Raw genomic sequence first — 57,671 nt, forward strand, 5'->3', positions numbered from 1 at the left:
CCATTTTGATGCCGAGTGCTTTGGCTTCTGCGGAACGAGCAATAACACAGCCATCATTATTGGATAGGATGACAATGGCTTTGCCAAGGAGGCTTGGATTGAAGCAGCGTTCACAGGAAGCATAAAAATTGTTGCAGTCAGCTAAGGCAATTAAACTATTTGTATTTGCGGACGACACCAGTGACGACTCCCCATATTTCTAGATCTTCGCATTCTATAGTTTGGTAATGGCGATTAGCGGGGACTAAGCGGGGTTTTTCCTTGGGGGTGAGCTGTAATTGTTTGACGGTGAATTCACCTTCGAGAAGAGCAATGACAATATCGCGATTTTGAGCTTGGAGAGAACGGTCAACGACTAGGATATCTCCACTGAAAATCCCCGCGCCTTTCATGGAATCGCCACCAACGCGCAAGAAAAAACTCGCACATGGATGTGTGATGAGGTGGTCATGGATGTTGAGTTGCATCTCGATAAAATCATCTGCAGGAGAGGGGAAGCCGGCATTGACGGTATGTAATAAGAGTGGACGAGTTTTCATGAGAAGTAGATATTCAGTAGTTATAATAACTATTAAATATAAGCTTAAATAACTTCGTATTCAAGACACCATCTTTTATTTTATACGACAAATTAAGTTTGGCTTTAGTAGAGGTAGAGAGATTGATATGCTACATCTGTGATGAATGTCACGGAGGAATTAATTTTTCTCTAGATCGTCACTTTGTAAGAGCTTGAGTTTATCTTTTTGACCTTCTGCATTGGGGTGCTGACTGACACGTTGAAGAAGGTCTTCACTGAGTTTTTTATGATCTTCTTCACTGTATATAATGTAGGGTTTGATAAGAAGAAGAATTTCTTCCCTCTGCTTAACTGTTTTTTTATTGGCAAAGATATAATCGAGTACAGGGATATCCTTCAAGATGGGGACTCCGGATTCTATCTCTACTTCAGTTTCTTTAATGATTCCGCCAACAGCTATCATTTTTCCATCGTTTGCTAGAACAGTACCTGTAAATGATCTCCTTTTTTCAGTGTCAACTGCTTGGGTTATATAAGTATCGCCATCTGCAATAAGAACATTTGCACTACTTGTATCAATTTCTGATTCAATAGATGAAATTTGTAGTTGGACCGTTCTATCAGCATTGATGGTGGGCGAGACTTTTAGGGTAGTGCCTATATCGCGGTTATCGTATTGAGGAGTTGGAACGTTTGAAACTACTGTGCCATCACCAGTTACAGTAGTTCCTGTTGCACCATCAAAATTAGTTAGTATGGGGACATCGGCATTACCATTAAAGAATTTACTGACTTCTCTATTAAGCGTTAATATAACTGGTGTTGCTAAGGTTCTGATTTTTGAATCTTCTTCAAGTAAAGTGAGTGCTGCAGTGAATTTATCATCAATATATGAGTAGGTGAAAGCACCTGCTTGTTGAATAAGACCAGGGTCGAGTGAAATCCCAGTTGTTCCATCGTTGTAGGCAATGTCAAAAGCGGATTCAAAGTTATCATCCAGTCTGACGGCAAGCACTTTCATTTCAAGAAAAACCATAGGATTTGGGGTGTCCAATTTTGCTATGAGTTTATCTATTTTAGTCATAGCTTCTCTATCACCAGTTCTAATAATCATTTGGTTTTTATTGATTATAGATGAGATATAGATTCTGGAATTTTTGAAAAGGTCTTGACTACTGATGATATTGCGTATTTCTTCAATGCTTGCAGCGGTATTAATTTGATGGATAGTTTCTGCAGTTAAGTCAAATTTTTCGTGATCGTCATTTTCTGGGAGTTTTATGGAGATGGGCCCGCCATTAGAAGAATTGTCGTCACTGTCGTTTTCATTGTCATCGTTGTTTCTGCTGTTATTATTCCGAGCAGAACTTATGGCACTGGCTAAGTTACCTGTGTCGGAGGTATTTTGGCGTTCTTCAAAAATTAAGAGCTTCTCGAGTCTCGTCTCAATTTCGTCAACTTCATCGTCCAGGTCTTCACTATCCGATTCATAATAGAGTACTCGTGAGGGGAAAAGCTCAAAAATAGATTTTGAAATGGTTTTACTATTGGGGTATTTAAGATCGTAAACTTTGATTTCTTCAGAGAATTTGAGTACACTTTTTTTATATTCATCGAGGGAGTAAATTCGGTAAATATTTTTCACAGGGTCTTTTTTGAGCCATAAATTGTGAGAGCTGCAAATTTCTTCAAGTGCGACAATGGGGTGAATATTTTTTAAGTAGGCACTGACTTTAGTATTTCTAGCTTTGATAGAGGGCACGATATTTATATCGTTATTTTCAGCAATAAGTCGGATGATTGAGGGTAGTGAGCTATCTTGGATATCTATAATTTTTATATTTTCCATTTCTTCTGCATTAAGAAAAGTAAGGAGTAAAAGAAATAAGGTAAATGTTTTTTTCATGTTATGGACGGTAGTTAAAGGTTAATTTTTTCTTAGAACTCAAATGGATGAATTGAGCGTGACAATCATCACAGCAATCGAGTATATATGTTTCGCCATTAACAGTTATTTGTTTTTGAGCTTCTAGGAAGATGATTTTACCTTCAAGTTCAACCATAAGTCGATTGATTACATCATTAGAATAAAAAGCTTTGAAGTTTAACAGTTGAAGGTTCTTATGATGTTCTGTTGGTTTCAGGTTTTCAACTTTTGACAGCTTTTGTAGGGATTTTTTTTGCTGTTCTAGCGAAGTGGCTTGCTGATGTTGAGGTAGAATAAGGAGTTTTTTTAGTTTGCCTCGAATTACGGTGGGGTCATTAGCAAATAAGGAAGCCGTCATCAGTAAGTAAATATATATATATTTCATGATTTTAAGAGAAGTAAGTTAATAAGATTGCGGCGAAAACGAAGGCTATAGTTCCCGCTACTAGGAGGATCATTACGAAGCTGATCAAAGAACTGAATTGATTGATATATTTATCTAAGATTTCATAATGATATTTTGCTTGATCTTCCAAGAGCTTGTCAATCGAACCTGTTTTCTCACCGACGCTAGCCATACTTATAAGCAGGGGACTGAAAGCATGTCGACAGGAAATAGTTTCTGTAAGAGGAGCACCGTTTATAATGTTGTTCCTCGCACGTCTTAGGACACCTTTTAGATAGGTGTTCCAAATAGTTCCAGCACAATGCTGTAGGGATTCTGTGAGTTTAACTCCACTACCTATAAGGAGGGCAAAATTCCGGGCAAATTCAGCAGAAAAATAAATGCGAAACATGTTACCAATGATGGGGATTTTTAGTGTTATTCGATCTAGAAAAATCCGACCATTTTTATTGATGTAGGTACAAATAAAAATTATAGCTGAAATAAAGAATAATAATAAAAAATATATGGAATATTTCTCTAAGAAATCGGCAAAATCAATGAGCGCTTGAGTCGCAGGGTGTAGGTCTCGTCCCATGGCAGCAATCATCACTTTTAATTTGGGGATGAGATAAAATACAGCTACGCCCGCTGCAGATAGAGCGATGACGAAGACAAACATAGGGTATAAAAGAGCAGTGAGAATTTTACTTTTAATGATACGGTTTCTTTCCATGCCTAAAGCAATGGTCATCAACAAGCGGTCGAGTTCCCCCGTTTCTTCACCAATTTTTATTAGATTGGCAAACATAGATTTTTTGATTTTTGGATGACTTTTTAATGATTCGGATAAGCTTTTACCAGTTTGAACTTGTGTATAAACGTCTTGCCACAAGTTTCTTCCCGCCTGTTTAAGAGAAATAGTTGACATTGTCTTTAATGCTGATGAGAGATTGACGCCAGAGCTCATCAAAGTAGAAAGCTGAGCAAAAGCTACTTCAAAATCTCGACTCTTAAGGATATATGTCATGGGGTTTAAGTAGCTGAGTAGAGAAATTTCGTATTTCGCCTCCTCTAAGGATCGTACAATCCACTTTCGTTCTTTTAAAATCTTGGAAGCTTCCAAAAGGTTCTCTGCTTCTAGCCTCCCTTCTTGATCTTCACCAAAAGAGTCTAGAGCACTATAATCAAATTCAATCATCTTAAATCGTACTCACAATTTTATAACACTCTTTAAAGTCAATTAATCCGTGCTGCATTTTAGTAATGGCGTCATCGATAAGCGTAGGAATACCCTGGTGCTGCATTTCTTTTCTCAGTTTGTCGTCATTAAATTCAGAGTGAATGAGGGCTTTGAAACCATTGTTTATTTGTATCACTTCAAGCACTGGCATTCTTCCTAAATACCCCGATCCTCCGCAATAGAGACAGCCTTTTTTTCTAGCAATGCTTGTACCTATTAAATCCTTGCGGTTAATCAGTAGAGCTTCTTGCTCAGTCAGAGTCGTGGTCTCAGAGCAATTTGAGCATAGTTTTTTGACGAGCTTTTGAGCAATGCTCACCCGTAAGGTAGAAGCAATCATGTAGGGCTCTACACCTATGTCGGCTAATCTAACGACTGCAGCTGAAGCTGAATTTGCGTGAAGACTCGATAGCACTAGGTGACCCGTTAAACTGGATTTAATAGCTATTCCGGCTGTTTCGCTATCTCTAATTTCTCCTACCATGATGACATCAGGATCGTGCCTGAGTATGCTTTTTAATGCCGATGGGAAGCTTACTTTATCAGATTCATTCACATTGACTTGGATGACATTGTCGACTTGGTATTCGACTGGGTCCTCAACACTTATAATATTGACATCCTTATTTTTTAGGATATGTCTTAGGGAGGCATAGAGACTAGTGGATTTACCTGAACCCGTAGCACCATTGATTAAAATCATACCATTATCACGCTGAATTTCTTTTTGATAAATAGCCAAATGCTGTTTGGACATACCGATTTTATCAAGGGTGAGTGCATCTGAGTTGACTCCTAATAAGCGAAGAGTAATTTTTTCACCGTTAATAGAAGGTATAGAGGCCGCACGTATATCGACTTTTTGTTGAGTGCCAGGGACTTTGTAGCTGAGTTTGCCATCTTGTGGAGAGCGTTTTTCAGCAATATTCATTTCAGCTAAAATTTTAATACGTGAAATCAAACCGATATAGGAATGTGTAGGAATAGTTTTGTATGTTTCTAGTTGACCACTGATGCGCAAACGGATCAAGACTTTGTCTTCCTTGGGATTAATGTGGATGTCTGAAGCTGATTTACTTATGGCAGCAAAAATTATTTCATCTGTCAATCGGATAAGTTCGTTTTGATCATTATCAAAGCTCACTTTATTTGAAGCTCTATAATGTAATTTTATTTTTTCTTTGAGTTCTCCCGAATCTGCTTTTTCTAGTTTGACTTCTTTACCAAAATACCTTTCAAGATCACTGGCTTGCTGATTTGCTGGTTCAGCAGCTAACACATGGACGATGCCATTTATTTCAGAGCAGGGGAGCAATAATTTCTTTAAAGCTATATTGGATGGAAGCATCGCAACGAGAGCAGGATTGAAATTTATTTTATTTAAATCGATCATGATTCGTAGACTTTATTGAAAGACTAAGGAGTCTTGTTTATTTGCTAAGAGCATGACCGTATCGCGACTTAAGATACTTTTTTTAAAAAGTTCTGAGAGATGCTTTTCAAATGTTTGCATCCCTTCCTGTTGGGCCATTTCAATCGATGAATAAATTTGTCTCGTTTTACCTGTTGCGATTTGGTTCTTGATTGCGTTGTTCGCAAATAGGATTTCACAAATAGGTACACGGGTGCCTTTTTGGGCTTTTTTGCCGTCTGCAATGACTAAACTTTGTGAGATGATAGCTCTAAGACTTAGGGATAATTGCCGCCTCACGGAATCTTGTTCATCGGCAGGGAAGACAGAAATTAAACGTTCGATGGCACTTGTGGTGTCTTCGGAGTGCACCGTTGCAAAAACTAAATGGCCCGTTTCAGCGGCCGCTATAGCCGTCTTAATAGTATCAATTTCGCGTATTTCACCAATTAAAATAACGTCGGGATCTTGTCGTAAAGAGTCGACTAATGCGGCATGAAAGTTAGGTGTATCTACGCCTACTTCTCGTTGGTTAACAAGAGACATCTTACTTTCATATATATACTCAATAGGTTCCTCAATGGTGATTATATGCCTATTTTGTTCAGAGTTTATTCTTTCCACTAATGCGGATAGAGTCGTCGATTTACCTGAGCCTGTTGAGCCACTCACAATGACGAGGCCATTTTTCATGTCGCAGACTTTGTAGAGAACTTCAGGTACCCCTAGGTTTTTTAATTCATTTACCTTGTCAGAAAGTAACCTCAAAGAAATACTGAGTGAGTTTGACTGTTTAAAAAGGTTGAATCTAAAACGCTTCGAATTAAAGATAAAAGCGCCATCAATAGAACCCCGTTGACTGATTTTTTCGAGTTTCTGAGCTTCGATAAATTTTTTCAAACCATCAAAAATGGACTCTTCGGAAATTCCGAAGCTATCAGCGAGAGGTACGAGTTTGCCCTGAAGGCGAAACCTGGGGCTTTGGTCAGATTTTATATGGAGGTCAGACGCACTGACCTCAATACATTTAGCCAATAAGGCTTCAAATTTATTCATTCTTGTTTCCAAATAGAAATAGTGTATTTTGTAGGCGCATTTTCTTCTGCCTTTAAAGAGAAATTGACAGGAATATATTGACTCCCTGCACAAGCTCGAAGCATGTCTATGAGCCGAAGGTAATTACCAGACAAAGTGAACTGTGTTAGTTTATTTAACTCCTCATTGATTGACTTGTTTTTCACTAATTTTTCGGAATATAAACTGAGCTGATTATCTTGAAAAAGGCGATAAATATTTAGCTTTTGTAGCTTGCTTTCTTTTTGGATTTCACCATGCTTTTTTAATTCACGAAGTCTTTTCATCAGCTCGTAGTAGAGCTGTTGCTGAGGATCTTTTTTTAGAGTGTTGATCTCTGATTTTAATTCTTCGAGGTCCCTGTCGGATTTATTTAGTTTTTTGTTGAGGTAGGATTCTCTAGCTTCGGAATTTAAGACAAAGAAGTTGAGGTTGATATACAAAATATAAAAAATCACAGGGGGAATAAGTGCTTTGAGCAGATTCTTTTTCACGACTTCCTCCTAAGGCTGATTTTAAATCTCCAGATTTTATGATTGTTGATTAACTCTTGGCTAATTGCTTTTTCCGAAACAGTGATGCTTAAACTATCATCGGTTTCAAGTTCTTTGGTGAACTCTTGGATTTTCAAGACATTAAGAGTGATGCCCTGAAGAATGACGAAGTCTTTTTGTGAGCTATATACATCTGTTAATTGTGAAGAATCATCCAAAGATTCAGCCACACGTTCGAGTAGGTTTGGCCAAAAGTTAACATTATTCAGAATGATCTCTTGATGGTTTAATTTTGCTAGGTCTTGTTCAAGTTTGGGGATTTTCTCTATTTGACTTTTAAGCCTTGCTTTTTCAGCTTGTAAATTACTGGCTTTGATTTTGTTTTTATTGATCTGATTTTCCAGTGTTTGATTACTTTCATAGTTGGAAAATAAAGAGTATGTGAACAAGCACAGAGAAAGTAATGAAGATATTAATAGAACTAAATTTTTTTTAAGATCTTTTGGCTGAGTTTTAAAGTTGAGGACAGGGCTAGTTCTCAATTTAATTTTTAATGTTTTGATTAAATCTTTTGTTTTTATTTCATCGAAATTGACTGTAGAGATTTTTCCCTCTAGAGGAATGATATCTATATTTGCTAAGTTGTAGATGATCGGGTTTTTGATTGATTTTTTAACTAAATACTGCTGGATAGGCTGATATTCAGTGGGGAGTGAACTACTGAAGTGGTAAGACTTTTTTAGTTTTGAACTATGGCAATGAACCGTATGTTCATAGATCTCAACACCAGTATTTGCATGGCTCCCAGATAATAAACCTGCTGGATGACCTAAATAGGCAAGTGTACCGTCTGCTTCTTGGCATACATTTTTTAATTCATTAATAAAGCTTTCCTCTGTAAGTAGACAGTGATAAGTATGGCCTACTTCATTATAGAATTTCAGTACGGGACTGTCGGGAAGTAAATCAACCACGTTCTCTAATTCAAATAAGAGAAACTGTTCTATGAGGGCTTTATTTGTAGTCGGTGTTTGTTTGCTTAAATCTAGCGTATGAAGAGTTAGCGTGTCAGAAAAAAAATAAACTTCAAAATTGGAGCTGAGCTGTGAACAAAAACCCTCTAATAATTGAGCAGTATCTTCGTGGTCTTCATCTTGAATCTCAAACTTTTGTATTTCTTGATGTTTTGCACTGAAGTTAAGAAAATATAATTGATCTGAAATATGGAGTAGTAGGTATTTTGTCATGCTTATTCCAGTTCCAGTAAAATGTCGTTTTTTATTGTTTTGATAATTCTTGCTGTTGATGTACCATCAACTTGTTTCTCTTCCCAAGAACTATCTTCATAGAGGTAGTATTTATTTGTGTCGGCATCGTAGAGACTGTCCAGTTCATCGGGGCTGGCGAAGTCGTAAGTACTGCCATTCCAAGTAGCGATATTATTCTCTTTACCACTGAAACCTCCACTTGCACCACTAGATGCAATTAAATAGGTGTTGCCATCATTTGGGCTAAGAGGAGGGCTGTTTAAAGTCTCTAGAATTTCGTGGTCAATTATTAATTGGGCATAAAAAGCGCAAAGTCCTTTTGGGAGATCGACAGATGTATCTTCACTATTGGTGATATTCTGCTCTGCAATTTGAAGTAGTCCATCATTAAAATAAACCATGGTGACTTTAGCAGTAAAAGCCGCTGGAATCCCTGAAAGTGAAATGGTTCTCGCAGAGAAATTCAGCTCTCCGTACTCAAAAAATTCTGAGTCAGAATATCCCTTGGCGTAGAGTTTTATATCATCATTATCAGAATTTGAATCAGTAATACTGGTGGAGTCATAATCACCTCTTTCTAAGATGAGGTTGTTGAGCAGGTTTTCATTGATCGCTTCGTAGTAGGGGCCATTCCAGCCACCATATAAATGACCACTCACTCCATTAATAGAGAATTCCTCTTTACGATAAAGCTTACTTGAATCATTTGGAGCTTCCCAAAGGTCTTCGATATTGATGGGGAAAGAGCCCATATCGTTTAGGTAACCATTGGCAATGGCACTACCATCGTAATCGCGAATAGAATTATCACCTACAATAGCTGACGCCATTGCCAGTACGTTTTTTTTGTACTGTGTTCCTATGCTTTGTTCTAAAATAGGAGAAGCCACAGAAACCCCGACGGAGGCGACTATGACTATAATCAGTAAAACGACTGACATTTCTAAAAGGGTAAAAGCTTTTTTGTTCATAAATTTTGCATTAGATCCGGAGAGTGTATCAAGCTTATTAAACTTGAAGGGTGAGGGGTATAACAAGGGAAAAACTCCCCTTTGAATCACCAAAAGGGAGTTCTTGTTCTAAATCAAACTAAAGGAAATTACTCAGTAGCTTCGTAGTACTCGTTGATGTGATCTTGAATATTAGTGATATTGCCATCATCATTGGCAACGACACCAGCTAGCTTAGCTTTTTCACCACTAACATTAAAGATTGCGATAAATCTTCTGTAGTTATCTTCTGGTTTTTCAGCACCTTCAGGGAAGTCGTAAGGAGCTGATACCATAGTTTTGCCAATAGCAGAGAGGTTTTCGCCAATGCCAAAAGCTACATAAGTATCAGCATCGTTCCAATTATTACCCAAGATAGCTGAGATGCTGACGGCACCAGTGTCTACTTGGGCAAGAACAGATGCACCAACAATCGGTTCTGCAGTTTGTGCACCGCCAAATGTGGAATAGCCCTGAGCAGCCACAAAATCATATACAGTTGTAATGCCTACGTCAGCAAGCTTATCAACAAGTTCGGCATCAATAGTAGATGCTGCGACAGGGTTGAACGGAGTGTCGCCACCAGGAACTATAGCATCAGCTTCGTCAATTAAGCTGTCCCAGCGGTCTGGAAAAGCAAAGTTCTCGGCTTCATATCTGTTTATATTAGATTCAAGTTGTGCCATGTTAGCAGCGCCTGTTGTGCCATGTGAGCGTTGAGCATAACCAAGAGCTTTGGGAACTACTAGTCCAGCTAAGGCGACAAGTACGACGAGTACGACAGCAATCTCTACGAGAGTAAAGTTGTTTTTTAATTTCTTTTTCATGTTATTACCTTTTTTGTATATAGAGTTAGTTACTATTGATATTGATAACTCATTATCAATAAGCTTAACATTACGTACGTTCCATCATAAGGCAAATCATTTTTTGAATATTATTGATAATTCATTATCAATAAGGGTCGGTGTGAATCATTTACTTGTAATCAAATTCTTGTACATAGCGTGATATAGTCACATCAGATCCTTTATGGAAAAAATCTGAGAGGGTGATAAAGTGCGGAAAATGCTCTAGCTTTATCTTCAAAGCTTTTAGAGAAAAATGATTAAAAGCATTGAGGTTAAAATCATGGATAAGCAAAAAGGTCGTGGTAAGGATAAGACATCTGAGCGACAAAAATTAAAATTTTTAGACGAGCTACGTCGAACTCGCGACAAAACTTTAGCATCGAAAGTTGTTGGTGTTGATTTAGTGAAAATCCGTAGCTGGCGTCAGACGGACCCCGTGTTTAACACAAAGTATAAAGCTTTGGTAGTGGGAGATGATGATGCACGTAAAAAAGAAAACAAAAAAGAATTGGTACTCAAGTATTTAAAGATGGGTTGTTCACAGCGCATGGCTTGTGATAAAGCCTACGTATCTACTTTAAGTTTTCGAACGTGGAAAAAAGTCGATGAAGAATTCAAAAATGAAGTGAATCGTGTGCGCCAATCTTTTGGTTCAATGAAGCGCGGTGGATATAAACCGAAAGATGATGAGTAGAATCTAGAGCATAATTTTTCTAAAAACTTGAGTTTCAGTAATAAAAGTGAAAGAGAAAACTCGCAAAATTTTCGTATTGCGTTACTTTACTGGCCTTTAAAGGCTTAGGCCTCGAACTAAAATTAGAATTTACAGGAGATACTTAGTGTCTGAAGAGACGATTAAAGCAGACGGCGTAGTGAAAGAATTACTTTCCAATGGCCTATATAGAGTAGAGCTAGAAGGTGGTCACCAAGTTACTGCCCACGTAAAAGGTAAGATGAGAATGTTTAATATCCGTATTCTTGCTGGCGATACAGTATCTATTGAGATGTCGCCTTACGATTTGACTAAGGCTCGTATCGTTTTCCGTAAAAAATAATCTCCTGTTGTAGATTTTTTAAAGACCAGATATTCTCTGGTCTTTTTTGCGTTGGGGGTGTTTGCTTTAGGAAAGAGGAAAGAGGAAAGAGGAAAGAGCAAAGAGGAAACAGTTGTCAAGTCCTGAAAAATAGTTGTCACAATTTGTTGTTTTGTTATGCACATTGTCTGTCGTGAACAGTACTTGGGAATGAGTAACCCAAAGCGATGTGTGGACGGCAATTATTATACAAATAGATAGCTTGTTTAATAGCTGTTTTTGCGCTCTTTAGATCATTGAATGTATTTCTCAAATGGTACTCATATTTTAGGATCCCATTAACCCTTTCAGCTTTTGAGTTTTCATAACAATGATTTTCTTCTGTCATACTAATCAGAAGGTTTTTCTTTTTTAGAATATCGACATAGTCATAACAACAATACTGCGACCCCCTGTCAGAGTGATGGATCGGGTGAGAACCTTTAGGTAGATCTTTTAAAGCCATTTTCAACGCCTTGATACATCCAACAGCTTCTAAGTTCTCTCCCACATTATAAGCAATGATTTTTCTAGAGTATGCATCAGTAATCAATGCTAAATAAACAAAGCTTTTTACTACTCTAATATAGGTGATATCGCATACCCAAACCTGGTTAGGAGATGTTAAATTCATATCTTTGATGAGGTTTCTATAAACTTTAAAACAATGCCTAGAATCGGTTGTGCGACAGTACTTCTTCTTTCTTTTGATTAATAGTCGCTCTTCACGAGCTATATCGAACAAGCGATCTCGTCCTACTTTTATAGAATTCTCTTTGAAGTCATCCGCTAATATATGATGTAGCTTTCGAACTCCGAGCTCTGACTGGATGCAGCGTTGTTCTTTGATCAGTTCGACTATAAGCTTTTGATCCACTTCTTTTTTAGTGCTAATTGATCTATGTTTATAGAAGTTTTGCCGACTCATTTTTAAATACTCACAGAGTTGCTTAACAGTGAAAGATTTGTTCATTTCTCTGACTCTCCAGACAGCTTCGCATCGACTTTTTTTTTGAATGCGACTTTATCTGACACACCGAACTTATCACACGCTATATCAAAGTAAGCTTTATTCATAACATCACTTATAGCTAGTTCAGTTACTGTTTTCTCTAACTCAGCAATATGCTTTTTAAGAGCTTTAATTTCATCAATATCATTTTCTGATTCCACTTTAATCACCTTTGGTAATAAGTCTGTTCTACCATACTTTTTGACCCAGCCTCTTACTGTACAAGAGCCTGATATCCCATAAGCTTGGCTAGCTTCTCCACAGCTTATAAATTTACCTTTGGAGATTTCGTTTACCACTTTTTGTTTAAATGATTCACTATATCTTATTGTATCTTTCATGGGTTGTTCCTGATTTAGATGACAACCTATATCAGGACAAGACACAAGACACTGACCACTGACCACTGACCACTGACCACTGACGACTGACCTCTGACCACTGAGAGCAAAATCTAATTGAGTAAGCTAGCTAAGTCACTCATCTGCAATTTACTACTAGATTTGAACTCATCTTGTTCAATAATTTCGTCAAAGAGCTTCTGCTTTTCAGCCTGTAGTGCGGCTACCTTTTCTTCAACAGAGTCAGTACTAATCATGCGATAGATGATCACTGGGTTGTCTTGGCCAATACGATGGCTTCGGTCAATAGCTTGGTTCTCTGCGGCAGGGTTCCACCAAGGGTCAAAAATGAAGACATAAGAGGCTCGTGTGAGGTTAAGGCCCGTGCCAGCAGCTTTGAGTGAGAGTAAGAACACAGATGGTTCGGGACTCTCGGTAAAATCATCAACAATTTTTGAGCGTTTTTGGCTAGCGGTTTCACCAGTGATCATGTGTGTTTTGATCTTTTCTTGGTGCAATTCTTTTTCGATCTCTTTGAGGATGCCAGTAAATTGTGAGAAGAATAGGCAACTATGCCCTTCGGCCATGAGATCCTTGGCTTTTTCAATAAAGGCCGCGGCTTTAGGTGAGCGTTGCACTAGGGGAAGCTCGGGATCTGGTTTGTATTCTTCGGGGGAGCCAAATGCCGAATGACAGGATAATTGACGTAATCGAGTTAGAGAAGCGAGTACATTCATGGCATTGCCCGCTTTGAGTGACTGACGAGCCTGACGCATTTCTCTTTGATAAAGGTCGACTTGAACATCTGACATAGGAATGTCGAGAGGGATAAAAGTTTTAGGTGGTAATTCCGGAGCCGCCATTTTCTTGGTGCGGCGCAACATGAAGGGCTTGAGGCGTTTGATGACGAGAGAGGCTGAGTCGCCTTGGCAGAGGAGTCGGAAATCTTCTTTTGAGCCATTGAGGCCCGGGTTGAGGAATTCCATAATAGACCAGAGGTCATCGGCCGAATTTTCAATGGGGGTACCACTGAGGGCAAAACGTCGTTTAGATTTGAGTTGTCGAACGGCACGAGAAACTTGTGAATCAGAATTTTTAATCTGCTGGGCTTCATCGAGTACAATATGCTCAAATTTGAGTTTCTTTAGGGTGTTCAAATCATTGCGAACTAATGAGTAAGAAATGATAAAGAGACCTTTTTTCTGGTCGAAATTATCGTAGATCTCGGAGCGTTTATCTAAATTGCCTCGAATAATATGTGTGTCGAGATGAGGCGTAAATTTCTGAGCTTCTTTTTGCCAGTTATCGAGTAATGATGAAGGACAGACGATTAAATTAGCGGCTTGTGAGTGACTCATGCTAGCTAGAGTTTGTACAGTTTTACCCAAGCCCATGTCATCCGCTAATAAAGCGCCGCATTGACTTTGAGCTAGAGAGCTTAAGAACTGGTAGCCTTCGAGCTGGTAATTGCGCAGTTCGCAATTGACTTTTGCGGGAGGCGCTTCATGGCTTTGGTATCTTTGGATAATGCTTTGTAAAGCATCTTTTGAGTTGGGACTTACGGGTAAGTCATCAAGGGGTAAGCGAGCGATATTGAGTGGGTGAATGCGAGGGCTGCCGGCAGGAGATATACCGTATTCTTCCAAGAGTTGAGTATGTGAGTTGAGATGTTCTTTGTCTAAGTTGAACCAATCGCCATTAGAGCTACGGAAAAAACTTCCAGAGCTATGGCTCGCTTGTTCTAAGTCGCGTGAGCTAATACTTTGTCCTGAAATACTCCAGTGAACTTCTAGTCTTTGGCTACCATCGCTATTATCGATGATTGAAAATTGTTTGTGAATGCTTTGTGGTTCTTGAAGTTTTTGGAGCTGTTTATCAAGAGTTCCTGAGAGTGGCCAAAATTCAAGGAATTGCTCGAGCTTGTTTTGGTTGAGGGTAATAGCAAATTCGTCGGCATTTATGGCTTCGCCATTAAGCTTAGTTTTGAGTTCTGGGAATTGTTTGTTGGGCAATTTGCCTTTGACAATGAACTTAGAATTTTTTATTTGCAGATTACTGCCACTAATTTCTTGGGAAACAATGATGCGCTGCTGCTCAAGACGAGCTTTGAGAGGGGCTTCCTTTTGTCCTTCTTGACTGACAAAATCACCGGATAAAACTTCGGTGTGCCCTTGGAGTAATTCAGGTAGGAACTTACAGGCTTGATCCAAGGGGATGGTGGGGACTTTTGAACTTTTAAAGCAATGCAGAAGAACCTTCATGGGGACAGGGCATTGAAAGGGGATGTTGCCTGCACCGAGTGCAAGGGTTTCGCGATCTTTGAACTTACCGACGTAATGATGAAAAGCTCTGGCTTGTTCGCGATTAGGGCCAATAAGGCAGTGAAGGCGGACTTTTTTGTCGTTGATCTCGGGTTCAATAAAGGCACGAAATTCACAATGGCTTAAAACGGCATCACCAGTGAGGCGATCAATAAAACGCCCTGGGTGCTCTTTCCAAGTATCGAGCCATTCATCGAGTTTTTTACGCGTGATCTTGAGCAGTTTTTCTTGGCTGCGGTAGATGTGATAGGGTTTAACTTGATTAAAGAGCCAAGCTAAAAAGCGAGCATCTAGAGGCTCCATTTCTGTAGCAATGCCACGTTTATTATAACATTGAGCTGAGAAATTGTAGAGGTTTTGCATGACGCAGAGTTGGCGATCATTAGAGAAGTCTTGGTAGAAACGGATAGCGGCTTGAGAGTCACTATAATTTCTTTCTATTTCTACAGTAAGTTTCCATTTTTCAAACTTTTTAGCTACAGGGGCGGTGGGACGTGCCGAATTGTTTTTTGGTAAAGGAGCTTGGTAGCGATTTTGTGCTGCCTTAGGCAAGACGGGAGTTTTTTTACGGAAGTCAGGGACTGCAAATTTTTTACCGAGCAATTTATCGACTTGATTAACGAGGATGTATGAATGCAAACAGAAAGATTTTCCAGGCTGACAGGTGCAGGATTGTTGCCATTTTTTATCGATCCACGACCAGCGACAAACATAACGTCCAGCAATCGTGAGTGAGATCATTTTAGCTTCGGCTTTGAAGAGGGTGATTTTTAGCGCTGCGGGGCCCAATCTTCTGATCATGGAGGGAAATGAGCGGGGGAAAGAAGATGAAAAACCTTGAATGCCGGGCCAGTCATCGGCCCATGGGAGATCGTTGTTTGCAGGGGAGTCAGAAGCCATGAGAAATTGTGTTGATTTAAAATTAGAATCCTATAGGACACTGAAAAGTGGGGGATTTCCAAGCTTTATAGATGAAAAATGGAAAAAAAAGCTTGTTAGAGAGGATTTGGAACTCTTCTTTATGGATGCTAAAATCTTCTAGGAGAGCAAGATAGATAAAGGAAAAATAAATTGCAGGCTAAAAATCAGTTAAAATCATTGCTTTGTACTTAAAATACTTGAGATTTTTAGGGGAGTGCCTACATTGAACTTAATATAATTTTAACTAGATCAACAGAGAATAACTTATGACCCGTGGTCCATATACAACACTTTTAAAAATACAAGAACTTGAATTGGTTCTCAAAGAGAGTCAAGCCTTGCATGGAGAAGAAAAAGAAGCTCAGGAATTGTCTGAGAAAATTGACGCTCTAAAAAGTGATGTGCCCGAGCGTACTTTAAAACACTTTGATCGTTTTAGAAGAAATGGTGTGGGTATCACTAAAGAAGTCGATGGTCGTTGTAGAGCCTGCAATATGGTAATTCCTCAAGGGACCCTCAATCGCATGAATTCGGGTAAAGAAGAACCCGTATGCCCAAGCTGCCAGGTTTATTTGTATTTAAGCGCATATAATTGGGAAAACTAAAATGGATTTAACACGACTCCTCCCCGCAGGTCATTGCGTTATCAATATTAGTACGACTTGCTATAAAGAAGCGATTCGCGAAACGATGCAACCACTCGTTGATAGTGGCATTGTAACGGATGCTGAAACATTCAATAATCGCGTTCTCAAGCGCGAAGCTCAAATTACCACTGCCATTGGTGGTGGTGTAGCAGTGCCTCACGCACGCTCTCGCGACGTGACCCGTTTAGGTCTAGCCGTTGGCGTTTTAGATGAGCCAATAAAATTTAATGAAGAAGGAGATGAAGTTTCGATCATTTTCTTAATTTCGATTCCTTCTTTTGCGCCAGTCGCGCACATGCCTTTGCTCCAGCACTTGGCGAGTTTTGTACGTTACCCCAAGAAAGTTGAAAAGCTCTTGGGAAGTAAAACTCCTGCGGCAGCAGCTAAGTATCTTTGTTCATATAAAGCGCGCGCAAAGAAGTAGCTTTTAATATTTATTTATTCCGGCCTAAAGTATTTTAGGGCGGATTTTTTTATTCTATATACAGGGTTTGTTTATGGGTATTTTTGATTTTTTACGTAAGAAAGAAAGTGTGATTACACCGGGTCATTCACATCACTCCGTGGCTGAAAAAATGTCGGATGTGGAATTTATTCTAGAGAGTTTAGAAAAAGAAGAAGATGAAATTGCCGTTCGCAATGCCATAAATTCATACAAAGATAAAGAATGCTTAAAAACTATAGCGGAAAAATCGACAGATACGGCTAAAGCGATTGCAAAGCAAAGACTCAAAGACTTGATTCTTGAAGATCTTATCAAAGGGCGTGAGAGTGATTGTGAGGAGAATTTCTTGCAATCTTTGACAGATAAAGAAAGACTCAAACTCATTCGTGCGTGTCACGGAGAAGTATGGGCTGAAAAATCACTCGCACTAATTTCTGATCAAGATCATATAAAACATGCGGCCTGTGTGGATAGCGCTAAGCTAGGCCGTTTAGCGGTAGAACGATTGGAAGCTAAACTCGAGCTCGAATACGTGGCTCAACATGCTTTGATTGGCAATGTTCGAAATTACGCCAAGCGTCATTTGCGCGAAAAGTTTCCCGAGAAAAAAGAAATTGAGAAAGACAACTTTGATCATAACTCACATAAAGCAAAAAATATCATCAAGTCTTTACACGCTATGGAGATGTTGGGGAAATGGGCTGATTTAGAGGATGAGTTTTCTAAAGCCTGTAAGAGTTGGGAAGCCTTAACTATTACAGATGAAGATTTATGTGAGCAATACCGTAAGTACCATCAAGTTTGCTCCGAAGGCTTGGAGGCCTGGCGTCAAGAGAATGCAGTAAAGTTAGAGCAAGAAAAAACTCAGCAAGCTGCAGTAGCTCAGCGCGAGGCCCTGTACAATAAATTGTCAGAAGACGAAGTTGCTGATTTTGAGGCTTTAGATGCGCTACAAGAAGAGTGGAAGGCATTAGCTGATTTAGATGATGCTGAGCTCGCAAAAGAATGGCAGCACAAATGGAATGATGCTTGTAAACAGGTCAAAAAAGCTTTGCAAAAACTAGCTCAAGCCGAAGAAGACAAAGAAAAAGCTGGCGAAAAAATTGAAGATGTGATGGGCAAATTGAAAGATTGGTATGAAAATAAAAAGATCTTACCTTCAAAATTGCATCACATGAAGGAAGAGTGGAAAAAGATTGCGGCCTACGCAAGCCATGAAGCCACTGAGAGCTACAACAAAGTTTTAAATGATTATCAAAGTTTTTGTGATCAAGCAGCCGAAGCTGAAACTCAGCAACGTGCTCGTATTGATGAGCTGATTAAACGCATTGAAGAATGCGAAGAGGCTTCCAAGTCGAACACAGATAGGGTTAAGTCAGCGCGTAAAGAAGTTTTGGATTTAAGTAAGAACTTAAGTGATAAAAGAAAAATTTCTGATGCTTTGAGAAAAGCCGAGGATAAGTACTACAAACTCGTCGAAGAGTCACATGAAGGCGATGCTTTCCTAGAAATGGATAATGAGAGCAAGGTCGAGGATTTATTCGATCAAGCACGTGAATGGTTGAGTCTTCCTGCAGATGGTAAGCTCTTCAATAAATTAAAAGATTTCCGTCAACAATGGCAGGCCCTACGTCCGCTCCCAAAGAGTCGCTTTGAAAAGATTAAAACTGAGTTCGAAACTTTAGCGGATGCAACTTTCGCAAAATGGAAAGAATTCAATGAAGAAGAAGATAAGCGGCGTGATGCCAACTTAGAAGTGAAAAAATCTTTGATTGCAGAGCTCAATGAAACGCTTAAAGAATGGTCGAATATGAGTGAGACCATGAAAAAAGTTAAAGAGCTGCAGAGGCGTTGGAAAGAGTCTGGTCCAGTGCGTCGTGAAGTCGCTGATCAGGTATGGGAAGAATTCAATGGCAAAAGCCAAGCTTTTTACGATGAAGCACACAAAGTTATGGAAAAAGCTGAAGAAGCTAAAAAACAACTCCTTGATCAAGTAAGTCAGCTCGCTGAAAACTTGGATAAGGCGACTAATGCTCGTCAAACAGTGTTAGATTTGCGTTCTAAATGGAAAGAAATTGGCTTCGCAGGTTATAAAGCAGAGAAAGCCTTATGGGATAAGTTTAATACTTCTTGCAATGCCGTTTTTGAAGTGGTCAACGCTCAGAAAAACCGTTTGCATGAAGGCTTGGATAAAGCTGATGCAGAACGTAAGGCTTTTGTCGATCAAGCCTTTGAATTGGCAGCTCAGCTCCAAGAAAAAGAAGGTGTTCGTTCAGCGGAATCATTTGTCCACTTTACGCGTACTTCCTTATCGGATTTAAATCGTGGTCACCGCAAAGAAGACGATAAGCTCTACGCCATGATTGACGAAAAATTGGCTGAGTACAAAGGTGAAAAATACGATGAGGCAGACGATAAATATATTGGCTTGCTCAAAGATTTAATTGCCGGTACAAGTGAATACTCCGTCGATCTCAAAGAATTTAGCCCTGCCGATAAGCGAGTGAATCGCATTAATCGCGCTTGTCAAGAAATGGAAAAACTTTCTCGTCAGCCCGTTCAGTATGAAGACGAAGCTGAATTTGATTTAAAGAATGCGATCAAAGGCTTAGCTTTTGCGATGACCGCAAGTACTAATGATGAAGAAAAGTTACCACCCGTGAACTCCAAAAGAGCCAAGCAGCTTTTATGGACGTATAGTCTGCGAGTTTTTGTTGAGCTCCAAGCTGAACAGGAAGAAAATCAAGTTAAGTACGCTGAACGCTTTGTGAAAGCGGTAGAAGTTTTTGCGGAAGCCGCAAAAGCTAAAGCATAAGTCCTACTTAGACTGGATAAAAATGGTCTATTTCTTACCGGGAATGGGCGCCAATAGAAAAATGTATGGAGCTTGGAATCAATCGAGCTCTTATCGTTTTTGGATTGGCCCGAATTTAATGGTGAGAGCAGTTTAAGGGCAGTAGCTGAAAAAATTATTGAGTACTATGATATAGGTCCAGATGATATCGTTGGGGGATCATCCCTAGGTGGCATTGTAGCTATAGAAATTGATAAGATCCTTAATAACCCAAAAGTGGTTTTACTGGGAAGTGCGATTGATGTGACGGAAGTCAATAGCTTCTTGTTAAAACTGAGTGTGCTGAGCGATTACGCTCCGATCAAAATCATTCAATTACTGACGGGTAAGTATGATGTGACTCTATTAAAAATGTTTTCTGAGAGTGATCCCCAGTTTATCAAAATGATGTGCCAATTGATTCCAACTTGGAAGGGCTATTTAGGGAATTCTAAAAAACTACTTAGAATTCATGGCGCAAAAGATTTGGTGATTTCTTGCCCAAATGAAGCACATAAGATTTTAGATGGAGGACATCTAATCGCCATGACTCATGCCTCTAATTGTGAAGCTTTATTGTCTTCTTATCTATAGTTGAATAAGTTTTATTCTGCCGGGGGAGTTTCGACTTTAGGGTCGAATAAAGAGGGTGAAGTGGGGTGTACGATATGGCGAGCATCGGCAGCCTGTAATAAGGCTTTAAGTTCTTCGGCTTTTTCTTCTGCGATATTCTTTTCTTCCTTGGGATCTGTACTTAGATCAAATAGTTGAATCGATGCGGGTGTGAGCAAGGATTGCTTTTGGATGAGCTTTAGAGAATCTTTGCGTATGGCACGATAAGCTTGATCTTCCCAGTAGAGTTCATTCTTGGGGAGGAATAAAGGTTTATTCTCCTTTTTGGCGACGGAGAGGATGCTCGTATAAATACTCGTTTGAGTACAGAGATCTTCGTTACTACTTCCGGGGGTTAATATTTTCGGCCAATGAGCTAGGAAGGGGACGATCAAGCCACCTTCATAATAGGTTCCACGCATACCTTTGCGGTCTTGCAGGGAATTAAAGAATGATAAATCTCGTCCGCCAGCATCGGAGGCAGCGTTGAGAGAAGTGAAAATAAAGAGCGTTTCTTCAAAAAGCTTTTCCTTTTTCAGTAAGTCAATTATCTCTCCTAGGTGACGATCAATTTCTTGCAGAAGTGCTAGCTGATTAGCGCGTGGAGCGTAGAGGGGTAAGAAACCTTTTTGACCAGAGTAGGGGATGTCGGGGATTTTTCCAAGAAAACTTTCATAGTCTTCTTTCTGGGCATTAAGTCCTGGCTGTAGGCCACTGTGTGCGTAGTGCATGAAAAATTTATTTTTGTCGAGGACTTTTTGTTTGATAAAATCAATGGTGGCTTCTTGTAGGATTTTTGGTGCGTAGCTTGTACCACGAAATTTTTTGTACGATTGAGGATTATCAATTTCTGTACCGGGAGCAAAAGTGTGGTGCTGAGGGATGTCGGGATTATCGATTTCAATAAGCTCGTTGGCCATCAATAATGATTTTGGGAAACGTTGATCCTGAGTGCTGTCGGGGTTGATCTGACCACTGAAAAATTCAAAGCCCATTTTAGTAGGAGAATAATTCGCGTCGTCGCCGTAGGGCCAAGTACCAATAAAGCTAGTTTGGTAGCCTAGTTTGCGGAGTTCGCTTGTTAAGAGGGGAGTGTTTTCCGCCAAAGCAGTGGAGCTTTCGCCTTTATATCTTAGAGGCAGTTGACCGCTATCTTGGCCAGTGTAAATCGAGAGTGCGGCCGTTGATCTTTGTGACGAACTCGAGTAGAAAGAATTATAGCGGGCCGATTGCTCTTTGAGTTGCTTAAGGTTGGGGAGCAGAAGGCGGTTTTGATCAAGGTCACCGGGGCCAAAATTTTCTACGCTAAATAAAATAATAGCTCGGGGCTCTTGTCCCCGAGCTGATTGGAAAAAACCAAAACAAAAGATTGCGATGAACGCAAAGGTGATTTTTTGCATTGGTTTCTATCCTTTTACTTTAGGCGTTCGAGTGCACGCCAGGCAATATCATTGCGGTAGAAAGCATCTTTCCAGTTGATTTTCTTTGTAGCTTCATAAGCTTTTTCACGAGCCGTGACAATGTCGGCAGCACGAGCAGTTATGCCAAGTACACGACCACCAGTGTTAACGAGCTTGCCATCTTGCATAGAAGTACCAGCGTGGAAAACAATGGCGCCATTTTCTTCGGCAGCTTCAATACCAGTGATTTCGTGCCCTTTTTCATAGGAGGCAGGGTAGCCACCAGAAGCCATAACCACGCAAAGAGCTTGGTCATCAGAGAACTTCATATCAACTTCGGCGAGTTTGCCTTGAGCTGTTTTGAGTAGGGCATCAGCGAGGCTGCTTTCCATGCGGATGAGAACAGATTGTGTCTCGGGGTCACCAAAGCGAACATTGAATTCGAGAACCTTGGGGCCCTCTTCGTCAATCATGAGACCAATAAAAACGATGCCGCGGAAGTCGAGTCCTTCTGCTTGTACACCTTTGAGGAATTTAGTAAGGATCTCGTCCTTGATGTATTGTTCCATGTCAGCATCAACAACTGGAGCGGGAGAGTAAGTGCCCATGCCACCAGTGTTTGGTCCTTTGTCACCTTCGTAAGCGCGTTTGTGATCTTGAGCGGAAGCGACAAATTTAATTGTTTCGCCATCGAGGAAAGCAAAAATTGAAGCTTCTTCACCAATGAGGCATTCTTCGATAACGACACGAGCACCAGCAGAACCAAAAGCGCCATCAAAGCAATCTTTTACAGCGGCTACCGCTTGATCCATGGTGTCGGCAACAGTAACGCCTTTACCAGCAGCAAGGCCATCAGCTTTAATGACAATAGGAGCACCTTGTTTTTCGAGGTAAGTCAAAGCATCGGCTTCATTGTCGAAAGTACCGCTCGCAGCTGTAGGGATCTCGTACTTATCCATAAAGATGTTGGCATAAGTTTTTGAGCCTTCGAGTTGAGCTGCATCTTTATCTGGGCCAAAAACGTCGAGGCCTTTATCGCGGAAAATATTGACGATGCCTTCGCAGAGGGGGACTTCTGGACCCACCATTGTGAGAGCAATATCATTTTCTTTTGCGAAGTCCGCAAGTTCGTGGTGATCTGAGATATTAATGCATTCAATACCTTTCATGCCGGGGTTGCCAGGAGCGCAATAAACTTTGCTGACTTCTGGATCTTGAGTCATTTTCCACGCAATAGCGTGCTCGCGACCACCGCCGCCAATTACTAAAACTTTCATGAATTATCCTTTTTTAACTTTTGGCCCAGCGGGAGTGTCTTCTATGACCCAGCCTTGAGCTTTTAATTGATCGCGTATCTCGTCGGAGCGGCCCCAGTTTTTGTCGGCACGTGCTTGTTGGCGTTCTTCGGCAAGAGCTAAAATCTCTGCGGGAACATCATTGCCAAGATCGAAATTCATGACATCGAGTATGCGGTTGAAATATTTGAGTGTGTTGATTAATGCGTCGTGATTAACCGTTTCGTTGGAGTCGAGTATGCGGTTGCCTTCGCGAATGAAGTCAAACATTTTGCCCAGAGCACCAGAGATATTGAGGTCATCATTGAGTGCGTCGAGGAAATCATCTTGAGCTTTTGCGCAGAGTTCAGATAGTTCTGAACTGAGTTCGCCATCAGTTTTATCCTGGATACGTTCAATGAAGTTCTGCAGGCGACTAATTGCGGCTCTCGCATTACTTAAGCTCTCGGATTTTTCGGCACCAGTTTCGACAAGGAAATTTAGGCTTGCACGGTAGTGCGTACTAATGAGCATGTAGCGGATTTCTTCGCCGCTCCAACCTTTTTCGATAAGCTGTGGAAGGGTGTAGAAATTGCCAAGAGATTTGGACATTTTGGCATTGTTGATACGAAGGTGAGCACAGTGCATCCAGTAATTGACAAATTTACAGCCGTTAGCTGCTTCACTTTGTGCAATTTCATCTTCGTGGTGTGGGAACATGTTATCGACACCACCAGTGTGCATGTCGAAATGATCTCCAAGAGTGGCTTTGGCCATAGCGGAACATTCAATATGCCAGCCAGGACGACCGAGGCCCCAAGGGCTTTCCCATTTTACGTCGCCATCAGCTTCATCCCAAGCTTTCCAAAGGGCAAAGTCTGAGACAGATTCTTTTTCGTATTCATCTGTTTTGACTCGTGTGCCAGACATTTGATTCTCGCGGTCAATTTTTGCTAGGCAGCCATAATGCTCAAATTTGTCGATGGAGTAATAAACACATTTGTCATCAGCTAAGTATGCGTAGCCTTTGTCGACAAGAGTTTGAATCATTTCGATCATGTGAGGAATATGATCAGTCGCAGCTGGGTAGTGTTCAGCGGGCTCAACGTTCAGCTTTTTTAAATCTTCAAAAAATGCTTTTTTATAAATGGCAGTAAAGTCATTGAGGCTCATGCCAGCTTTTTGTGAATCGCGAATCGTTTTGTCATCCACATCAGTGAGGTTCATGACTTGAGTCACTTTGTAGTCGTTGAGCTTGAGGACGCGACGTAGAAGGTCCTCGAAAACATAGGCACGGAAATTGCCAATGTGAGCATAATTATAGACTGTGGGGCCACATGTGTAGAGTCGAGCTTCACCCTCGTTGATGGGGGTAAAAGGCTCGGCTTCACGAGACATGGTGTTAAGGAAAGTAAGTTTTCTCATTATTTCGAAATGACTTATACGGTCATTAAATCCTTTTCTTTGGCAGCACTCATGTCGTTGATAGTGTCAATTTTTTTATTAGTGAGATCTTGGATGTCAGTAATAAGACCTTTTTGATGATCTTCTGAAAGCTCGTTGTCTTTAAGAGCTTTTTTGAGGTAGTCATTACCTTCACGACGAATATTACGAATCTCGATTTTGTGATTTTCGCCTTTGCTCTTGAGGTCTTTAACCATGTCTTTACGACGATCTTCGGTGAGTTCAGGAATAGGGAGGCGGATAAGTTGACCATCGTTCATGGGAGTGATGCCGATATTAGCCATCATAAGGGCTTTCTCGATGTCGGGAAGAATAGTCGCATCATAAGGCTGGATAGCAATTGTACGAGCGTCAGGAGTACTGATACCAGCAGTTTCTTTAAGGCGCATTTTTGTGCCGTAAGCATCGACCATAATGTCTTGCACGAGTGCAGGAGTGGCCTTGCCTGTGCTGTAAGCGTCGAGTTGAGATTGGAAGTGGGCAATGGCCTTGTCCATTTTTGAAGTGATTTCACTAACAACTGTGTCTACTGTAAATGCCATGATATGTACCTTGGATTTAATTAATAATAAAAGCACAGAAATAGACTGCAAAAGTGCTTATTTTCAATAAGAAAATTAAGATAGCGAGTCATAGTTTTTAGGCTGAAGATGAAATCTTCTGAAGAGAATAAAAAAGAAATCTCTAGCACTGAGCTCTTATTGTGCTTTTTTGAAGGTAAAAGAAGCTGGGAAATAGAGCTTTGTCTCTATTAGGCCTTAATGTAGGGCTTGCCAATTGAAATAAATTCATATGTTGCGGAGGACTTGTTTGAAAATAAGTAATTTTAATGACTTGCAGCTCGAAAATGTAGCTCATAAAAGTGATGTAAAACGTCAACGATTTTTGCATAAAGGTGATATGCCGGCATTAACGAATTTTTCTCGGGCATTCTTTGAAGCGGGTCAAGAAGTGGAGGAGCATGTGCATCATGACATGCATGAAGTCTTTTACGTTTTAAGTGGTGAGGCCGAAGTTACGGTTGATGGCGAAGATTATTTGGTGAAAAGTGATGATGTGTTTTGGGTAGAGGCGGGCGAATCTCATCAAATTAAAGCTTTGACCTGCCTACAAATTCTCTATTTTGGTATAGAAGAAGGGGAGTGAATTAAGTTCAGAAAAATGCGGAGTTATATTTTATGTTATAAAAAATGTTAAAATTTGACTGCTGTATTTTTAAAATTCCATAAATAGGGCATATTCTAGGACTTATCGCTCTTGTAAAGGGCATTATTCTTGTCAGAATAACTAGGTAGATTTACTAAGATTTAAATGAAAAACGAATAGGAAAATAAATATGAGTGTTTTAGACAGTTTAAAATCAAAAACAACAGTAGTTGCCGATACAGGTGATTTTGAAGCAATGAAAACTTATTTGCCGACTGATGCAACAACTAACCCTTCTCTAATTTATGCGGCATCACAAATGCCACAGTATGCTTCTTTAGTAGATGATGCAATTGCTTATGGTAAGTCCAAAGGAAGTGATAAAGAAGCTCAGCTCGATTTGGCAATGGACAAACTTTCAGTCAATTTTGGTCTCGAAATTTTAAAAATTGTTCCACGTTTTGTTTCGACTGAAGTTGATGCTCGTTTGTCCTACGACATGCAGGGAACAGTTGATAAAGCGCGCGAACTCATTGCTCTATATGAAGAAGCGGGTATTTCAAAAGATCGCATTTTAATTAAGATTGCAACTACTTGGGAAGGTGTAAAAGCCGCTGAGATCCTCCGTAAAGAGGGCGTTCGTTGTAACATGACTTTACTCTTCAGTTTTGCTCAAGCTGTTGCTTGTGCTGAAGCAGGTGTTTACCTTATTTCTCCTTTTGTTGGTCGTATTCGTGACTGGTACATGAAAGATACTGGTTTGGAGTATGGTCCTGAAGAAGATCCAGGTGTGATCTCAGTTCGTCGCATTTATAATTACTACAAGAAGTTTGGCTATGAAACAGTTGTGATGGGAGCTTCTTTCCGTACGGCTGATGAAGTAATGGCTCTAGCAGGATGTGACTTATTGACAATTGCGCCGAAGCTTCTCAAGGAACTCGAAGAACGCAATGAAGATCTGCCTACTCACCTTTCGGAAGAAACGGCGGCATCAAAATGTACAGATGAGAAAATTGAGCTCAATGAGCAAAGTTTCCGTTGGTTACACAATTCTGACCCAATGGCAGTAGAAAAATTGGCTCAGGGTATTCGCGGTTTTGCAGCAGACTTAGATAAATTAGAAGCTTACATTGCTGAAAAGCTTTAGTACTTAATCTAATTTACAAAAAGCCCACTCACTAATAATGAGTGGGCTTTTTTGTCTTTAATAAGGACTTGTGAAGTCATTATTTAGTCTAGTATCTAGCAAAAGATGCTTGGTTTTGTTCGATTAGAGAGTCGTGGCCGTTTATGGAGGATCATCATAAATTTTGTTTATTTGGATAATGGCTCTAAGTTTAATAAATGACAAAATGAGAGCGTTTATGTTTTTTCAAAAAATAATTTCACTAGCCACTTGTCTACTTGCCTTGTCTAGTTTTGCTTTGGAGCCTTTTCGCGGTGAGCGTTTATGGGGCTTTAAGGATGATGAGGGTAAGGTAGTTGTGAAAGAGCAATTTTTGGAATGGCGTTCTTTTGTTAAAAAATTAGCCCCCGTTAGGACTGAGGCTGGTTGGGGTTTTATTGACGATAAGGGAGTCATAATAGTTGAGCCACAAGCTCTAGAAGAGCCACGATCATTAGGTAGTCGTACCTACTTCAAAAGTAAGACAGGTGTGGGAATGGTGAACAATGTGGAAGGGAGTTTGGTTTTTCCAGCTATTTATGGGAGTATTAAAAAGTTTGGCGATAAACTATTTTTGTTGAAGAAGGGGGATCTATGGTATGCATCTGACGCCAAAGGTAATTTTATCCTCAGTTCAGGTTTCAGCTTGGTACATGAGTTGAATAAGCAGTTTGTCGCATTTAAAACTGATAAGGGCTGGGGCTTGATAGATCATAGTCCAGCAATCGTAGTTCAGGCGTTCGCCGAAAAAATTGACTCTCCAAAAGGTGAGATGATGCGCTTTAAACAAAATGGCTTGTTTGGCTTTATGGATTTGAGTGGTCAAGTAGCTGTTGCAGCTGAGTATGAAGATGCTACTGAGTTTACAAACTCTGGGGTCGCCTTTGTGAAAAATGGTCAAAACTGGGATAAGATAGATCGTAGGGGCAATGTTTTAAATAGTTCTAAAGCTGGAGCAAAAGAAGATCCCGCCGACTTAGTGGCTCGTTTGTTTAAACGTGAAAATAAAGATACAAAGGTGGATATTTATAATAGTAATAATAATCGTTATAATTACGGTTATCCGTATCCCTATGTCTATCGTCGGGCTTATCACCGTCCAGTTCCTTACAAATCCCCAAGGTATAATAAATATCCTAAAACGAGTTTTGGCTTAGGGACGCATTTATATTTTAGAGATGGTAAAATCCGCGTGGGCGGAGGTCCAAGTATCGGAGTGGGCTGGAGGCTGTAGAGAGCTTCAAATCTCTAAAACTTTGACTAAGCCGACTCATTTATCACAAGAAATCATGTAAGTCTTTTCGAGCTCTAATGGCTCTTTGCTTCTTATGAGTTATTTTTGAAATAATTTTTATTAGGAGAATGCATGAGATTTTTTACTTTATTAATACTATGTCTAAGCTTTTTTGTGAAAGCTGAGCACGCCTCAGATCGAGTTTTAGATTCTGTTGTGACGATGATTGATGCCAAGGCGCAACGAAATCAAATTGATCGCTTTTTTATGGAGCCTAGTGCCGACTTAGATTTGGCCAAGTTCGCCCAAGTTCTCAAACGTATTCAGCAGCATGCTATTGAAGCTACGGTGGAAGGACCAGTTATTTATTATCCTATTAATGAAACGGCAATCTACATGCTAGAGGCCAAGGATGGTTGGAAGTTTGCTCCTTCCGCAAGTCGTCAATTTGATGATATATACAAAGCGGCCTTTAAGTTTTCTACTCCTGAGAAAACGGTTGATTACTATGTGAAAAGTATTTTGGAAAAAGATTATAGTGAGGCACTGCAGTGTATTATCCGTGGCAAGGAAAATTTTCAGTATAAGGATGGCAATTTACCTGAGCAATCGATTTTTGCCTTAGAGAATTTTGCGGTGTTTATGCAGGCTAACCCTTTGAGTACGATGGAGGCATCATCATATGATGTCGATGTATTGCGAACCTATAATTCATCTCTGGGCGAAATTAATTTCGTTTTAGATCGCGGTGATTGGCTCATCACTTCATCCACATCAAAAAATTTGATTCGCGATCATTTTGGTCAAAAGAATGTCAATGATTTAGCTGAAGTACTTCCAGATGAATTGAGTGGAATTATTTTGATGCTCAGAAAAATGCAGTGGCTCTATATTGTCGTTGTGCTATTTTTTGGTTTTGCACTCCAATGGATTTTGACGAAGATTTTACGTCAAACAATTATCAAAAAATATGAACGTCACGGTAGGCTAGTCGCCAGTAAGAAGAGTAATAAGGCTCTTGGTCTATTTTCGATGTCGATGTCCTTTTATTTATTGATTCCCTATGTGGCCGAACCTTCTGATGTCTTGCTCAAGAGTCGCAAAGTCGCTTTTATTCTGGCTTTAATTGCGGGCATCATGGTGATTTCCAAGATCCTCGATTTATTGATGAATGTCTTTTACGACAAAGCTAAAGGAACAGAAACCAAGGTTGATGACGTTCTCATTCCCATGGTGCATAAAGTCTTCCGCTTTATTCTTTATTTTGTCGGTTTCTCTTTTGTGGCAAGCAATATGGGAGTCAATGTCACGAGTATAATAGCCGGTTTAGGTATTGGTGGTGTCGCCCTTGCGCTTGCCGCAAAAGATACAGTCGAGAATGTTTTCGGTTCAATTACTTTGCTTTTTGACCGTCCCTTTGAAGTGGGGGATTGGGTGGTGATTAATAATGTGGAAGGTACGGTGGAGTCCATTGGTTTGCGTTCGACACGAGTTCGCACCTTTTATTGCTCCTTAGTCAATGTGCCTAATGCCAATTTGATTCGTGCCAATGTCGATAACTTTGGACGTCGCTCATATCGTCGAATAAAAACCACTTTGAGTATTACTTACGATACGCCTCCAGAGAAGATTGAGGCGTTTTGTGAGGGGATTCGCGAGGTTATTCGTCAGCACCCGGCAACAAGGAAAGATTACTATCACGTCTACCTAAATCAATTTAATTCTTCCTCGTTAGATATCTTGCTTTATTGCTTTTTAGATGTGAGTGATTGGGCGATCGAATTGCGTGAACGTCAGCGCTTGTTTTTGGATATCATTCGCTTAGCCAATCGTTTAGGAGTTTCTTTTGCATTCCCAACTCAGAGTTTACATATGGTCAAGCCAGAAGATTTATATGAGCCGGAATTGGCAACTAAAGTGGAAAATATTGAAAATTCATATATAGGTGCAAGGCAAAAAGCTAATGAAGTGATACAAGAGAGTGGTAGTTCGCGTCCCCACCCAAGAGCGATTAATTATGCATCCGGGAATGATTACGTACTCTCTGACAAAGGTTAAATATGAAAAAAATTGATAAATCCTCGCATTTAGAATCAGTAAGATATGAGATTCGTGGGCGCGTAGCGAAGGCATCTGAACGCCTTCGTTTAGATGGTGTTAATGTCCTTGAGCTCAATATTGGTAACCCAGGAGTTTTTGGCTTCAAGGTTCCCGATACTATGAATATGGCCTTGATTCGCAATCTAGAAAAATCGGCCGCCTATTGTGCGTCGAAGGGGATTTATTCAGCACGTGAAGCGATAGTGGTAGATACGCAAAACCAGGGTGTTAAGGGGCTCGATATTGATCGCGTTTATCTTGGCAATGGTGTGAGCGAACTCATTCTCATGGCGATGGAAGGTTTACTTAATTTAGATGATGAAGTCTTGCTGCCTTCGCCCGATTATCCCTTGTGGAGTGCGGCCGTGAAGATCTCTGGAGGCCAAGCAGTTTATTACCCATGTGATTCTAGCAATGATTGGATGCCTGACTTAGAGGCGATGGAAGCAAGTATTACAGAGAAAACTCGTGGGATAGTGGTGATCAATCCAAATAACCCAACAGGCGCGGTTTACTCTCGTGAAATCCTTGAAGGAATCGTTGATATTGCACGAAGACATAATTTAATCATTTTCTCTGATGAAATTTATTCGAAAGTTCTATATGATGACAAAGAATTTATTCCCATGGCGACTTTGGCAGAGGATATTTTGATTGTCAGTTTTAATGGTCTTTCAAAATCTTACCGAGCTTGTGGTTTTCGCTGCGGTTGGATGTATCTCACTGGTGCGGTTGATGCGGCTGAGTCATACATTGAGGGATTAGATTTACTCGCTTCAATGCGCTTGTGTTCGAATGTGCCTGCTCAGTGGGCAGTGCAGACTGCTTTGGGTGGTTACCAATCCATTTTTGATTTGTGTTCAGGTGAAGGACGACTGAAGAGACAGCGTGACTTGTGTTATAGACGACTCAATGCCATAGAAGGTGTGTCAGTAGTTAATGCTGGCGGCGCTCTGTATCTCTTTGCTGAACTTGACTTAGATATGTACAAATTTGATAATGATGAAGACTTTGTTTTACGCTTCTTGGAAGAAGAACACGTTTTGTTTGTCCATGGTTCGGGTTTTAACTATGAACGTTCGGCGGCTTTCCGAGTTGTGTTCCTTCCCTATGAAGAGGATTTGCAGCGCGCTTTCGATCGCTTAGAAAAATTCTTAGCTCGCCACCGTCGCAAGTAAATGTTTGAACTTACTTCTTTGGCCAGTGGCTCAAAAGGCAATTGTACCCTAATTGAAAACGATAGCTCGGCTTACATCATTGATTGTGGCTTGAGTTTTAAAAAGCTTTGTGAAAAAATGCAGGCTTTGGGTAAAGATCTCGCTAAACTCAAAGGGATTTTTGTAACTCATGAGCATGCTGATCACGCTTCAGGTGTACGAATCTGTGCAGATAAATTAGATATTGCGGTTTACGCAAATCATGATACGGCTTTGATGCTTAAGCAAAAAAATCGCATGGGCAAAAAATGCGTCATTTTTGAAAACGGTCAAGAGATCTTTTTAGATGGAATGTGTTTTCAGCCCTTCTCGGTTCCTCATGATGCGGTGAATACAGTGGCGTATAAAGTTGAATGCGAAGGTCGCAAGATTTCTGTTTTAACTGATTTGGGAAGCGTTACAGAGTTGGTGATCAATCAAGTTCAAGGCAGCGAAGTCTTGGTGCTTGAATGTAATTATGATCAAGAGATGTTGATGAATTGTGGCCGTCCTTGGCGTACAATTCAACGAATCATGAGTCGCCATGGCCATTTGAGTAATGAGCAAGCAATGGAGCTTTTAGAGCGTTTAATGCATCCAGGATTGAAAGACTTGTATATTGGTCATATATCAGAGGACACGAATGACTATAGCTTGGTCTACGACATTGTTTCAAAGACTTTAGATAAATTAGATCGCAATGATATAAAACCTCAGATCCTGATGCGTCACGGTTTGATGGAGGCCTAAAAAAGCCGCTTGTTAAAAAGCGGCTTAATGAGTTGGTGTCATTGAGGGACTAGGTTAAAAGCTTATCGAGCTCGCAAATAACATCTTTACATGAGAAGGGTTTTCGCACTGTCGCGTCTGCCCCAAATACCTTGGCAGTCTCTAAGTTATCAAAGCCAGAAGAGTAAATTTTTCCCGTGATAGCAATGATCTTTACCTCTGGGAAGAGTTGGCGCATTTTGGTAATGGTTTCTAGACCTTCCATGTTGGGCATGACAATATCCGTAATTATACCGTCCGGTACAAATCCATCTACTAAATTTACAGCTTCTAAGCCATCATCAGCAGTTCTCACAGTGTAACCTTCTTTGTTGAGACAGTCTTTTAGGATTTCTAGAACGACTGGATTATCATCGATCACTAAAATATTTTTATTTGACACTTCCATACAGTAAATCTCTTGCTAAATGTTTACTTTAAAATAAAGACCCTTTCATTGCTATACAATCAAAAAACTTCCTGTGAGGAGGAAAAGCAAGTAAAAAAGACTAAATTTTAATCAACAAGTGATTAAAACAAAAAAATAGCTAAAGAGATCACTCTCTTTAGCTAAGACTGTATTTTGAATTTGAAGTCTACTTTTGAACTAGACCTTCTCGTACATTAAAGTAGTTGGGGAAAGTTTTCTTACAGCATAAAGGATCGAGAATAGTGATCTCTGTACCGAGGCTGAGTATGGCGAAAGCCATGGCCATGCGGTGATCATCGTAAGTCTCGATTTCGCAATTTAAGATTTTCTCTGGAGGATTGATCACTAAGTAATCAGGACCTTCTTCAACAGTGGCACCTGCGCGTTTAAGCTCTGTAGCTACGGCAGTGATGCGCTCAGTTTCTTTAACCTGCCAGTTGGCAATGTTGCGAATAGTTGTAGTGCCTTCTGCGAACATCGCAACAACGGCTAAAGTCATACCCGTGTCAGTCATCGTGTTCATGTCAATATCGATGCCTTTGAGCTTGCCAGTGGAGCTCACTTCGATGAAGTTGTCGCCATAGGTAACGTCAGCACCCATTTGGCCCATGACGCCTGCAAAGCCAGATTCGCCTTGGATACTATCTTTACCGCAACCATAGACGCGGACAGAGCCGTTGATGGCTGCTGCACCTAAAAAGTATGAAGCGGAACCCGCATCACCTTCAACGATGAATTTGCTGGGGTTGATGTACTTCTGTGGAGCTGGCACAGTGAATGTTTGGTAGTTGTCGTTAGTCACTTCAACGCCAAACTTATTCATGAGACCAATAGTCATGTCGACATAAGGCTTGGAAGTGAGGTCGCCATCGATGTTGATCGTGACATCATTTTCTGCTAGAGGGGAAGCGAGAAGAAGTGCCGTGATGTATTGACTAGAAACTGAACCATTAACGCTTGTGAGTCCACCTTTGATACCGTTGGCCTTGATGTTGAGGGGAGGGCATTTGGTGTTGAACTCGTAGGAAATATCGATGTCTAATTTTTGCAGGGCTTCAACGAGGTCGCTAATAGGACGTTCGCGCATACGTGCGTTACCATCAATGACGTAATTGCCTTTACTCGCACAAATAGCTGCGGTCATACTGCGTACTGCAGTGCCAGCGTTCTCTAGATATAAGTTAAAATCGCCGTCGGGTAGTGAGCCGGCACAGCCTTGGAGTTCTACGGTGAGTTCCTCTAAGTCGCGGCTGCAAGGGATATTAAGCGTCTGTAAAGCTTCGAACATGCGATCCACATCATTACTGGAAAGGATGTTCTCTAAAGTGATTTTGCCTTCGCCAAGGGCGGCGAGGAGTAGGCTACGGTTGGAAATGCTCTTTGAGCCGGGAAGTTTAACGGTGCCCTGAATAGAGCTGATTTTCGGAAGGGTGATTTTTTCCAAGGTTCGATTCTCCTAATGGGTAAAGAAAAAAAGGCGGGAAAAATCCCGCCTTTTTTAAAACTTAATTATAGCTTACTTAGCTATAGCAGCTTTAGCTTGTTCAACTAGTGCATTAAAAGCAGCACGGTCGTTAACAGCCATGTCAGCGAGGACTTTTCTGTTAAGCTCGATGTTGAGCTTTTTAAGACCATCGATGAAGCTTGAGTAGTTGCTGTCCTGTTGACGGCAAGCAGCGTTGATACGAGTAGTCCAAAGTTGACGGTACTGACGTTTCTTTTGCTTACGGCCTACATAGGCGTGTTGATTTGCTTTGTCGACGGCGTCCATTGCGTTTCTGATACGCTTAGATGCGCAGCCGTAAAAACCTTTTGCAGCCTTAAGGATGCGTTTTCTTCTAGCTCTTGAAGCTGGGGAATTAGTTGCTCTCATTGATAAATCTCCTTAATTATTTGAGGCCGTAGGGAAGGGCAGCTTTAACAGCATTGAGTTCACAGTCTTTAAGAACTGTAGAAGTACCGAGTCTAGCCTTTCTCTTTGGAGATTTTTTAGTGAGGATGTGGCGCTTACCAGCGCGACAACGAATGTATTTGCCAGTAGAAGTCTGCTTGAGACGTTTGGCCACGCATTTGCGAGTCTTTTGTTTGGGCATCGTTTTCTCCTTGATATTAGAGTTGTACGTAAAATGGCTGATACGGCAGATGCCAGCCGTATGCAGACCGAAAAATTGAGCGGTAAAATAGTGTGGAATTATTTATCCACAAGCAATTATTTTTAAATAATTAAGCTTTTTTTGTACCTGGGGATAATTGCATGGACATATTACGTCCCATGAGCTTTGGTTTAGCCTCAATACTCACTGTTTCACCAAGAGTTTCGATGATTCTTTCCATGAGTGCATCACCGAGTTCTGGGTGAGCCATTTCACGGGCGCGAAACTGTAGAGTGATCTTGAGTTTATAGCCTTTAGCGATGAATTCGCTAGCGTGCTTAAGTTTAGTCTGGAAATCGTGGTCGTGAATATTGACGTGAAATTTAAGTTCTTTAACCTGATTGTTATTCATTTGCTTTTTACGAGCATCTTTCTGTTGCTTCTTTTTTTCGTAAATGAATTTACCATAGTCCATAATACGGACAACAGGTGGTTTAGCATCAGGGGCTAATTCAACAAGGTCAAGACCTTCTGAATTTGCATTAGTGACTGCTACAGAAAAAGGAACAATAGCAATTTCTTGGCCTTTGCTATCGAGTAGGCGAACTTCTTTGCCAGATAATGAGTCAGAGCCCGGCGAGTTAATTAAACGCAATTAGATATATCTCCAGTTTTTTAAAAATGTGTTTTCTAAAGTTACTCAAGACAAAAACTTGTCAAAGTTATTGGAGCTCAATCACCTTAAAAAAGTAAGTTATTTTGATTTAGAGGCTTTTTTACCCTTGTTCCATTGGAAAAATGGCAATAAACCGATGAGGCTAAGGCCGGTAAAGATAATGACGGCAAGCATGACGTAGAAAGCAGCTTGGCTAGTGAAGCCATAACTATGCAAGCCAATCGAGAGTTGGTTAACACCAAACCACGACCATGTCGTGACCGAACCACCAAAAATTGAGAGAAGGGCGATACCGCGCGATCTAGCAATGCCAGCCATTTTAGCGTGTAAGATAATGGCGCACCAAATAACGATGAGTAAAGCGCCATTTTCTTTCGGGTCCCAGCCCCAGAAGCGACCCCATGAGTCATCGGCCCAAAGTCCACCAAGAATCGTTCCGATGAAGCTAAAGAAGATGGCAAAAGCAATCGTTCCGTAAATAGTCGAGTTGAGGATTTTGAAGAGTTCTTTATTATCTTTCTCAGCTTTAAAGAGTGAGTACACGAGTGAGAGGATCCCCGCCATAGCCGCAATATAAGTGGCGGCATAGCCCATGTTGATAGTGATAACGTGGGTCATGAGGAAGAATTTAGTATCGAGAACGGCTTGCATCATTTGCATAGTATCACCGTCGAGGGAGAGTTTGTCAGCAATGTTCAAGGTGATAAAACCACAAACGGCCGCAATGATGTTACCAATACCTCGTTTGAAGAGAGCTTCAATGATGAGCGCGGAGACGACAATCATCCAGCCAATGAAAATGGCAGTTGAGTAGAGGTTGGTAATCGGCGGATAGTCAGAGATGTAAACGCGGGCAACAAGTCCCCAAGTGTGTAGGACTGCAAGTACAGTTAAGAAATGGAGGTTGCAGCGGTTGATCCAAGGTTTGCGGAAGAGCCAAGAGAAGGCACAAAGGATGAAAGCAAGCCCATACCAATGGTAGAGACCAAAGGGATTGATTTTGTTGAAAGTGATTTCAAAGTTGGTTTTGCTTTCAGCCGTTTCCCAAACTTGTAATTCCCCTTCGAGGCGGTGCTCTTGCGAACTGAGTTCAGTAAGCTTGGTGCTCTTTTCGTTTTTGCCCAAGTCTTTATTGGCTTCTGTGGCAATGAATTCTTTCTTGCTTTCTTCGAGTTCTGCCTTAATGGCAGTGAGACGAGTTTGGCGAATTTCTTTATTGATAGTCAAGAACTTATCAATTGCTTCATTAAATTCTTTATATTTGTCGTCGTAAAAATAGTAAAGAGCAACGGCCAATTGTTCCGTGTTGTCTTTTAGGCCTTGGCCTAGAGACAAGCTAGAAGAAATAGAGTGAGCTAAAGTATCCCAGTCGTTCTTTTCGCTATTCTTAATGACGAGTGGCGGATTGAATTTTAGGATGTTTTTATTCATTGCATGGTACTGTGCGATACCTTGTGCGTTGTTCGCAAAACTCGTAGAGAAGGCGTTAGACATGAGGTGGAAGGTTTGAATACGGCGTTCAAAATCAACGAGAGCCGTTTGGTAGGAGTCGCGTTCGCCAGCTTTTAAGTTGCGAAGTTTCTCCATGTCGCCTTGGAGATCTTTGATTTTGTCGGCAAATTCCACAAGTGCATAGCGGAAGCGATGACGATTTTGATCGAGGCCGAGCTTTTCAATGAGCTGAGGGTGAGTAATGCGGAAAACGCGGTGTTCGTAAGCAGCGGGTTTTGCCGAAATAACTTCAAAGAAGAATTGTGCAGGAGGGCGCTTTTCAAAGACTTTGTCTTTTTCCTCGACTTCTTTGTCGCCGTCTTTTACTTCTACTTTGAAAGTTGCGCTCTCACTTAAAAAGACCAAGAAGTTCTGGGCAACAGTGTGGAGTGGTTTAGTTCGGCCTTTGTAGACCATTGGAATCGTGGCAGCTTTCTCTAGGTTGAATTCTTTGCTCTCATCAACTTCTTTTGTTTTTGTGCTGCGAGATAAAGCCATGAATAAACCTAGGATCAAGAGACCTGAGATGGCAAATTGCCAGGCTTTGAAACCAGTTGGTGCAGATTCACGATTGAAAAAGTTTTTCATGAACTTCACGAGGATGAGCAAGAAGTGAATCATCATGCCCCATGCCGCCATGGTGCAAGAGATGTAGGGGAGCATCCAGCCGCTGTTGCGAACAACTTGAAGGACCGTGGTAGATTCGTCTTGACTAAAACTCTGTTGATAGAAAGTTTTGCCATCGAAACGAAGGGGGTTGTTCATCCAGATTTTAACTTCGCGGTCAATGTTGTTTTCAGGATCTTCAAGGCGGATTAAGCTGGAGTAGTTACGCGGCGTATTAGTTCCCATGTAGCGATCGAAACTAAAATCAATGAGGCTGATTTTCGCAGTGTTCTCACTATTACCTTTCAAGTAAGAGCGTTTGTTTCGAAGCATGAGGCGGTATTTTTTGCCATTGACTTCCATTTCTTCAAAACGATTCGGAAGATTGCGGCTAGTGAAGTTGGCGTAAAAATAAAGTGAGAAAGCGCGTGTGCCTAAATCTTTACCATCACGTGAAGTGAATTTAAAGAGGCCGGCGGGTACGTCTTTTGAGCTTCCTAGGCCATCGCTAACTTCACTTTCGTAGATGTGATGAGTCAGGCCGTTACCAGCTGTGGCACCTTCTGTTGGTGCAGGTTGGGTACTCATTTCTGAGTTTTTAAAGAATTTGATAGTCTCAATAGTGAAAGGTAATGATTCGTGATCAATGACATCGCCTGCAGAATTGAACATTGACATGGGGATAGCAGTGGTCTGATTATCGTCGCCTTCAAGCTTTTCGATGACGGCGAGTTCGTAGTGAATGTTATTGTCGAGGTAAGAAGTGCTTTGGCCCTCTGGGATGACCATAGTAGATTCTACAGCATCAATCTTAGTGACTAGCTCTGCAATGAGTAGGAGGAATACTGAAAAGTGGATCAGGACAACAGCAGCTTTTTTCTGACCATAAAGAAACCAACAGGCCACATACATGAAGATGGAGGGAATAAGGCCTTGTGCTAAGCGATAGACGACTCGCATATAGGCGGCACCAACAGTTGAGGAAACTTCTTCGTGGAAATAACCTTTAACAATGGCGAGAGTGAAGAGCAATGAAATGACCGTAAAAACGGCGCCAATAGCGAGGTGCTTTTTATTCTTCACAAGTTTAAAGCGTACTAGGTAAGCTGAACTCAAGTTGATAAATAAGCCGGCCCCAATAAGGAAGCCACCAGGCATGTAGATGTAAGCTTTACTGAGGAAGCCGATATCCCAAGCACGAGGAAAAAAGAGTTTGAGTTCAATTTTGGTGATGTAGGAACGGAAGATTTCGTCTACGACGGTCCAGATTCCAGCGTCCATTTGAGCGAGCGTTCCCGCGAGTACGAGGAACATGGAGAGGGAAAAGAGCGTTATAGTGAATTTTAGTGACGCTAGAGTCTTAAAAAGTTTTTCCATTATTTGAACCTCGCACTAGTAATTAGATTTTTAAATTCAATTAGAGCTTGCTCAGCTTCTGCGGCAGGCCCTTGGAGCTTGAAAAAGATTTTGCTCGTACCTTGAAAGGAAGCGGAGATGAGGATGTCTTTGTCATTGCTGATTTTAATTAAGTCGAGTTCTTTGTCGTCAGCACTCTTGATTTTTTCTATATAATCAGAAGGGTTTTTACCTTTAAGTCCCATTTGATCAAACCACATGTTATAAACTTGTTTCATGGGCATGGGACCTTGCATTTGAGTTATGCTCAGCTCGTATGAGCTATCGGCAATTTTTAATTGGTACTTACCCAGAGACATGGCATTTTGTTTGTCAGTTTGTGTCCATTTATCATTGGGCTTTAGATCTAAACTCTCCAGTTTTTTATCGCCATGTGGATTTGCAGGTTTTTCTTCTGTTGTGCTTGGAGCTTCTGTAGGGGCGGGTTTTGCGTCATTAATTAATTTGACGATGTGGATGCTATTGCCGTGAATATTGAAACTCTTGATTTCATTTTCTTGCTTAGTCGCTGAGCTTAAACCGATTTGACCTTTCCAGCGATTGACATTGGCTTCAATATTTTGTTTAGGTCCAAGTTTAATAAGGCTGATGTCAACTTCTCCAGTTTTATAGGAAGCAATGCGCATACTGGAAGAAGAGGGGACTTCTTTCCAGTCACTTGGGACGGGATATTGAAGTTTGCCAGATTCATCAAAGCTATGGGAGCTAATAACTGAAATTATGTTGTTGGCTTGGTCGCGGATTTCTTGATCTGGTCCGATGAGTTTTAGGAACCAAGTCGCATCGGGTCTTTCGATGATAGCCGCCATGATTGCATTGGCATTGGCAGAAACGCTAGGCATAGCGCCTGATGCAAATGGTGCGCTAGCGTGTGGATTTGTGGATGGAGCCGCTTTCTTACTAGCAGTAAGGTCTTTACGGTCTTCATTGAAAAGAGTGACTTTGTACCAATTGTCTTTTATTTCACTAAGTTCTTCCTCAGTAGGGTCACCACTTAAACCAATTTGTTTTTTCCAGCGAACGACATTGGCCTTAAGGTTTTGACCAGCGGGAAGTTTGGAGAAAGAGATGTCGACTCCGCCTGGAGCATCGAAACTCGCAACACGCATGGAAGAGGCTTGCTTCTTTGTCCAATCCTTTGGGATATCGTAGTGGAGGTGATCACCATGAGAAAGATCTAAAGTCTTGGCAACCAAGTCAAGATTATCAACTTGAGCTTTCACAGATTTGTATGGGCCGATGACTTTAACAAACCAAGTGTACTCTTGAGTATTTGCGATGATCGCAATTAATCCACCATTTTCGTCCTTTGCTTGATTCATCATAAAGGGAGCTCGTGGCGCAGGTTTAGCACTGGCTCCAGGAGTCTCGAGGCTGTGTTCCTTTTCTTTGTAGACGGTAATTTGATCTTTTGAAGTGAAAAGTTTTGGAGATATTACGATAAGTAAAACAATGATTGCAGAAAGTGTGTAAATTAAGTTTTTCATAAAAATTCAGGTATTTTAAATTAATTCAATGCCCCTATAGTACTCGAATCACCCCTAAATCCAAAAGAGATTGAAAACTTATGTTTAAAAAAAAGGACGAAAAGTCTGGTGTGGATATGTCTGACGTCATAAATCACAAAAAAAGTCTTCTCCCTGAGCATCGAGAGAGACCATGGGTGGTTCAGTGGGTTTATTTCACAGTGTTCTTTCTTTTTTTGCTGATGATCTATACAGTTGTGAACTTTTATAACTGATACTCAGTTTATCTTGAATACGACGAGTAACAAAGTTGTTCTTCGTGCTCTAGTTTATTATCGATGATTCAGCTCGATTGCTTTGAGTCCCGAAGTGTTCTATATTCTTTGTACACTGGAAAGGAGAAAGTTATGGCTCATAATCGTATTAAGGAAAGTTGTTCGGATCAGGCAGTTTATTATCTTGTGACTAATCGCATTGCTGGTGGTCGCATGTTATTTCGGGATCAGGAAAAGTATAAGCTCAAGGAGCTACTTTTTGCGGGCTCTGCAAAGCTCAGTTATCAGGTAATTGATTATGTCTTTATGGATAATCATTTTCATCTTTTGATTAAGATTCCACCCAATTCTGAGATGGATGATTTAGAATTATTACAGCGTTATCGGCTTTATAAGCATAACGAAGAAATCGAGTTTATGAATTCTGCTCAGAGGGATGATTTCAGGGAGAAAATTCACGATATTTCTTTTGTGATTGGAAATTTTGAGCAAAGATTTGTTCAATGGTTTAACCGAGAGCATTCATCTTGGGGACGTTTATTTGGTCAAAGGTTTGACTCGGAAATGATTGAGGTTTCGGCTCAGTCAGATTCACTGCTTCGGGTCATGGCTTATATCTCTTTGAATCCAGTTCGTGCTGGAATTGTCAGAGATCCCCAAAATTTCTTTTTCTGTGGTTATGCTGATCGTCTCGCTGGTGGTTCAGTTGGGAATTCAGATCACGGCTTCTTTGATCTCTTTTGTCGTAACATCGAGGCGGAAGACGCTAGAGACAAACAAAGGCATTTTAGGGAGGTTTTTAGAGCTTATATGCTTGGCTTACGTCGTTATAAGAATGCTGATTCGCAAACTTTAGCCGAATTCTTCAGGGAAGTGAATTTATCTGAGGAGTTGGCCTGGGACGATCTCTTTATTCACAAGTGTCGATTCTTCACTAAATGTCTCGTCATTGGCTCTGAGGCCTTCGTTAGGGAGAAACTCTCCAAGTTCTCAGCTAAGATGAAATGGAAGAGAATTCATGAGCCTTATACTGAATCTGAGTGGAATGATATTTATTCCCTCAAGCCTCGAAGGAAATCGGGCTGAATTTAGCCCTCAAATTACCCCCAATACATTCGACTTAATCAGGACGACTTTTAAACCGTCTTGATTGAGTCGTTTTTCTTTTAGCTGCATTTGTACGACTTCGGTTAAGAACTCAGTCTGATTTTTTGATCCATCAGCGACTAAAAGAAAAAATCGGAAATTTGCATCAGATTTGACCCCCTAAACACAGAAAAAGAACCCCCATTTGAGACTCTTTTCGATCAGCCCTTTTCTAAGGCCTGTCCTTTGATTTTCTTTCTAAGGCCTGTCCTTTGATTTTCTTCTAAGGCCTGTCCTTTGATTTTCGTAATCCCTGTAGTGAGTGTGGTAAAGACCTGTGAATGGGTCTTTGTACATGCCGGTCCAGCCGAAGTGCCATGTTTTTTAAATTTACCTAGGTGGAGGAGGGGGCGAAGATCATACGGAGGTTGGAAGGGTAGATATATGGACGCTTTATGCCCTCCGTGTGGTGAGTTTAAGATAGAGTCTTTAGCGATCAAGGCAAATGATTGTCTTTGTGTTTTGATGGAGGGATTAAGGTGCGTGTATTTTAATTTTTTTATGACGAGTTTGATATAAATAAGACAATTATTCCCGTATTTATAATGGGTGCTTGAAAAGTGCTCTGACTTGAGCTTATTTTAAATACGGGTAAAAAAAACGTATTTGTATTGACAGTGCAAATTTTAGTGATAGATATGCGGGCATAAATATAAATGGATTTTCTATGTTTAAATTGAACAAAAAAGTGGAATATGCAATTATTGCTCTTCAGCACATGCAAAATGTGAATGAAGGCGAGATGAGTACCGTGAAAGAAATATGCGAACTGTATGGTGCGCCCTTTGACGTGACTTCACGAGCTATGCAAAAAATGGCTTCTGCAGGAATTTTAAAGTCGATTAAAGGAGCTCATGGTGGCTACTTAATTCAAGAAGACCTAAGTGAACTCAAACTCTTAGACTTAATTGAATCGATTTCGGGAGATATTTCTTTGGCAAATTGCGTCATTGATGCATGTAAATGCGATATGATCTCTTCCTGTAACATAGTGGATCCCATTACTAGGCTCAATGAGCTATTAAGAAAATTTTTCGCTGACATGACGGTCTTGGAACTTCTACAAGGTCGTGAAACTCAGCCCCAAATCAAGGAATTATGTCATGAGTGAAAATGAAGTTTTTACGAGTGCTTTGAGTCAAGAAAAATTCGGTTTTGTTACTGATATTGAAGTTGATTCAATACCCAAAGGCTTAAATGAAGACGTGGTTAGGATCATTTCTGCAAGAAAAGAAGAACCAGAATGGATGCTTGATTTTCGCTTGAAAGCCTTTGCTCGTTGGAAAAAAATGCTTGAGCCCGTGTGGGCAGATTTAGATTATCCCGAAATTGATTTTCAGGATATCGTTTATTATTCGGCTCCTAAGCAAGCTGAAAAGCATGAAAGCTTGGATGAGGTTGACCCCGAATTATTGAAGACCTTTGAAAAACTTGGTATTCCTTTGTCAGAGCAAAAGCGCTTGACGGGTGTGGCAGTGGATGCAGTTTTTGACTCAGTTTCAGTGGGAACTACTCACCAAGAAACTTTGGCTGAACATGGCGTTATCTTTTGTTCTATATCCGAAGCGATAAAAGATCACCCCGAGCTCGTGAAAAAACATATGGCTTCAGTTGTTCCCGTGGGAGATAATTTTTATGCAGCACTCAATTCAGCTGTTTTCACCGATGGTAGTTTTTGCTACATCCCCAAGGGTGTGACATGTCCCATGGACCTATCGACTTATTTCCGTATCAATGCAGCCGAGACTGGGCAGTTTGAGAGAACTCTGATTATTGCAGAAGAGGGTAGTTACGTCAATTACCTAGAGGGATGTACGGCTCCTCAACGCGATGAAAATCAATTGCACGCTGCGGTGGTCGAGATTGTCGCCGAAGAAAATGCAACGGTGAAGTACTCAACAGTGCAAAACTGGTATGCAGGTGATGAGAATGGTGTGGGTGGTATTTATAACTTTGTAACCAAGCGCGGTATTTGTAAGGGAGACAATTCTTTTATTTCTTGGACGCAGGTTGAAGCTGGTTCGGCAATTACTTGGAAGTACCCTTCAGTGATCCTCAAGGGTGATAATTCCACTGGCGAGTTTTATTCTGTGGCTCTTACAAATAATAAGATGCAGGCCGACACCGGTACTAAAATGATTCACATTGGTAAGAACACTAAGTCGACGATTATTTCGAAAGGTATTTCTGCTGATGATTCACGCAATTGTTACCGGGGCTTAGTGAAAATCATGCCAGGTGCTGAGGGCGCAAGAAATTACTCACAGTGTGACTCAATGTTAGTTGGTGATAAATGTAGTGCGAGTACGTTCCCCTATTTGGAAGTGCAGAATAATACAGCGGTCTTGGAGCATGAGGCTTCGACATCGAAAATTAGTGCTGACCAAATTTTTTACTTGCTCTCTCGTGGTATTGATATGGAAGAGGCAATTCACTTACTCGTAAATGGTTTTTGTAAAGAAGTTTTCAAAGAGCTCCCATTAGAGTTCTCGGTTGAAGCAGTGAAGCTGCTAGAAATGAAACTTGAAAACTCAATTGGATAGATTTAAAAAAGGATAATTCGAATGTTAAAAATTAAAAACTTACATGCCAAAGTAGCTGACAAAGCCATCTTAAAAGGCCTTGATTTTGAAGTGAAAGAAGGTGAAGTTCATGCTATCATGGGCCCAAATGGCGCGGGTAAAAGTACTTTGTCAAAAATCATTGCTGGTCACCCAGATTATGAAGTGACTGACGGTAGCATTAGCTACGAAGTTAACTTCAAAGAGAAAGACCTAACTGACATGGAGCCAGAGGATATTGCTCGCGAGGGTGTATTCCTTAGTTTTCAGTACCCCGTAGAAGTTCCCGGCGTATCTAACTTTGCTTTCTTGAAAGCTTCTTTCAATGCAATTTGCCGTCACCAGGGCGTTGCAGAAATGGAAGACGAAAAATTTGTCGATTATGTCCGTGAAAAGATGGATAATCTCAAAATTAAGCGTGGTTTTCTTGATCGCCCAGTGAATGTAGATTTCTCTGGTGGCGAGAAAAAGCGTAACGAGATTTTGCAGATGGCTATTTTGAATCCTCGTTTAAAGCTTCTCGATGAAACGGATTCTGGACTTGATGTTGACTCCATGAAAATCGTTGCGGAAGGAATTAATACGCTACGTAGCAAGAATAGTTCAACAATTTTAGTGACTCATTACCAACGTTTACTCGATTATGTTAAGCCTGACTATGTTCACGTTTTGGCAGAAGGTAGAATTGTGAAAACTGGTGGACCTGAGCTCGCTTTAGAAGTTGAAGAAAAAGGTTATGACTGGTTGGTCAAGTAGGCGATTATGACCCAGTTACCCAAAGAATTTCTTAACCAAGAGCTGATCAATTCAGAATCGGGAACTTGGCTTAGCGAGTTTCGCAAAAGCCATGCTGTGAAAGTATCTGAATTAGAGTTTCCTGGTCGTGCTAATGAGCGTTGGAAGTACACGCCTTTGCGTGGCGTTCTTGAGCTCACTTATCAAAGCGCTAGTAATACTCAAGTCAATGAAGATCAGTTAAAAGCTCATCGACTTGAAGGTAGTATTGAACTCGTATTTATTAATGGTGCTTTTTCTGAAGAGCTCTCACTAATTCCGTCTGAACTTCCAAGAGGCTTTTCTGTTTTGCCCGTATCGCAGGCTTTAAAGAATGACTTAGCCCACGATGTTCAAAATATACTCGAGTATGAAGTCGACGAGCAAGAAGATGTTTTTGAGACTCTCAACAAAAGCTCATTTCGCGATGGTGCCTTTATAAAGGTTGCTAAAGGCGCATACAGTGAAACTCCGATTCATATTTTAAATTTCAGTAGTGCAGAGCAAAGCGCCGTCAATTTTTCTCGTCACCTCATTTACTTAGAAGACGGTGCACTTGCGACAGTCATCGAGAGTTGTGTCAATCAAGAAGGCGAAGTTAAGCACATTAATAATGTGATGACTGATATCGTTCTGCAAGAACGCTCAGTTTTGACTTACAGCCGCTTACAAGATGAGAGCGAAAGTTCAGTTAATGTCTCAGCTTTAAGAGCTCGTGTAGGTGCTGATGCTAAGTTCAATTCATCGGTCTTTTCTTCCGGTGCAGCTTTAAGTCGTCATTTCATGGATGTGGAACTCAATGGTAAGCATGCGGAGACGGACTTACTCGGATTGTTCACCACCAAAGGTGAAATGCACGCCGACAATCGTGGAATTATTCGCCACAATGTACCTGAGTGTGAATCGAACCAACTTTATAAAGGCGTTTTGGATGATAATTCACGTGGCGTTTTTAATGGTATCGTCAATATCGCTCGTGACGCTCAGCTCACAAACGCATCACAAATGAGTCGCAACCTACTTTTAAGTAGGAAAGCACGAGTGGATGCCAAGCCAGAACTCGATGTTTATGCAGATGATGTAAAAGCCGCTCATGGTGCTGCTATTGGACAATTGAGTGATGCCGAGTTGTTTTACTTGCAGACTCGTTGTATCTCTCGTGAGGAAGCGATTCAGATGCTTATCAAGGGTTTTATGCACGAAATCATTGATAAAGCTCCAGCAATTTTAAAGCCAAAACTCGATGTGATTTTTGATAATTATTTCGATGGCGAGGATATTCTTACATGCTAGATATCGAAAAAATTCGCGCGGATTTTCCGATTTTAGAAAGGCAAGTTCACAAAAAGACTTTGGCTTATCTCGATAATGGTGCGACAACCCTAAAACCAAATCAGGTGGTAGGTGAAATCGAAAAGCATTATAAAGAAGAGTGTTCCAATATTCACCGTGGTATTCACTGGTTAAGTGAACGCGCTACAGAAGCCTATGAAGCTAGCCGTGAAAAAGTTCAAAAACTTATTAATGCTGAAAGTACGGATAATATCGTCTTTACCAGTGGTACAACTGCAGGTATTAATTTAGTCGTGCAGAGCTATGGTCGCAGTGAACTCAATGCTGGTGATGAAGTGATTATTAGTGCCATGGAGCATCATTCCAATATTGTGCCTTGGCAGATGTTGCGCGAGGAAAAAGGCATTGTGATTAAAGTTGTTCCCGTTCTCGAAGATGGCTCTTTGGATATGGAGAGTTTTTACAATTTGATCAGTGAAAAGACTAAGTTTATCTCCATCATGTATGTTTCCAACGTCCTTGGTACGATTAATCCCATGCAGGAAATTTGCGATAAGGCGAATGAATTGGGTGTTCCTGTACTAGTGGATGCGGCTCAAGCTATTGCTCATATGCCCGTAGATGTTCAAAAACTCAACTGTACTTTCATGGTTTTTTCAGCTCATAAAATGTACGGCCCCACGGGTGTTGGCGTTCTTTACGGTAAGGCAGAGTATTTAGAAAAAATGCCTCCTGTCAATGGCGGTGGCGATATGATACTCTCCGTTAGTTTTGATAAGACAGTTTATAATGTGGCGCCTTATAAATTTGAAGCTGGTACTCCAAATATTGCCGGAGTTATTGGCTTGGGTGCGGCTGTTGATTATTTGCAAAGTTTTAATTGGCAAGAAGTCGAAGCCCGCGAAGAAGAGTTGATTGCTTATGCTCACGAAAAGCTTGAGAAAATCCCTGGTTTAAAAATTATTGGAACCGCAAAAAATAAATCGGGAGCCGTTTCTTTCACAATGAAAGATATTCACCCCCACGATATCGGTACTATTGTCGATCGTTCAGGCGTGGCTATTAGAACGGGGCATCACTGTGCGCAGCCACTTATGGAATCATTTGGTATTGTGGCGACAGCGAGGGCATCCTTCGCGATTTATAACACTAAGGAAGAAGTGGATCAATTAGCAAAGGCACTTGAAAAAGTTCAGGAGATCTTTGCGTGAAGAACCAACTCTATCAGCAGACCGTCTTAAAACACAATCGCGACCCTCGCAATTATGGTGTGATTGAAGACTGTAGTCACCATGCAGAGGGCTTTAACCCCCTTTGTGGTGATGAAGTTAAGGTGTATATGCAGGTAGAGGATGATCTTGTTAAAGCGATTCAATTCACAGGCAAGGGCTGTGCCGTGTCACAGGCATCAGCTTCGATAATGACCACTGCTTTAATAGGTAAGAGCCTTGATGAAGCTATGGCTCAATTTGACGAATTTATGAAAATGGCTTCTGGAGAAAAACAGGATCCTCAAGGTGAGATTGCGGCTTTCGCAGGAATTAGCCAATTCCCTTCGCGAGTTAAGTGTGCAGTTTTGTCTTGGCAAACTTTTAACGCAGCCCTAAAGGCTGTAGATAATACTATTTCGACGGAATAATAAAATGGATTTAAAATATTTTACACAGCCTACGCCTAACCCCAATGCGGTTAAGTTTATTCTCAATGTAGATGTGATTACTAAGGGGCGTGTTTCTTACTCCAAAAAAGAAGATTGCCACAACAATGATTTGGCCGCGAGTTTATTTGCCATTGAGTGCATTGCACAGGTGCACTTTTTTGAAAATGTGATCACTGTGACTCAAAACGGAGATATGTACTGGGAAGAGTTGGAAGATGCTGTGATTGCTTTGTTGCAGGATGGCATAGATAAGCATGATCCCGAGTTCCAAGTAGGTGAAGACGAAGATGAGCGCCGTGCCAAACTAAGTCCAGAAGTCCGTCAGATTGAAGATATTTTAGATCGCACCGTTCGTCCAAGTTTACAAGGAGATGGCGGTGACCTAATGGTTTTGGGCTATGATCTTGAATCAAAAATCTTAAGAGTTATGTACGAGGGCGCATGCAATAGTTGTGCGAGCTCAACAACAGGGACTTTGATGGCCATTAAATCGACTTTAAAAGCGGAATTTGATCCCGATATCGAAGTAGCAGTTATAGGAGAAGAACTATGAAAGATTTGATCGAACTGACTGAGAAAGCAAAAGAGCATGTTTTAGAGTTAATTAAGAAAGAAGAAGCTGGCAAAGGTTTGCGCTTAGGTGTAAAAGGCGGTGGTTGTTCTGGTTTGTCTTATTCAATTACTTTTGATGAGCAGAAGGAACGCGATAATATTTTGAATTTCGAGGGCTTTGAAGTTCTTTTAGATCCCAAGTCAGCCGTTTATCTCAAAGGTATTGTGTTGGATTACGATGATAGTTTAGAGGGTAAAGGTTTTATATTTGTGAATCCTAATGCCTCTAATACATGTGGTTGTGGGGAATCATTCTCTATTTAGCTTTTGATAGAGGGTTTTTAAATGCCTGATTTCATTGGCTTTTAACACAAATCCTTTGTAAAAAACCTTAAGATTGTTCATCTTGATTGATGTCAATTTTAATCTTTTGGGAACTTCAGATGAATAAAAAAATATATGGCTACTGCATTTTAACGATGCTTTGGTCTTTTTGCTTAGTGGCCTTAGAGCCTTCCAGTAATGAACAGAAAACCGCAGCACTCTATACTAGTTTTTTCAAAGGTGAAAAGCCTGAGATAGCCAAGCTTAATTTATTTCTTACGCAAATGCCCAAGGGCGGTGATTTACATCACCATTACTCAGGAAGTATCTATGTAGAAACCTATCTTGAGTGGTTGGAGGAAAAGCAATGGGGCATTGATGTTAAAACATTGAAGATCTGGCCTAATGAAGTCACTCAAAGTAATGATTCGGTTTTGACGATTCCCGACTTGCGTAAGAATGATATTTTGTATCGCAAGTTACTCACGCTTTGGTCCAATAAAGATTATGATAACCACTGCCATGAGCAAGTGCCCCCAGATAGTAATTTTTTCTACAGCTTTTCATACTTTAAAGAGATCTCGCCCTTAAATCATGCATTGGGTTTGGCGATTCTAAAAGAGAGAGCCATAAAAGAAAATGTTTCTTACATCGAGACGATGATCAGCAATGTTGGGGTGAGCTCAAAAAATTATTATTCGAATTTAGAAATTGAGGCCTTGATTGCTTCCTTGCGTTCCGCAAAAACTCAGGAAGCTGCGAATGCCATTTTTGTGGAAGTGGAAAATAAGCTTTTGAAAAATATTGATTTCTTAGCCGTGATAGATGGCTTTACCAATAATCTTGAAAAAAACCATCGCGGAATCGATGATGAAGACTTCATGATGCGCTACCAAACTTACGCAGTTCGAGTCAACGATCCCCTTCAGGTTTTTTGTGAACTATTAGCTGCTTATATTGCCTGTGAAAACAATCGCAATTTAGTAGGCGTGAACATTGTAGCGCCAGAAAATAATAATGTAGCATTGCAGGATTATACTTTGCATATGCAAATGTATAATTATTTGAAATCGAAATACCCCGATGTTAAACGAGCCCTGCATGCAGGTGAACTCACTTGTGGCATGGTCAGACCTAAGAACTTAAAATTCCACATCAAGGAAGCCATAGATATTGCCGGGGCTCAGCGTATTGGCCATGGTGTAGATATCCCCTATGAGGAAGATTCATTGGCGACCTTGGAGAAAATAAAAAATAAGTCAGTAGTCGAGATTAACCTGACAAGCAATGAGTTTATTTTAGGGGTGAAAGACCAAGAACATCCCTATTTAATTTATGATGCTTACGATGTGCCGATGGTGATCTCAACGGATGACTCAGGGGTGTCTAGAAATAACCTCTGTAATGAGTATCTCTTGTTAACGAGTCGCTATAAGCCGTCTTATAAAAAAATTAAAACCTACGTCTTCAATAGTGTGAAGTATGCCTTTTTAAATGAAGAGGATAAGCAGCTGCTACAAAAACGCGTTGAGCTTAAGTTTAAAGACTTTGAGCGTGATATGGCGCTGTTTTCTGATAAGCTGCAAAAGTAATCAAAAGTATTTTTACTAGCCTGGACTGCGTTTTAAGATCCTTACAAAAAAAATGCCTGCGTTAGCAGGCATCGAGAGTGGAGTGAGTGAAATCTATTTCTTCACACGAATGGAAATAATTTTGATTTCGCTTTCTGGTTTACTTCCTTGACCAACTTTTGTGGAACCAATTTGCTCAATAATGGCTTCACCATTAATAACTTTACCAAATACAGTATGTTTACCATCAAGGTGGGGAGTGTCGCCTAAGTTGATGAAAAATTGTGAGCCGTTTGTGTTAGGGCCTGAGTTCGCCATAGCTAAGCAACCTTTAGTGGCTTTGATACTTTCGAGTTTGTCGTCGTATTTGTAGCCCATGTTTGAGTAAGCTTCTTTGAGGCTCATTTTTTCAATGATGGCCATGAACTCAGTTTGTTTTGCTTCGAAGGTCTCTTTAGAATTGATGCCTAGTTTTGCGTAGACAGGCATGATGGCTCCTTGCATGGCGCGTTGGGGGCCAAGTTTTTGGTTAGGCTGACCTTTAGGGAAAGCGAGTTCCTTATCGAGGCCAAGTTTGTCGGCATTAATCTCATCCTTGAATTTATAGCCGGGACTTCCCGTACCATTGCCTAAGGGGCAGCCACCCTGAATCATAAAACCTTTGATGACACGGTGAAAAATGAGTCCATCGTAATAAGGGCGAGTGACCATCTCTCCGCTAGCAGGATCCTTGAATTCTTTTTTTCCTTCGGCTAATTCGATGAAGTTCTTTACAGTTTCTGGCGCGGCTTTAGGGAAGAGTTCAATTTCGAAATCACCCATGCTCGTCTTGACTTCGACAATTGGGTTTGCAGACTCCGCAAAAAGATTGATGCTGAGAAATAGCGTAATGAGGATACTTAGTTTTTTCATAAGACTCGCTTTTGTTTTTTTGTTATATAAAAAGTTGTTATAAAATTATTGGTTTTTGAGAAGATTCAATTGTTTTGTGCAAGAAGAAATGGGCTCAGGTGATAATAAGGCGCGCAAGCCATTGGCAGTTTTGATGCCGATGTAGGCTTTGGCCTTCACATAAGATAGACCTTTGTCTTTTGGGTACATATCAATCACCTTCTCACGGATGCAGAGTTCTCCCAGTTTCAAAACATCTTGACACGGGGCGATCTCCGGTGTGTAGGTGAAGGCCATGTAACGATCATCTTTTGCGTAATAGAGTTGAGCATAGAGCTCTTGATTAGCAGCTCCTGTGAGCGTGGCTTCGTGGTAGCAATCGAATTCCGTACCCGCCTGCTCGAGGATCGCTTTTGCTCTTGTAATAAATTCGTCTTGGTTCATTTCGTGAGAATCGTTTTAATGATGTCGTAAGCTTTTTCTAATTCTCCAAGGGGAACGAATTCGTCTTTAGAATGAGCTTTGTTAATGGAGCCAGGGCCAAAGACGAGTGAAGGTATTGAGCTCTCGCTATAGAAGGGAGCGTGTGTTCCAAAGGCGGCGTGAGTGAATAGCAGTTGATGATTGTGACATGAGCATGCATGGCCCAGTTTGTCGGCAACGGAACTGTTTTGTTCTATGTGAAAGCCTTTTGAGCAAACGTGAGGGGTGGAGAGTTTGGCACCAGGAATAGTAGAAACTAAAGTTTGGATTTCTTGGATAATCTCATCGGGGTTTTCCCCTGGGATGAGTCGGCGATCAATTTCGATTGATGCGGAGGGGGGCACGGTGTTGACCGTTGTTCCACCCTTAATGAGGCCGACGCTTAGGCTCGGAGATCCCAAGATGGGGTGTTTCTTAGCTTGGATTTTTTGATGATATTGCTCAAGGAGTAATGAAATTCTTGAGATGTCGTAGATCGCATTGCGACCCAGTTCAGGGGTTGATGAATGGCAGGCTAAACCCTCAGTGGAGATGTTGAAACGTAGGACACCTTTGTGGGCGTGGAGCGCTTGAAGCTCGGTCGGTTCACCGATGATGGCGAAGTCTGCGCTGATGCCTTCCTTTGCGACTTCCGCAATTCCGCCAAAAGAAAATTCTTCATCACTACAGCCAATAATGAGAATGTTTTTGGTGATTTGGCTTTTGCATTTAAGCAGGTCTTCAACGGCACTGACATAGATTGCCATATTGGATTTAGTGTCGCATGAACCTCGACCATAAAGTTGATCATTGTTTATTTTTGGATCAAAAGGATCTATGCTCATTTCTAGGTGTGATACAGTGTCGAGGTGAGCGTCGAAGGCAACTGTTTCTTCTTTGCCTAAGTCGAGATAGGCGACAAAGGAAGGATGCAGGGGGTTTTGATTGTAGATTTTTATAGAAAAACCAAGCTTGCCTAATTTGTCGCATAAGAAATCGACTAGGCTGGCTTCACTATAGATGGGGTCGCTGGTTTGTTGACCAAAAGAATTAACAGAGGGGATAGCTACGAGTTCTCGTAGAAGCTTAGTGGCGTTGTGCATGAAATTATAATATAGAGTTTATGAGTTCAACAAGATCGTCGAATTTAAAGGGTTTACTCAAGAAGAAGGTGTTCTCATTTGAGTCTTCTTCGAGTTGAGCCATGTTGGTTGAGGCGGAGATAATGATAGCCTTGCTCTTGGGGACTTGTAGGCGAATTTCTTTGAGGAATTCAATACCATTCATTTTCGGCATGACTAAATCGGAGATGATGAGGTCAAAGTCATTGGGGTCAATGGACTCCAGTGCTGTGATGGGAGAGTCGAAGGCGGTGATTTCGAAATTTTGTCTTTCTAAAATCATTTTTGTGAGTTTTAGAACAGTGGGTTCGTCATCAACTAATAAAATCCGAGGCAAGCTAATCTCCTTAAAGTTGTTTATAAGATAGTTCCATGATGCGCATAAGTAAATGAGTTTAAACATGGGCTCAAGAGCTTTTTTCAGTAAAGTTTTTATTTAAAGATGAAGAATCGTAAAATGTACAGTTTTGTTTGTCTTTTTAGCTGTGTTTGAGCTGTGTTTGAGAAAAGTCGATCTAAGAAAAATTATTGGTTTGTCAGTCTTGAATAAGCGATGTATGTTTGCGAGTTTGTAATATTTTTAAGATAATTAACTAGGAAAATTAAATGCCAGTTTCAGTATTAATCGGAGCCCAATGGGGTGACGAAGGCAAAGGTAAAATAATTGATGTGCTAGCAGGAGATGCCGATGTGGTAGCTCGTTACCAAGGTGGTAATAATGCAGGACATACCGTAATTGTTGGTGGTAAGAAATATGTTCTCCACTTGATTCCTTCAGGTATTCATAGTGAGCGTACTACTTGCGTAATTGGCAATGGTGTTGTTATGAACCCAGTACAATTATTGGTGGAGTTCGATGGCTTACTTGATCAAGGTATTGATATTTCCGATCGTTTTGAGATCAGTTCACGCGTTCATTTGGTGTTCTCTTACCACTGTGCAATTGATGCGATGAGAGAAGGCGCTTTGGGCGATGACCTCATTGGTACAACTAAGCGTGGTATTGGCCCAGCATATGCTGACAAAGTAAATCGTATTGGCCTTCGTGGTTCAGATATGCTTAAGCCAGAGAAGTTTGCTCGTCTTTTCCGTCAAAACTGTGAAGCAGCTAATAAGATCTTAGTAGCTAATGGCGCTCCAGCTTTAGATGTAGAAGCAGAACTTAAAGAAGCTTCAGCAGCAGCGGCTCGTTTAGCTCCTTTCGTTAAAGATACAGCAGTATCTTTAAACAAAGCGGTTCGCGAAAATCGCAACGTTCTTCTTGAAGGTGCTCAGGGCGTATGGCTCGATATTGACCACGGAACTTACCCCTTCGTAACAAGCTCAAACACTGGTGTAGGCGGAGCTTGTAGTGGTGTTGGTATTGCTCCCATGCATATTCAACGAGTGATCGGTGTTTTGAAAGCTTACACAACTCGTGTTGGTTCAGGTCCATTCCCTACAGAGCTCTTCGATAAGACTGGTGAAGATATTCAGCGTATTGGTCATGAATTTGGTGCAACGACTGGTCGTCCACGTCGTGCAGGTTGGTTAGATGCAGTAGCAACTAGTTATGCGGTTATGACTAATGGTATCACTGAGCTTACAGTGACAAAAATGGATGTCCTCGATACTTTCGAAGAAATCAAAATTTGTACAGCTTATGAACTCGATGGTAAAACAATCAAAGAAGTTCCTGCAGATATCGAAGACCTCGATAATGTGAAGCCAGTGTACGAAACACTAGCAGGTTGGCAAGAGCCTACTAACCACTGCCGTGAGTGGTCTGATCTTCCTGTGAACGCACAGCGCTACCTCAAGCGTGTTGAAGAACTCGTGGGTGCACCTGTGAAGATTGTTTCTGTCGGCCCTGACCGTGCGGAAACATTTAAAGTTCGCCAAGATTAATTTAACTTGGGTATGGAAATAAGCGTACCCAAGCACATTGCCATCATTATGGATGGCAATGGACGATGGGCCGCGGAACGCGGCCTTGATCGTGTACAGGGGCATACAGAAGGCGTGTCTGCAGTTCTCAGAACTGTTGATGCTTGTCTGAAAAAAGGGGTTAAGTATTTAACCCTTTACACTTTTAGTACAGAAAACTGGAAGCGTTCAGAAGAAGAGGTCTCGGCCTTGATGATGCTTTTGGGTGAAGCTCTGACTAAGTACTTGCCGGACTTTATGGAGAAAGGTATTAAACTGTCAACTGTGGGCGATGTGCAAGCACTACCGGAGCAGGTATGTCGGAAGCTCGAGCATCTGCGCGAGACGACCAAAGATAATGATCAGATAGTTTTCAATTTGGCACTCAATTATGGTGGTCGTGACGAATTGGTTAGAAGCTGCCGTCGCATGATGGATGCAGGTGTGAAATCTGATGAGCTAACTGAGGAAGTTTTCGAATCTTATTTAGACTCAGCTGGAATGCCCGACCCCGAACTTTTAATTAGAACAAGTGGTGAAATGCGCATAAGTAATTTTCTTTTGTGGCAGATCTCCTATAGTGAATTTGTGTGTATGCCTGAATTTTGGCCCGACTTTGGTCCCGAACTCTTAGATAAGGCATTGGAAGATTTTAATGGAAGACAGCGTCGATTTGGTGGTCGTTAATGTTTAAATATAGACTTATTTCTGGAATTGTACTCATTGCCTTAGTGACGAGCTCACTCGTATTGCAGGGAGTGGCCGGCGCAGTAGTATTCACGCTTTTAGCAATGATTATGCTTTTAGGTGGAATGCGAGAATTTTTTGATATGACCGACAAGATTGGTATTCCTGGCTATAAGCGACCAGGTATGTCCGCAGCCGCCTTGTTAGTTTTGGGGATTAGTGTCCCAGCAATTTTGGGTAAAGGCGGAGAGCATTTTCAGGGTGTGATCATCGAATTGCTCATGAGTTTTGTGGTCATCAGTGGTTTTGTTCGGGCCATGCAAGAAGAGGATTTAAAAGAGGGGCTTAAACGTCAGTTAATTTCTTTAGCGGGTTTCTTTTACATCGTTTGGAGCTTGAGCTTTTTGCTACGCATTTATTTTGGCGAAGGAATCGGCATGAGTGGTCGCTACTTACTTGTCTATATGGTGCTTGTCACTAAATGTTCTGATATTGGTGCCTATTGTACTGGTATGACAACTCATAAGCTAAGTGGTGGTAAAAACCATAAAATCGCACCGCGTCTAAGTCCTGGCAAGAGTTGGGAAGGCTTTATTGGCGGTATGGTGCTCTCTGTTGTCGTCGCGTTAGTTTTAGAAAAGCAGCTTTCTGAGCACTTGATGTTTCACGGTAAAGATGTGATTACCCCTTATGTGGCAGTGGGTATGGGTATCATTGCCGCAAGCCTAGGTTTTATTGGCGATGTCTGTGAATCAATTTTCAAAAGAACAGCGAATGTCAAAGATTCTGGCAATACAATCCCAGGAATGGGTGGAGTTCTGGATGTTTTGGATAGTCTAATTTTAGTTGCTCCCCTATATTACCTCTATCTTCAGGTAGCGGTACTTTAAAAAATGGCAAAGAAAAAAATTGTAATCCTTGGTGTTACGGGCTCGATAGGTCAGAGTACGCTAAAGGTGGTGCGTCATTTGCCCGAACAATTTGAGATTGTCGGTATTGCAGGTGGTAGTCGTTGGCAGGAGACTGCGGATATCGCAAATGAGTTTAATGTTCCCTATGCTTCCGTATCAAATGAATCGGATTACGAAAACTTTAGTAAAGCGGTAAACAATTCTGAAACTCTTCACGGTGAACAGGCACTTATAAAAATGTGTACCTTGCCAGAAGTGGACTTAGTACTTTGTGGGATTGTTGGGACGAGTGCTCTGCTTCCAGTCTATGAAGCTGTGAAATTGGGTAAGACAATTGCTTTGGCAAGTAAAGAGATTTTAGTGGCAGCAGGAGAAGTTATCATGGAGGCTGCTCATCAGAGTGGTTCGAATATCCTCCCTGTCGATAGTGAACACAGTGCGATTTATCAGTGTTTAGATGGTAAAAAGCTCAATGAAGTTCGTCGTGTCATTTTAACTTGTAGTGGTGGGCCCTTCCTCCGAAGAGAAGAGGGCTTTTGTACAGTGGGAGTCGACGATGCCTTAAAACATCCAACTTGGGAGATGGGAAGAAAGATTTCTATTGACTCAGCGAGTTTGATGAACAAGGCCCTGGAAGTTATTGAGGCACGTTGGTTATTTGACTTAGAGCCTGATCAAGTTGACGTGGTTATTCATCCGCAATCTATTGTGCATTCAATGGTGGAGTTTACTGATAATACAATTTTAGCGCAAATGAGTGAAAACGATATGGTTTTTCCCATTCAGTTTGCGATGACTTATCCCGAACGTTTTTCCAGTAGTTTAAAACCAATGGATTTTACCAAGGCCATGAGTTTAACTTTCGAAGGGCCAGATCACGCACGTTTCCCTTCTTTGCGTTTTGCGCATAGAGCTATGAATATGGGAGGAGCGGCACCAGCTATACTCAACGCAGTGAATGAAGTCGCCGTACATGCATTTTTAAATGAACGCATCCGCTTTTCGGCTATCTGGTCTTTAATTGAAAAGTTTCTCGATAAGGCAGATGAATACCCAGGTTCGGATTTAAAAGAAATTTTAGACGCAGATGCTCGCGTACGAAAAGAAGCAGAAGAATGTATTGCCTCAGGAGAATATAAATGAGTCAGGGTGTAGCTATTATTATGTCGGGCCCTAGTGGCGCAGGCAAGTCTACGGTGTGCCATATCTTACTCAAAGAAGATCAGAATTTGAGTTTCTCCGTTAG

Annotated in this window: 57 protein-coding genes (2 of these 57 only partly in view); 27 read left to right on the forward strand and 30 right to left on the reverse strand. The window is 41.0% G+C overall.

All coding sequences use genetic code 11. The features are described from left to right. The 11 genes from PQO01_RS13095 to PQO01_RS13145 all read right to left on the reverse strand — a co-directional run. Positions 1-178, reverse strand: the 5' portion of a protein-coding gene (locus PQO01_RS13095) for a Y-family DNA polymerase (RefSeq protein WP_274314504.1). The gene continues 1,070 nt to the left of window position 1, outside the view; 178 of the gene's 1,248 nt are visible here — the first part of the coding sequence; it begins with the start codon at positions 176-178; its stop codon lies off the left edge, out of view. Continuing rightward, the gene (locus tag PQO01_RS13100; protein ID WP_274314505.1) at positions 156-539 is read right to left on the reverse strand and encodes a LexA family protein; all 384 of its coding nucleotides are present in this window, start codon (positions 537-539) and stop codon (positions 156-158) included. The genes PQO01_RS13095 and PQO01_RS13100 overlap by 23 nt, the downstream gene beginning before the upstream one ends. Positions 540-698: 159 nt before the next feature. Continuing rightward, positions 699-2,369 carry a type II secretion system protein GspD gene (locus PQO01_RS13105; protein ID WP_274314506.1) on the reverse strand — a complete coding sequence of 557 codons (1,671 nt, stop codon included), beginning with the start codon at positions 2,367-2,369 and terminating at the stop codon, positions 699-701. Positions 2,370-2,427: 58 nt separating this feature from the next. Next, positions 2,428-2,832, reverse strand: a complete 405-nt coding sequence (locus PQO01_RS13110; RefSeq protein ID WP_274314507.1) for a hypothetical protein — start codon at positions 2,830-2,832, stop codon at positions 2,428-2,430. Between the two features lie 4 nt (positions 2,833-2,836). Continuing rightward, the gene (locus tag PQO01_RS13115; protein ID WP_274314509.1) at positions 2,837-4,033 is read right to left on the reverse strand and encodes a type II secretion system F family protein; all 1,197 of its coding nucleotides are present in this window, start codon (positions 4,031-4,033) and stop codon (positions 2,837-2,839) included. Between the two features lies 1 nt (position 4,034). Further along, a complete protein-coding gene (locus tag PQO01_RS13120) occupies positions 4,035-5,468 on the reverse strand; it encodes a GspE/PulE family protein (protein ID WP_274314511.1) in 1,434 nt (477 codons plus the stop codon). Between the two features lie 12 nt (positions 5,469-5,480). Beyond that, on the reverse strand, positions 5,481-6,542 hold the full coding sequence (locus tag PQO01_RS13125) for a type IV pilus twitching motility protein PilT (protein WP_274314512.1): 1,062 nt from the start codon (positions 6,540-6,542) through the stop codon (positions 5,481-5,483). After that, complete coding sequence (locus PQO01_RS13130) at positions 6,539-7,054, reverse strand: hypothetical protein (protein ID WP_274314514.1); 516 nt, start codon at positions 7,052-7,054, stop codon at positions 6,539-6,541. The genes PQO01_RS13125 and PQO01_RS13130 overlap by 4 nt, the downstream gene beginning before the upstream one ends. Next, positions 7,051-8,301, reverse strand: coding sequence for a hypothetical protein (locus tag PQO01_RS13135; RefSeq protein WP_274314515.1), 1,251 nt, complete (start codon positions 8,299-8,301; stop codon positions 7,051-7,053). Before PQO01_RS13135 ends, PQO01_RS13130 begins: the two co-directional genes overlap by 4 nt. 2 nt (positions 8,302-8,303) lie before the next feature. Continuing rightward, complete coding sequence (locus PQO01_RS13140; protein ID WP_274314517.1) at positions 8,304-9,359, reverse strand: type II secretion system protein; 1,056 nt, start codon at positions 9,357-9,359, stop codon at positions 8,304-8,306. A 62-nt stretch (positions 9,360-9,421) separates the two neighbouring features. Next, complete coding sequence (locus tag PQO01_RS13145; RefSeq protein WP_274314518.1) at positions 9,422-10,138, reverse strand: hypothetical protein; 717 nt, start codon at positions 10,136-10,138, stop codon at positions 9,422-9,424. Between the two features lie 304 nt (positions 10,139-10,442). On the opposite strand from PQO01_RS13145, the gene PQO01_RS13150 reads away from it, so the two are divergent. Next, positions 10,443-10,856 (forward strand): hypothetical protein, encoded by a 414-nt coding sequence (locus PQO01_RS13150; RefSeq protein ID WP_274314521.1) that lies wholly within the window; start codon positions 10,443-10,445, stop codon positions 10,854-10,856. Between the two features lie 145 nt (positions 10,857-11,001). Beyond that, the gene (infA, locus tag PQO01_RS13155; RefSeq protein ID WP_007277379.1) at positions 11,002-11,217 is read left to right on the forward strand and encodes a translation initiation factor IF-1; all 216 of its coding nucleotides are present in this window, start codon (positions 11,002-11,004) and stop codon (positions 11,215-11,217) included. A 154-nt stretch (positions 11,218-11,371) separates the two neighbouring features. On the opposite strand, the gene PQO01_RS13160 is transcribed toward infA, so the two are convergent. From PQO01_RS13160 to PQO01_RS13170, 3 genes are all read right to left on the reverse strand, one after another. Further along, on the reverse strand, positions 11,372-12,208 hold the full coding sequence (locus PQO01_RS13160) for an IS3 family transposase (RefSeq protein WP_274313840.1): 837 nt from the start codon (positions 12,206-12,208) through the stop codon (positions 11,372-11,374). After that, on the reverse strand, positions 12,205-12,588 hold the full coding sequence (locus tag PQO01_RS13165; RefSeq protein WP_274313841.1) for a transposase: 384 nt from the start codon (positions 12,586-12,588) through the stop codon (positions 12,205-12,207). Before PQO01_RS13165 ends, PQO01_RS13160 begins: the two co-directional genes overlap by 4 nt. A gap of 113 nt (positions 12,589-12,701) precedes the next feature. Further along, positions 12,702-15,809 carry a DEAD/DEAH box helicase gene (locus tag PQO01_RS13170; protein WP_274314522.1) on the reverse strand — a complete coding sequence of 1,036 codons (3,108 nt, stop codon included), beginning with the start codon at positions 15,807-15,809 and terminating at the stop codon, positions 12,702-12,704. Positions 15,810-16,096: 287 nt separating this feature from the next. On the opposite strand from PQO01_RS13170, the gene PQO01_RS13175 reads away from it, so the two are divergent. The 4 genes from PQO01_RS13175 (at position 16,097) to PQO01_RS13190 (ending at position 20,349) form a co-directional block, all read left to right on the forward strand. After that, positions 16,097-16,435 (forward strand): C4-type zinc ribbon domain-containing protein, encoded by a 339-nt coding sequence (locus PQO01_RS13175; RefSeq protein WP_274314524.1) that lies wholly within the window; start codon positions 16,097-16,099, stop codon positions 16,433-16,435. A gap of 1 nt (position 16,436) precedes the next feature. Then, on the forward strand, positions 16,437-16,901 hold the full coding sequence (locus PQO01_RS13180; RefSeq protein WP_274314525.1) for a PTS sugar transporter subunit IIA: 465 nt from the start codon (positions 16,437-16,439) through the stop codon (positions 16,899-16,901). Positions 16,902-16,974: 73 nt separating this feature from the next. After that, positions 16,975-19,737: a DUF349 domain-containing protein gene (locus PQO01_RS13185; RefSeq protein ID WP_274314526.1), complete on the forward strand. Its 2,763-nt coding sequence runs from the start codon at positions 16,975-16,977 to the stop codon at positions 19,735-19,737. A 72-nt stretch (positions 19,738-19,809) separates the two neighbouring features. Continuing rightward, positions 19,810-20,349, forward strand: coding sequence for a hypothetical protein (locus PQO01_RS13190; RefSeq protein WP_274314528.1), 540 nt, complete (start codon positions 19,810-19,812; stop codon positions 20,347-20,349). Between the two features lie 11 nt (positions 20,350-20,360). On the opposite strand, the gene PQO01_RS13195 is transcribed toward PQO01_RS13190, so the two are convergent. From PQO01_RS13195 to frr, 4 genes are read right to left on the reverse strand one after another with little or no spacing between them, the layout of a single operon-like run. Then, entirely contained in the window at positions 20,361-21,767 is a 1,407-nt protein-coding gene (locus tag PQO01_RS13195) for a sulfatase-like hydrolase/transferase (RefSeq protein WP_274314530.1), read from the reverse strand. 14 nt (positions 21,768-21,781) lie between these two features. Beyond that, positions 21,782-23,044 carry a phosphoribosylamine--glycine ligase gene (gene purD, locus PQO01_RS13200; RefSeq protein WP_274314532.1) on the reverse strand — a complete coding sequence of 421 codons (1,263 nt, stop codon included), beginning with the start codon at positions 23,042-23,044 and terminating at the stop codon, positions 21,782-21,784. Positions 23,045-23,047: 3 nt separating this feature from the next. Next, positions 23,048-24,466, reverse strand: coding sequence for a cysteine--tRNA ligase (gene cysS, locus PQO01_RS13205; RefSeq protein WP_274314533.1), 1,419 nt, complete (start codon positions 24,464-24,466; stop codon positions 23,048-23,050). Between the two features lie 14 nt (positions 24,467-24,480). Then, complete coding sequence (frr, locus tag PQO01_RS13210) at positions 24,481-25,047, reverse strand: ribosome recycling factor (RefSeq protein WP_274314535.1); 567 nt, start codon at positions 25,045-25,047, stop codon at positions 24,481-24,483. Between the two features lie 268 nt (positions 25,048-25,315). On the opposite strand from frr, the gene PQO01_RS13215 reads away from it, so the two are divergent. From PQO01_RS13215 to PQO01_RS13240, 6 genes are all read left to right on the forward strand, one after another. Beyond that, positions 25,316-25,651: a cupin domain-containing protein gene (locus PQO01_RS13215; RefSeq protein WP_274314536.1), complete on the forward strand. Its 336-nt coding sequence runs from the start codon at positions 25,316-25,318 to the stop codon at positions 25,649-25,651. A gap of 190 nt (positions 25,652-25,841) precedes the next feature. Further along, positions 25,842-26,798: a transaldolase gene (gene tal / locus PQO01_RS13220; protein ID WP_274314537.1), complete on the forward strand. Its 957-nt coding sequence runs from the start codon at positions 25,842-25,844 to the stop codon at positions 26,796-26,798. Positions 26,799-27,015: 217 nt separating this feature from the next. Beyond that, complete coding sequence (locus tag PQO01_RS13225) at positions 27,016-28,050, forward strand: WG repeat-containing protein (protein ID WP_274314538.1); 1,035 nt, start codon at positions 27,016-27,018, stop codon at positions 28,048-28,050. Positions 28,051-28,182: 132 nt separating this feature from the next. Next, positions 28,183-30,108, forward strand: coding sequence for a mechanosensitive ion channel family protein (locus tag PQO01_RS13230; protein WP_274314539.1), 1,926 nt, complete (start codon positions 28,183-28,185; stop codon positions 30,106-30,108). Between the two features lie 2 nt (positions 30,109-30,110). Further along, complete coding sequence (locus PQO01_RS13235; RefSeq protein ID WP_274314540.1) at positions 30,111-31,328, forward strand: pyridoxal phosphate-dependent aminotransferase; 1,218 nt, start codon at positions 30,111-30,113, stop codon at positions 31,326-31,328. Then, positions 31,329-32,096: an MBL fold metallo-hydrolase gene (locus PQO01_RS13240; protein WP_274314541.1), complete on the forward strand. Its 768-nt coding sequence runs from the start codon at positions 31,329-31,331 to the stop codon at positions 32,094-32,096. It begins immediately after the preceding gene. A gap of 49 nt (positions 32,097-32,145) precedes the next feature. Here PQO01_RS13240 and PQO01_RS13245 read toward each other — a convergent pair whose 3' ends face one another. The 7 genes from PQO01_RS13245 to PQO01_RS13275 all read right to left on the reverse strand — a co-directional run bounded on the left by PQO01_RS13245 (position 32,146) and on the right by PQO01_RS13275 (position 40,313). Further along, positions 32,146-32,523 (reverse strand): response regulator, encoded by a 378-nt coding sequence (locus PQO01_RS13245; RefSeq protein WP_274314542.1) that lies wholly within the window; start codon positions 32,521-32,523, stop codon positions 32,146-32,148. Positions 32,524-32,710: 187 nt separating this feature from the next. Next, entirely contained in the window at positions 32,711-33,988 is a 1,278-nt protein-coding gene (aroA, locus tag PQO01_RS13250; RefSeq protein WP_274314543.1) for a 3-phosphoshikimate 1-carboxyvinyltransferase, read from the reverse strand. Between the two features lie 72 nt (positions 33,989-34,060). Beyond that, the gene (rplT, locus tag PQO01_RS13255; RefSeq protein WP_274314544.1) at positions 34,061-34,417 is read right to left on the reverse strand and encodes a 50S ribosomal protein L20; all 357 of its coding nucleotides are present in this window, start codon (positions 34,415-34,417) and stop codon (positions 34,061-34,063) included. A gap of 16 nt (positions 34,418-34,433) precedes the next feature. Beyond that, positions 34,434-34,637 carry a 50S ribosomal protein L35 gene (gene rpmI, locus PQO01_RS13260; protein WP_274314545.1) on the reverse strand — a complete coding sequence of 68 codons (204 nt, stop codon included), beginning with the start codon at positions 34,635-34,637 and terminating at the stop codon, positions 34,434-34,436. A gap of 130 nt (positions 34,638-34,767) precedes the next feature. Continuing rightward, entirely contained in the window at positions 34,768-35,292 is a 525-nt protein-coding gene (gene infC, locus PQO01_RS13265; RefSeq protein ID WP_274314546.1) for a translation initiation factor IF-3, read from the reverse strand. 99 nt (positions 35,293-35,391) lie between these two features. Next, positions 35,392-38,787: a cytochrome c biogenesis protein gene (locus PQO01_RS13270; protein WP_274314547.1), complete on the reverse strand. Its 3,396-nt coding sequence runs from the start codon at positions 38,785-38,787 to the stop codon at positions 35,392-35,394. Beyond that, positions 38,787-40,313 carry a hypothetical protein gene (locus PQO01_RS13275; RefSeq protein WP_274314548.1) on the reverse strand — a complete coding sequence of 509 codons (1,527 nt, stop codon included), beginning with the start codon at positions 40,311-40,313 and terminating at the stop codon, positions 38,787-38,789. The genes PQO01_RS13270 and PQO01_RS13275 overlap by 1 nt, the downstream gene beginning before the upstream one ends. 386 nt (positions 40,314-40,699) lie before the next feature. Between PQO01_RS13275 and PQO01_RS13280 the strand changes: the two genes are divergently transcribed. Beyond that, positions 40,700-41,653, forward strand: a complete 954-nt coding sequence (locus PQO01_RS13280; RefSeq protein WP_274314550.1) for a transposase — start codon at positions 40,700-40,702, stop codon at positions 41,651-41,653. 221 nt (positions 41,654-41,874) lie between these two features. On the opposite strand, the gene PQO01_RS13285 is transcribed toward PQO01_RS13280, so the two are convergent. Beyond that, entirely contained in the window at positions 41,875-42,153 is a 279-nt protein-coding gene (locus tag PQO01_RS13285) for a hypothetical protein (RefSeq protein ID WP_274314552.1), read from the reverse strand. 227 nt (positions 42,154-42,380) lie between these two features. Between PQO01_RS13285 and PQO01_RS13290 the strand changes: the two genes are divergently transcribed. From PQO01_RS13290 to PQO01_RS13330, 9 genes are all read left to right on the forward strand, one after another. Further along, complete coding sequence (locus tag PQO01_RS13290; protein ID WP_274314553.1) at positions 42,381-42,824, forward strand: RrF2 family transcriptional regulator; 444 nt, start codon at positions 42,381-42,383, stop codon at positions 42,822-42,824. Further along, positions 42,817-44,256 carry a Fe-S cluster assembly protein SufB gene (sufB, locus tag PQO01_RS13295; RefSeq protein ID WP_274314554.1) on the forward strand — a complete coding sequence of 480 codons (1,440 nt, stop codon included), beginning with the start codon at positions 42,817-42,819 and terminating at the stop codon, positions 44,254-44,256. The genes PQO01_RS13290 and sufB overlap by 8 nt, the downstream gene beginning before the upstream one ends. 21 nt (positions 44,257-44,277) lie before the next feature. Beyond that, a complete protein-coding gene (sufC, locus tag PQO01_RS13300) occupies positions 44,278-45,030 on the forward strand; it encodes a Fe-S cluster assembly ATPase SufC (RefSeq protein ID WP_274314555.1) in 753 nt (250 codons plus the stop codon). Between the two features lie 6 nt (positions 45,031-45,036). After that, positions 45,037-46,341 (forward strand): Fe-S cluster assembly protein SufD, encoded by a 1,305-nt coding sequence (gene sufD / locus PQO01_RS13305; RefSeq protein WP_274314556.1) that lies wholly within the window; start codon positions 45,037-45,039, stop codon positions 46,339-46,341. Then, on the forward strand, positions 46,335-47,552 hold the full coding sequence (locus tag PQO01_RS13310; protein WP_274314557.1) for a cysteine desulfurase: 1,218 nt from the start codon (positions 46,335-46,337) through the stop codon (positions 47,550-47,552). Before sufD ends, PQO01_RS13310 begins: the two co-directional genes overlap by 7 nt. Further along, the gene (gene sufU / locus PQO01_RS13315; protein WP_274314558.1) at positions 47,549-47,980 is read left to right on the forward strand and encodes a Fe-S cluster assembly sulfur transfer protein SufU; all 432 of its coding nucleotides are present in this window, start codon (positions 47,549-47,551) and stop codon (positions 47,978-47,980) included. The genes PQO01_RS13310 and sufU overlap by 4 nt, the downstream gene beginning before the upstream one ends. 4 nt (positions 47,981-47,984) lie before the next feature. Then, positions 47,985-48,554: a NifU family protein gene (locus PQO01_RS13320; protein WP_274314559.1), complete on the forward strand. Its 570-nt coding sequence runs from the start codon at positions 47,985-47,987 to the stop codon at positions 48,552-48,554. Then, a complete protein-coding gene (locus tag PQO01_RS13325; protein ID WP_274314560.1) occupies positions 48,551-48,877 on the forward strand; it encodes a HesB/IscA family protein in 327 nt (108 codons plus the stop codon). Before PQO01_RS13320 ends, PQO01_RS13325 begins: the two co-directional genes overlap by 4 nt. A 119-nt stretch (positions 48,878-48,996) precedes the next feature. Further along, on the forward strand, positions 48,997-50,469 hold the full coding sequence (locus PQO01_RS13330) for an amidohydrolase family protein (protein WP_274314561.1): 1,473 nt from the start codon (positions 48,997-48,999) through the stop codon (positions 50,467-50,469). Between the two features lie 93 nt (positions 50,470-50,562). Here the strand turns inward: PQO01_RS13330 and PQO01_RS13335 are convergent, their stop codons facing one another. The 4 genes from PQO01_RS13335 to PQO01_RS13350 are packed head-to-tail and all read right to left on the reverse strand — an operon-like array spanning position 50,563 to position 53,259. After that, the gene (locus tag PQO01_RS13335; RefSeq protein WP_274314562.1) at positions 50,563-51,360 is read right to left on the reverse strand and encodes a peptidylprolyl isomerase; all 798 of its coding nucleotides are present in this window, start codon (positions 51,358-51,360) and stop codon (positions 50,563-50,565) included. Positions 51,361-51,405: 45 nt separating this feature from the next. After that, positions 51,406-51,783, reverse strand: a complete 378-nt coding sequence (locus tag PQO01_RS13340; RefSeq protein WP_274314563.1) for a hypothetical protein — start codon at positions 51,781-51,783, stop codon at positions 51,406-51,408. Then, entirely contained in the window at positions 51,780-52,904 is a 1,125-nt protein-coding gene (locus PQO01_RS13345) for a M20/M25/M40 family metallo-hydrolase (RefSeq protein WP_274314564.1), read from the reverse strand. Before PQO01_RS13345 ends, PQO01_RS13340 begins: the two co-directional genes overlap by 4 nt. Positions 52,905-52,908: 4 nt before the next feature. Continuing rightward, positions 52,909-53,259: a response regulator gene (locus tag PQO01_RS13350; protein WP_274314566.1), complete on the reverse strand. Its 351-nt coding sequence runs from the start codon at positions 53,257-53,259 to the stop codon at positions 52,909-52,911. Positions 53,260-53,528: 269 nt separating this feature from the next. On the opposite strand from PQO01_RS13350, the gene PQO01_RS13355 reads away from it, so the two are divergent. The 5 genes in view from PQO01_RS13355 to gmk are tightly spaced (at most 12 nt apart) and all read left to right on the forward strand, a layout consistent with a single transcriptional unit that may run on beyond the window. Continuing rightward, the gene (locus PQO01_RS13355) at positions 53,529-54,809 is read left to right on the forward strand and encodes an adenylosuccinate synthase (RefSeq protein WP_274314567.1); all 1,281 of its coding nucleotides are present in this window, start codon (positions 53,529-53,531) and stop codon (positions 54,807-54,809) included. A gap of 12 nt (positions 54,810-54,821) precedes the next feature. Then, the gene (uppS, locus tag PQO01_RS13360; protein WP_274314569.1) at positions 54,822-55,514 is read left to right on the forward strand and encodes a polyprenyl diphosphate synthase; all 693 of its coding nucleotides are present in this window, start codon (positions 54,822-54,824) and stop codon (positions 55,512-55,514) included. Further along, positions 55,514-56,404 carry a phosphatidate cytidylyltransferase gene (locus tag PQO01_RS13365; RefSeq protein ID WP_274314570.1) on the forward strand — a complete coding sequence of 297 codons (891 nt, stop codon included), beginning with the start codon at positions 55,514-55,516 and terminating at the stop codon, positions 56,402-56,404. The genes uppS and PQO01_RS13365 overlap by 1 nt, the downstream gene beginning before the upstream one ends. Positions 56,405-56,407: 3 nt before the next feature. Further along, positions 56,408-57,568 carry a 1-deoxy-D-xylulose-5-phosphate reductoisomerase gene (gene dxr / locus PQO01_RS13370; RefSeq protein WP_274314571.1) on the forward strand — a complete coding sequence of 387 codons (1,161 nt, stop codon included), beginning with the start codon at positions 56,408-56,410 and terminating at the stop codon, positions 57,566-57,568. Further along, positions 57,565-57,671: the start of a guanylate kinase gene (gene gmk / locus PQO01_RS13375; RefSeq protein ID WP_274314572.1), read on the forward strand. It continues 517 nt past the right edge of the window; only the first 107 of its 624 coding nucleotides appear in the window; its start codon is at positions 57,565-57,567; the stop codon falls past the right edge of the window. The genes dxr and gmk overlap by 4 nt, the downstream gene beginning before the upstream one ends.

The sequence above is a fragment of the Lentisphaera marina genome (assembly GCF_028745505.1).
GTDB classification, from domain to species: domain Bacteria; phylum Verrucomicrobiota; class Lentisphaeria; order Lentisphaerales; family Lentisphaeraceae; genus Lentisphaera; species Lentisphaera marina.

What these genes read in the sequence shown, in the direction of transcription:
- uppS (WP_274314569.1), top strand. Translation starts at nt 54,822, where the DNA reads ATGGAAATAAGCGTACCCAAGCACATTGCCATCATTATGGATGGCAAT.
- PQO01_RS13325 (WP_274314560.1), top strand. Translation starts at nt 48,551, where the DNA reads ATGAAAGATTTGATCGAACTGACTGAGAAAGCAAAAGAGCATGTTTTA.
- PQO01_RS13185 (WP_274314526.1), top strand. Translation starts at nt 16,975, where the DNA reads ATGGGTATTTTTGATTTTTTACGTAAGAAAGAAAGTGTGATTACACCG.
- PQO01_RS13175 (WP_274314524.1), top strand. Translation starts at nt 16,097, where the DNA reads ATGACCCGTGGTCCATATACAACACTTTTAAAAATACAAGAACTTGAA.
- sufD (WP_274314556.1), top strand. Translation starts at nt 45,037, where the DNA reads ATGACCCAGTTACCCAAAGAATTTCTTAACCAAGAGCTGATCAATTCA.
- PQO01_RS13195 (WP_274314530.1), bottom strand. Translation starts at nt 21,767, where the DNA reads ATGCAAAAAATCACCTTTGCGTTCATCGCAATCTTTTGTTTTGGTTTT.
- tal (WP_274314537.1), top strand. Translation starts at nt 25,842, where the DNA reads ATGAGTGTTTTAGACAGTTTAAAATCAAAAACAACAGTAGTTGCCGAT.
- PQO01_RS13245 (WP_274314542.1), bottom strand. Translation starts at nt 32,523, where the DNA reads ATGGAAGTGTCAAATAAAAATATTTTAGTGATCGATGATAATCCAGTC.
- PQO01_RS13165 (WP_274313841.1), bottom strand. Translation starts at nt 12,588, where the DNA reads ATGAAAGATACAATAAGATATAGTGAATCATTTAAACAAAAAGTGGTA.
- PQO01_RS13275 (WP_274314548.1), bottom strand. Translation starts at nt 40,313, where the DNA reads ATGAAAAACTTAATTTACACACTTTCTGCAATCATTGTTTTACTTATC.
- rpmI (WP_274314545.1), bottom strand. Translation starts at nt 34,637, where the DNA reads ATGCCCAAACAAAAGACTCGCAAATGCGTGGCCAAACGTCTCAAGCAG.
- PQO01_RS13345 (WP_274314564.1), bottom strand. Translation starts at nt 52,904, where the DNA reads ATGCACAACGCCACTAAGCTTCTACGAGAACTCGTAGCTATCCCCTCT.
- PQO01_RS13150 (WP_274314521.1), top strand. Translation starts at nt 10,443, where the DNA reads ATGGATAAGCAAAAAGGTCGTGGTAAGGATAAGACATCTGAGCGACAA.
- sufC (WP_274314555.1), top strand. Translation starts at nt 44,278, where the DNA reads ATGTTAAAAATTAAAAACTTACATGCCAAAGTAGCTGACAAAGCCATC.
- cysS (WP_274314533.1), bottom strand. Translation starts at nt 24,466, where the DNA reads ATGAGAAAACTTACTTTCCTTAACACCATGTCTCGTGAAGCCGAGCCT.
- PQO01_RS13225 (WP_274314538.1), top strand. Translation starts at nt 27,016, where the DNA reads ATGTTTTTTCAAAAAATAATTTCACTAGCCACTTGTCTACTTGCCTTG.
- PQO01_RS13330 (WP_274314561.1), top strand. Translation starts at nt 48,997, where the DNA reads ATGAATAAAAAAATATATGGCTACTGCATTTTAACGATGCTTTGGTCT.
- PQO01_RS13135 (WP_274314515.1), bottom strand. Translation starts at nt 8,301, where the DNA reads ATGACAAAATACCTACTACTCCATATTTCAGATCAATTATATTTTCTT.
- PQO01_RS13105 (WP_274314506.1), bottom strand. Translation starts at nt 2,369, where the DNA reads ATGGAAAATATAAAAATTATAGATATCCAAGATAGCTCACTACCCTCA.
- PQO01_RS13355 (WP_274314567.1), top strand. Translation starts at nt 53,529, where the DNA reads ATGCCAGTTTCAGTATTAATCGGAGCCCAATGGGGTGACGAAGGCAAA.
- PQO01_RS13270 (WP_274314547.1), bottom strand. Translation starts at nt 38,787, where the DNA reads ATGGAAAAACTTTTTAAGACTCTAGCGTCACTAAAATTCACTATAACG.
- PQO01_RS13110 (WP_274314507.1), bottom strand. Translation starts at nt 2,832, where the DNA reads ATGAAATATATATATATTTACTTACTGATGACGGCTTCCTTATTTGCT.
- PQO01_RS13160 (WP_274313840.1), bottom strand. Translation starts at nt 12,208, where the DNA reads ATGAACAAATCTTTCACTGTTAAGCAACTCTGTGAGTATTTAAAAATG.
- frr (WP_274314535.1), bottom strand. Translation starts at nt 25,047, where the DNA reads ATGGCATTTACAGTAGACACAGTTGTTAGTGAAATCACTTCAAAAATG.
- PQO01_RS13100 (WP_274314505.1), bottom strand. Translation starts at nt 539, where the DNA reads ATGAAAACTCGTCCACTCTTATTACATACCGTCAATGCCGGCTTCCCC.
- PQO01_RS13180 (WP_274314525.1), top strand. Translation starts at nt 16,437, where the DNA reads ATGGATTTAACACGACTCCTCCCCGCAGGTCATTGCGTTATCAATATT.
- PQO01_RS13125 (WP_274314512.1), bottom strand. Translation starts at nt 6,542, where the DNA reads ATGAATAAATTTGAAGCCTTATTGGCTAAATGTATTGAGGTCAGTGCG.
- PQO01_RS13230 (WP_274314539.1), top strand. Translation starts at nt 28,183, where the DNA reads ATGAGATTTTTTACTTTATTAATACTATGTCTAAGCTTTTTTGTGAAA.
- PQO01_RS13235 (WP_274314540.1), top strand. Translation starts at nt 30,111, where the DNA reads ATGAAAAAAATTGATAAATCCTCGCATTTAGAATCAGTAAGATATGAG.
- PQO01_RS13310 (WP_274314557.1), top strand. Translation starts at nt 46,335, where the DNA reads ATGCTAGATATCGAAAAAATTCGCGCGGATTTTCCGATTTTAGAAAGG.
- PQO01_RS13335 (WP_274314562.1), bottom strand. Translation starts at nt 51,360, where the DNA reads ATGAAAAAACTAAGTATCCTCATTACGCTATTTCTCAGCATCAATCTT.
- purD (WP_274314532.1), bottom strand. Translation starts at nt 23,044, where the DNA reads ATGAAAGTTTTAGTAATTGGCGGCGGTGGTCGCGAGCACGCTATTGCG.
- PQO01_RS13280 (WP_274314550.1), top strand. Translation starts at nt 40,700, where the DNA reads ATGGCTCATAATCGTATTAAGGAAAGTTGTTCGGATCAGGCAGTTTAT.
- PQO01_RS13240 (WP_274314541.1), top strand. Translation starts at nt 31,329, where the DNA reads ATGTTTGAACTTACTTCTTTGGCCAGTGGCTCAAAAGGCAATTGTACC.
- dxr (WP_274314571.1), top strand. Translation starts at nt 56,408, where the DNA reads ATGGCAAAGAAAAAAATTGTAATCCTTGGTGTTACGGGCTCGATAGGT.
- PQO01_RS13365 (WP_274314570.1), top strand. Translation starts at nt 55,514, where the DNA reads ATGTTTAAATATAGACTTATTTCTGGAATTGTACTCATTGCCTTAGTG.
- PQO01_RS13145 (WP_274314518.1), bottom strand. Translation starts at nt 10,138, where the DNA reads ATGAAAAAGAAATTAAAAAACAACTTTACTCTCGTAGAGATTGCTGTC.
- PQO01_RS13170 (WP_274314522.1), bottom strand. Translation starts at nt 15,809, where the DNA reads ATGGCTTCTGACTCCCCTGCAAACAACGATCTCCCATGGGCCGATGAC.
- PQO01_RS13320 (WP_274314559.1), top strand. Translation starts at nt 47,985, where the DNA reads ATGGATTTAAAATATTTTACACAGCCTACGCCTAACCCCAATGCGGTT.
- PQO01_RS13290 (WP_274314553.1), top strand. Translation starts at nt 42,381, where the DNA reads ATGTTTAAATTGAACAAAAAAGTGGAATATGCAATTATTGCTCTTCAG.
- PQO01_RS13115 (WP_274314509.1), bottom strand. Translation starts at nt 4,033, where the DNA reads ATGATTGAATTTGATTATAGTGCTCTAGACTCTTTTGGTGAAGATCAA.
- rplT (WP_274314544.1), bottom strand. Translation starts at nt 34,417, where the DNA reads ATGAGAGCAACTAATTCCCCAGCTTCAAGAGCTAGAAGAAAACGCATC.
- PQO01_RS13340 (WP_274314563.1), bottom strand. Translation starts at nt 51,783, where the DNA reads ATGAACCAAGACGAATTTATTACAAGAGCAAAAGCGATCCTCGAGCAG.
- PQO01_RS13120 (WP_274314511.1), bottom strand. Translation starts at nt 5,468, where the DNA reads ATGATCGATTTAAATAAAATAAATTTCAATCCTGCTCTCGTTGCGATG.
- sufB (WP_274314554.1), top strand. Translation starts at nt 42,817, where the DNA reads ATGAGTGAAAATGAAGTTTTTACGAGTGCTTTGAGTCAAGAAAAATTC.